Source organism: Paraburkholderia terricola, from assembly GCF_003330825.1.
Taxonomy (GTDB): domain Bacteria; phylum Pseudomonadota; class Gammaproteobacteria; order Burkholderiales; family Burkholderiaceae; genus Paraburkholderia; species Paraburkholderia terricola.
In genome coordinates, this window is sequence record NZ_CP024942.1 from 456,570 (window position 1) to 513,828 (window position 57,259).

Here is a 57,259-nt window from a genome sequence, read left to right on the forward strand (position 1 = left end):
GCGCACTTGCGGAAACGCGGCCTGCAAGTCCGCTTCGATCACGTTGATCGCATCCACCATCGCGCGGCCGCTCGGGTAGTCGATCATTTCCGCCTGCACCGCCACCACCACCTGACGGCCCCATTGCATCGTAATGATGTTGATGATGCTGCGAATCTCGCGGCGCGCGCGCAGATGCGCCTCGATCGCGCGGCGCACTTCGGGGCTCGCCGATTCGCCGACGATCATCGACTTCACTTCGCGCGCGACCGCCCACGCGATCACCATCAGCAGCAAGCCGACGGCGACCGAGCCCAACGCGTCGTAGACGGCGTTGCCCGTTATCATCGTCAGCAGCACGGCGACGAAGGCTATCGCGAGACCCGCCAGGGCGGCGATGTCCTCGCCCGCCACCACCAGCAGTTCGGATTCGCGCGTCTCCCGAAACCAGCGCCACAGGCTTTTGTCGGGATTGGTCTTGCGGATTTCCTTGATCGCCCCCCACAGCGACAGCGCTTCGAGCACCACCGAAATGCCGAGCACCACGAGCGCCACATACGCATACTGCAAGGGCTCGTGCACGATCAGACGGTGTACGCCCTCATACACCGAAAACGCGCCGCCCACGAAGAACAGCAGCAGCGCGACGAGCAGCGAATAGAAATAGATTGCGCGGCCGCCGCCCATCGGATGCAACAGGCTCGCCGGCTTGCGCGCCTGACGCAGACCGAATAGCAGCAGCAGTTGGTTTCCGCAGTCGGCGCTCGAGTGAATGGCTTCCGCGAACATCGAGCCTGAGCCGGTGAAGGCGGCCGCGGCGAACTTGCAAATGGCGATGCCAAAGTTGGCGGCGAGCGCGTAGATAATGGCTTTCGGCGATTCTTCTTTCATCGTCGGTGAGAGGATCCCGTGGGTTTGCAGAGCGCTTTCAGTTGGCAACAGCCCGTATTATGGACATGCCGGGCGGCATGCGTCCAACCCCGGTGTTGCCTTGCATCTTCGTGTACCCTGCCCACCGCCTGCGCGCTCGCGCACCTTCCGCCGTCCTAGGCCCGCTCCAACGCCGCCATCTCACGCACGATCACCAGCAGCATCGACAGGCTCGCGCCGCCCGTGGCCCGCAGATCGGCAAGCAGCCGCGCATAGCGCTCCAGTTGCGCGGCGCGCTTCTCACGCCATGCCTGAACCAACGTATCGGGCGTCGACGCTTCGTCGGCATGGGCCAATGCGCTCGTGGTCAGCGCGCGTTTGAGGCGCCCCAGTTCGGCCAGCGCCGTGGCGCGCGCCAGCATGTCCCAGTGCGACGGCGCCGGCAGTGAAGCCGCGCGCTCGCTGATCCAGCCGTAGTTGAGCAGCGTGCCGAGCGCGAAGTAGACGCCCGCCACCAGTTCGAGGCTGCGCGCGCAGGTCGACGCCACTTCGGCGATGTCGAGCAGAGCCGCCGAAATCTCGCCGCTTGCGATCCGCACCGCCAACTCGCTATCGACGCCCGCATCCACCAGCACGCGCTGGCGCTCGGACAGCGCTTCGAGATCGGCGCCCGGCAACAGCGCGGGCCATTGCGGCGCGAGGCGTTGCGCGGCGTCGCGGCAGCGCGCGAGCAAATCGGCCACATCGCCCTCGCTGATCGCGCCCGCTTGCAAATGCCGCAGGAACCACAACGCCGAATGCTCCACGAGCCGCGCGACCTCGACGAACATGCGCGCCTGCACGTCGTCGGCGACGCGGTTATCGAGCGCGTCGATGCTGCGCCATACGTCGTCGAGATCGAACACGTCGCGCGCCATGATGCAGGCGCGCACGATGGCGCCCGGCTGCGCATCGGTTTCTTCCATCAGGCGATGCACGAACTCGCAACCCACACGGTTCACCAACGCGTTGGTCAGATGCGTCGCGAGAATTTCGCGGCGCAACGGGTGGCGCTGCATCGGCTCGCTGAAGCGTTGCCGCAACGGTTTCGGAAAATAGTCGACCAGCATGTCGGCGACGAGCGGGTCTTCCGGCATCGACGATTCGAGCAGCGCGTCGTACAGCCACATCTTGCTATAGGCGAGCAGCACCGCGCGTTCGGGCGTGGTGAGACCTTGTCTCGCGGTGAGCCGTTCGACGACTTCCTCATCGGAGGGCAGAAACTCGATCGCGCGATTCAGCCGGCCCGCGCGTTCGAGGTAGCGCATCAGGCGCGCCTCGGCATCGAACAGTTCGACGCTGTAGCGGCCCGCGATCGACAGCGCCTGCGTCTGGTAATAGTTGTCCTGCAACACGAGCAGGCCCACTTCGTCGGTCATTTCCGCGAGCAGCGCATTGCGCTGCTTCTCGGTCATTTCCCCATCCGCGACGACGAGGCCCAGCAGAATCTTGATGTTGACCTCGTGGTCCGAGCAGTCGACGCCCGCGGAATTGTCGATCGCATCGGTATTGATGCGGCCGCCGCGCTGCGCGAATTCGATGCGCCCGAGTTGCGTGAGACCGAGATTGCCGCCCTCGGCCACCACCTTGCAGCGCAGATCCGCGCCGTTCACGCGGATCGCGTCGTTGGCGCGGTCGCCGACTTGCAGATGCGTCTCGCGGCTCGCCTTCACATAGGTGCCGATGCCGCCGTTATAGAGCAGATCGACCGGCGCCTGCAGAATCGCGCGCATCAGTTCAGCGGGCGCGAGCGCCGCCGCGCTGATGCCGAGCGCCGCCTGCACCGCCGGCGAGAGCGGAATCGTCTTGGCCGTGCGCGGAAACACGCCGCCGCCCGCAGAGATCAGCGAGGGATCGTAATCGGCCCAGCTCGACCGGTCGAGAACGAAGAGCCGCCCGCGCTCGGCAAGACTGACCGCCGGATCGGGATTCGGGTCGAGAAAGATATGCCGGTGATCGAACGCGGCGACGAGCTTGATATGCGGCGACAGCAGCATGCCGTTGCCGAACACGTCGCCCGACATGTCGCCGACGCCGACCACGGTGAAATCCGTTGTCTGCGTATCGACGCCCATTTCGCGGAAGTGCCGCTTGACCGACTCCCACGCGCCGCGCGCGGTGATCGCCATTTTCTTGTGGTCGTAGCCGACCGAGCCGCCCGACGCGAACGCGTCGTCGAGCCAGAAACCGTATTCCTGTGAGATCGCGTTGGCGTAGTCGGAGAAGGTGGCGGTGCCTTTGTCGGCGGCCACCACCAGATACGGGTCGTCGGGATCGTGCCGCACCACCTCGGGCGGCGGCGCCAGCGCCGTGCCCGAGAGGTTGTCCGTCAGATCGAGCAGGCCGCGCAAAAAGGTCTGATAGCACGCCACGCCTTCACGCATCCACGCGTCGCGCTCGCTTTGCGGCGGCGGATTCTTCACGACGAAGCCGCCCTTGGAGCCGACCGGCACGATCACCACGTTCTTCACCATCTGCGCCTTCATCAGCCCGAGCACTTCCGTGCGGAAGTCCTCGCGCCGGTCCGACCAGCGCAAGCCGCCGCGCGCCACACGCCCGCCGCGCAAATGCACGCCTTCCACGCGCGGTGAATAAACCCAGATCTCGAACATCGGTTTCGGCTCGGGCAAGCCGGGCACTTGCGCCGGATCGAACTTGAACGAGAGGTACGGTTTCGGATGTCCGTCGGCGTCGAAACGATAGTAGTTCGTGCGCTGCGTGGCCTTGATGACGCCGAGGAATTGCCGGAGTATCCGGTCCTCGTCGAGATTCGGCACCTGGTCGAGCGCGCTATCTATCTTCTTCAGCCAGCCGTCGATGCGCGCCTCGCGCGTATCGCCCAATACCGGATCGAAGCGCGCGACGAACAGTTCCACCAGCATGCGCGCGATCGCCGGGTTGCCGGTCACCGCGCGTTCGATATAAGCGTCGCTGAATGTGGAACCTACTTGGCGCAAGTACTTGGCGTAAGCGCGCAGTATCGTCACCTCGCGCGCATTCAGTTGCGCGCGCAAGACGAGGCGGTTGAAATCGTCGCTTTCTATCGCGCCGGTCCACACCTGTTCGAACGCTTCCTCGAAGAGATCCTTCACGCGCTCGATGTCGAATTCCGCGTCGTCCGCGAGTTCGAGGCCGAAGTCGTGAATCCACGCGGGCGTGGCGCCCAACGCCTCGATCAGATAAGGCCGTTCTTCATCGACACGCACGCCCAGATGTTCGAGCATCGGCAAGCTGCGCGACAACGCGATCGGCTGCCCCGCGCGATACACCTTGAAGCGGAACGCGCGCGGTCCCGCTTCGATCGGACGGTACAGGTTCATCGCGAGGCGCTCGCTGCCCTGCACGCGCTCGATCAACTCGATGTCGCGCACCGCGGTGCGGGCGGGGTAATCGTCGCGATAGCCGGGCGGAAACGAATCCGCGTAACGTTGCAGCAGACGGTTGCCCTGCTCTTCGCCGAACGCATCGAGCAACGCGTCGGCGAGATCGTCCTGCCAGCGGCGCGCGACCTGCACGAGCCGTGCTTCGAGTTCGCGCGTGTCCACATTGGGCATGCCGCCCGGCTTGGCATGCACCACAAAGTGAATGCGCGCGAGCGTCGACTCCGAAAGCAGCGGCGTGAATTCGACACTGGCGCCGTTGAAGGCGTCGGCCAGCAGATTCGCAATGCGCTGGCGCAGGTCGGTGTTGTACTTGTCACGCGGCACGAACACGAGGCACGACACGAAACGGTCGAAGCGGTCGCGCCGCACGAACAGGCGCGTGCGCTGATGTTCCTGCAAACGCAGCACGCCGAGCGCGGTGTCGTAGAGCTGATTCTCGTCGGCCTGAAAAAGCTCGTCACGCGGATAGGTTTCGAGCACCGTCACCAGCGATTTGGCGAGATGACCTTTCGGCAGGAATCCCGCCCTTCGCACGATATTCGCGCATTTGCGCCGCACGATCGGAATCTCCGAGGCCGACACGAAATACGCGGTGGACGTATAGAGGCCGATGAAACGCCGCTCGCCCGCCACCTTGCCGTCCGCGCCGGTCAGCTTGATGCCGACATAGTCGAGATAGCCGGGCCGGTGCACCGTCGCGCGCGAATTGGCCTTGGTCAGAAAGATCGGCGACGAACTGGAGATGATCTCGGCGGCGGCCGGCGGCAAGGACGTGACTTCGGCCGCGCCAGCAGTTCGCAGCGCATCGCGCAGGATGCCGAGGCCGGAGCCCGGCACCGCGCGCAAACCGTAGCCGAGGTCGTGCTGCACCAGTTCGTAGTCGCGCTGGCCGAGAAAGGTGAAGTGATCGGCCACCATCCATTCGAGGAACGCGCGCGCCTCCAGACCTTCCGGCCCGCCCTCGCCGGCCTTCATGCCCTTGATGGTGGCGCGCGCGAGTTCGACGATCTTCGGCCAGTCTTCAACCGCGGCGCGCACGTCGCGCAGCACGCCGGCGATTTCCTCGCGCAACGCGTCGAGCTTTGCCGCATCGCCGCAACGGTCCACTTCGAAGTGGATGAACGACGTGAGCTGCGAGCGCGTATCGGCGGCGTCCTCGGCGCCCTGGCTCACGCGTTCGATGCCGCCGTCGGGTCCACGCCAGATGCGAAACACCGGATGCACGACCGAGTGCAGCGCGAGCCCATGACGGTTCACCGACATCGATACCGAATCGACGAGAAACGGCATGTCGTCGTTGACGATCTCGATCACCGTGTGATCGGAGTGCCAGCCGTGCTGTTCGAGGATCGGGTTATAGACGCGCAGCCGTTCGCTGCCCGGCACGAAGCGCTGCGCGGTTTGCCAATGCGCGAGCGCCGCGCCGTACAGATCGGCAATCGAGCGGCTTTGCAGATCGTCGGCGTCGACGAAGTCGTAGTAGTGCCGCAGGAAAGGATCGACGACGTTGAAGGTCGGCTCGGGCAAGCGCCCCCTCGCAAACTCGACGACATCGTTCAGCAAATGCGTGACGGCTTCTTCGTTCTTTGCTTGCATGATGAACTCCCCCGGCTGGCGGCAATGGCGCGTATTCGCCCGATTCGCATGCAACGTCTCAACGTCTGAATGGGGATTATGCGCCTGCCGCCCCGCGATGCGATGCGCGACCCCACTTAGGTTATACCCGCTGCCCCGGTTAAAGCACAGCCTTCGAAACGGCGGGCTGTTGCGCGAGCCACGCATGGACCTGAGCGCCGATCCACGCGGGGTCGTCGTGCGGCAGATCGTGACCGGCCCACGGATGCTCGCGATGCGTCGCGCCCCACGCGGCCGCGAGCTTCGACGAACATGCCGGGTTCACGAGCTTGTCGCCACGCGATGATAGAACCAGCAGCGGGCAGTCCGGCCTGACGGCCGCCGCGCGAAAACGCGCGGCGGCCCAGAGTTGCCGCAACGCATTGCCGCGGCTCACCGGCGCGCTGCGGCGAATCTCGCTCCATGCGTCGAGATCGGCGTTCAGCGTGCCGACGTTATTGCACGTCAACCGATGAATGCCACGCTCCGCGCACGGCGCGTCGCGCCAATGCGCCGCAACGCCCGCGAGCCCCGGCCATGCCGAGGGACGCAGCCGCTCATGCATGCGGCTGAACGGCCGCATGCTGGTGTTGATCAGCACGAGCCGTTCGATCTCGGCGGGATGACGTTGCGCCCACTCCGTCGCCACCATGCCGCCGAGCGACATCGCCAGCACGCGGTATGGGACGCTCGCCCCGCTTTGCAAAGCGGCAATCCGCACGAAGCTGACCATCTCCGCGACCGTGGCCGGCGCGCGCGCCTGCGCGAACTCGCCGTTGCCCGGCAGATCGAGCAGCAACAGGCGCTCGCCGCCAATGGCTTCGCGCAGCGCGTCGGGCAGGCGGCCCCAGTGGCGCGTTTCGCGCGTGAGTCCGCGCAGCAGGATCCACGTGCTCATGGGGCGTCCGATTTGTACCAGTGGTCGATCGCGCTTTGCAGCAATGCCTCGCGACGGTTGCCCTGCGGCAGCCAGCGTTGCGACGAGAAAGCCGCGCGCGCGAGAAAGTCGAGCAGGTTCGCGTGACGCCGCAGCACGCGCGCGGTGCGATGCGCCTTCACCGGATTGAACATGCCCTGACGCGAAAAGAGCTGGCGCGGATTCTTCTTGATCCACAGCCACGAGCCGAGTTCGAGTGTCATCGGCAGGAATACGTTGGGGGCCGGCGTGCGGTCATACGCGAAGTCCCATAGATCGCCGTGCAGCAGATACTGATGGCTCTGCGGTTCGAACGTGTAGCCATGATGCGGATGCGAGCGCTCGAACATCGTTTTCAGCACGTACATTTCCGGCAGATGCGGCATCAGTTTGCGAGTGCGCGCGTAGGGAAACCAGATGCTGTCGGTCCAGCCATAACCGGAGTGGCAATCGAGCGCGATACTCAAGGGCCGCGCCGCCAGTTCGCTTTCCACCACTTGCAGGAGCGCCGCGGCTTCCGGCTCCATCGGCTCGCCGTGGCGGCCGCGATACCACGGCAGCCAGGCGCCCACGCGCTGACCGCCCGCGAGCAGCGGCACGCGTTCGTCGGCGTTCTGCGGCGCGTTGCGCATCAGGTCGACGCCGTTCGGATTGGCGCGCGTCGCCGCCCACATGCCGCCGGGATTGACGATCGGCATGAAGACCAGACGAATCGACTGCAATTGCCGCACCAGCAACTCATCCCATTCGAGGCGCGCGAGCAGCGCGCGCATGTAGTCGAGTACGAGTTGCGAGCCGATGCGTTCGAGTCCGTGAATGCCGCCGAAGAATCCGATCGCGGGCGCGAGCGGATCGGTCGAGCCGATACTCGCCGTGTGCACGGTGAATTGCCGGCCACGCACCGTCGTCTCGCAGACAGAACGGATCTCGAAGCTGGCGCTGCCCTGCTCGAGAATCGTCTTGAGATCTTCATACTCCGCGAAACTGTCGGGAAGAAAGCTCAAAGGCTGCATGACGACGTCGAATGGAACTGCGAGGTTATGGGGGGCGGCGAGCCGCAGACGCAATATAGCCTGGCGCCGCGCGATCATGCCGGTTGCGTGAGGGCTAGTTGCAAAGCGTGTCATCCGTATGTCATTTTCCGCTCGAAGGAATGCTCTGGGTGCGCCTTGGGTGCGGCCTTTTTCGACGGCGGAAAACATTCACGGAGATGTAGTCGTCTAGACGTTACGATGCCTTCACTCAACCGTCACAGACGCTTTCTAGAATGAGTCCACACAGGCCCGTAGCGGCCGGAAAAGAGGTACTCATGGAAGCCACGCCGGACGCAATCCGTATCGAACGGTTGAGCAAGACGTTCAGCAACGGCCGCAAGGCCCTGGACGAAATCGATCTGCGCGTCGAGCCCGGCGAGATGGTTGCGTTGATCGGCGCGTCGGGCTCGGGCAAGTCCACGCTGTTGCGGCATATCGCGGGCTTCACGGCCTCGGATGCGCAGCCCTCGCAAATCGCGATTCTCGGCCGGCCGATTCAGCAGAACGGCCGGATCGTGCGGGAAGTGCGCAGCATTCGCCGCGACATCGGCTTCGTGTTTCAGCAATTCAATCTGGTGAACCGGCTTTCCGTCGAGACCAACGTGCTGATCGGTGCGCTGTCGCGGCTGCCGTGGTGGCGCCGTCTCACCGGGCGTTTTCCGGGCCCGGAGCGGGCCCTGTCGATGGCCGCGCTCAACGAAGTCGGCATCGGCGAACACGCGCGCGAGCGCGCCGCGAACCTCTCCGGCGGACAGCAGCAACGCGCGGCCCTGGCGCGGGCGCTGGTGCAGCGCGCGCGCATCGTGCTCGCCGACGAACCGATCGCCTCGCTCGACCCCGAATCGTCGCGCCGCGTAATGGACATGCTGCGCACGCTGAACGCCGAACATCGGCTCACGGTGCTGGTGTCGCTGCATCAGGTCGACTTCGCCATGCAGTATTGCCCGCGCACCGTCGCGCTGCGGCGCGGCAAGGTGGTGTACGACGGCCCCTCGGCGGCGCTCAGCCCCGCGCTGCTCAAGCAGCTCTATGGCGACGACGTCCACGAACTGCTCGATGACGCGGACCCTGGCGCGACCGGCACCGCAAGCAACGCCGCCGGCATGGATAGCAGCGCGCGGCTCCAGGACCCCCATCCACCGCGACGCGCTACGCGTTCGCCCTCGACCCGGCACACTCGAACTGAGTGCGCCAATCAATCCACTGTGTTCATTCAACCGGACCTCAACCGATGAAACTCCTGCGTTCATTGATCACGCTGACGCTCGGCGCGGCGGCCCTTGCCTGCGTCGCTACCGCGCAAGCCGAGGACATCAACCTCGGCATCATCTCGACGGATTCGTCCTCGGTGCTCAAACAGCGCTGGGAACCGCTGATCGAGGACATGAACCGGCAAACCGGCCTGAACGTGAAGGCATTCTTCGCGACGGACTACGCCGGCATTATCGAAGGCATGCGCTTTAACAAGGTACAGGTCGGCTATTTCGGCAATGCGTCGGCGATCGAAGCGGTGGATCGCTCGCAAGGCGAAGTGTTCGCGAAGGTCCTGTATGCCAACGGCGACGCCGGTTACTACTCCGTGCTGGTCACCAACGTGAACAGCCGCTTCAAGACGCTCGACGACGTATTCAAAAACACCAGGGACGTCACGCTCGGTTTCGGCGACCCCAACTCCACATCGGGCACGCTGATTCCCGGCTATTACCTCTTCGCCCAACGCAATGTGCCGGTGAAGACGTCGTTCAAGACGGTGCTGCCGTCGAGCCACGAGGCGAATCTGCTCGCCGTGGTGAACAACAAGATCGACATCGCCACCAACAACACCGAGATGCTCGACACGCTGAAAAAGCAGCACCCGGACAAGTTCGCGCAAGTCCGCGTGCTGTGGACCTCGCCGCTGATTCCGTCCGATCCGCTCGTGTGGCGCAAGGATCTGCCGCAAGCGACCAAGGACAAGCTGCGCAACTTCTTCCTGAACTATGCGAAGACCGATCCGCGCGAAAAAGCGGTGATGGCCGCGATTACCGGCTATGGCGGCTTCGCGGCGTCGTCGGATGCGCAGTTGCTGCCGATCCGCCAGGTTGCGCTGTTCCAGCAGAAGCAGAAGATCGAGAGCGACACGCATCTCTCCGACGACGACCGCAAGACCCAGTTGGCCGCGCTCGACGCGAAGCTCGCCGCGCTCGGCAACGTGCAATCGAAGCAATGAACACGGCCGATCTGATCACGTCGCCGGCTCGCGCGAACGAAGCGCTCGCCGCGCGGGCGGCGCGTCATGGCCCGCCCGCCGCGGGCAAGCGCGGCTGGCTGTCGCTGGTCGGCTGGATCGCGGTGCTTGCGGTGCTGGGCGGCGCATGGCACGGCGCCGACATGCGTCCGCTGGATTTGCTGAGCGACTCCGGCAACATGGGCCAGTTCGCCAAGGACTTCTTCCCGCCGGATTTCAGCGAATGGCGCAACTATCTGCACGAGATGTACGTGACGCTTTCGGTGGCGGTGTGGGGCACCGCGCTCTCGCTCGTCTGCGCGGTGCCGTGCGGCTTGATGTCGGCGCACAACATCGCGCCGGCGTGGATCGTGCAGCCCATGCGCCGCGTGATGGACGCCTGCCGCGCGATCAATGAAATGGTGTTCGCGATGCTGTTCATCGTCGCGGTCGGCCTCGGTCCTTTCGCCGGCGTGCTGGCGCTGTGGGTGCATACCACGGGCGTGCTCGCCAAGCTCTTCGCGGAGGCGGTCGAGGCCATCGATCCGCGTCCGGCCGAAGGCGTGCGCGCAACCGGCGCGACCAGTGTCGACGAAATCGTTTATGCCGTGCTGCCGCAAGTGCTGCCGTTGTGGATCTCTTACGCGTTGTATCGCTTCGAATCGAACGTGCGCTCGGCGATGGTGGTCGGCATGGTCGGCGCGGGCGGAATCGGCGTGGTGCTGTACGAGGCTATCCGCTCGTTCAACTATGCGCAGACCGCTGCGGTGATGCTGATGGTGGTGGTGGTCGTGACGGTGATCGATCTGGCGTCGGCGTGGCTGCGTGAGCGGGTGACTTGAGGGTTTGGGGGGTGATTGCAGTGTGCAAGCCGAAGTGTCGTCCGCGAGCCCCTCACGCCAACTCCACCAACGTCGCATCAATCGCACCACCCAGCGTATTGAAAGCCGGCGCGATGTCCTCATCCGGCACGCACGCATAGCCGATCAGCAAACCCGACGGCGCCAGCGACGGTTGCGCGTAATACCCCGACAACGGCCGCACGACGATATTGCGCTCCAGCGCCGCGGCTGCCACCGCGCGGTCGTCGCTGCCTGGCGGCAGTTGCATCACCAGATGCAAGCCGGCATCGCCGCCCACCGCCGGCAACGCGTCGCCATAACGGCGCGCGGCGGCGTCGAGCAGACTCTGGCGACGCTGCCCGTAAAGCGTGCGCATCTTGCGGATATGCGAGGTGAAATGCCCTTCGTCGATGAACTCCGCGAGCATGGCCTGTTGCAGCAATTGTCCCTCGCGATACAGTTCGGCGCTCGCCGTGGCAAAGCTCTCCGCCAGCGCTTCCGGCGCGACCAGGTAGCCGATGCGCAAGCCGGGAAACAGCGTCTTGCCGAAGCTGCCCACGTAAATCACCTGCCCAGAGGTGTCCAGACCTTGCAGCGACGCCAGCGGCCGGCTGCCGTAACGGAATTCGCTGTCGTAGTCGTCCTCGATGATCCAGCATTGGTTTTGCCGCGCGTATTCGAGCAGCATGCGGCGGCGCGCGAGGCTCATCACCATGCCGAGCGGATATTGATGCGACGGCGTGACGAGCATCAGCCTGGGCGGCTGCGCGAGGTCGTCGGCAGATGGATTGATGCCTTCCTCGTCGACGGCGATCGGCCGCGATTGCAGCCCGGAAACGTGCATCACGCTGCGCACGCCCCAATAGCACGGGTCCTCGGTCCAGATCACGTCGCCCGGATCGGACAGCAGACGCACGGCAAGATCGACCGACTGATGAATGCCCGTCGTGATGATGATCTGCTCGGGCGTGCAGCGCACCGAGCGCGAGGTGCGCAGATAGTCGGCCAGCGCGTGGCGCAGCGACGCCAGGCCGCCGCCCGGCGCGTAGGTCAACAGATCCGGGCGCAGCCGGCGCCAATACTTGTTGTGCAGGCGACTCCACACGCGCGCGGGAAACTTCGTGACGTCCGGCACGCCCGGCATGAACGCGCCCCATTGACGCTTCGACACGCCGGCGCCCGCGATCAGCCGCGCGCCGCGCGTGGACAGCGCGCGCTTTGCCGGCAACGGCGAGGACAGCGGTGAGTTCGACGGCGCGGGGCGCGCGATCGCCGCGTCGGCATCCGGCCCGCCGACGATCTCGTCCGGCGCGCTATCGGCAACGAAGGTGCCGCTGCCGGTCGCCGAATTCACATAGCCTTCGAGCGCCAACTGCTCGTACACCTGCGTGACGGTGTTACGCCCGATGCCCAACTCCTTGGCCAGCAAACGCGACGACGGCACCTTGGCGCCCGCCGGCAGTTCGCGCGACAGGATCGCCTGTTGCAGCAGCCGATGCAGTTGACGATAGATCGGCTGGCCGTTGCCGCGATCGAGGCGCTGCGCCAGCCAATCGGACAACACACTCGCGCGCATCAGTGGCTCCTACATTTTTATTGAAATGGCTCTGAAGTTGAGAGCCAAATCTCATTATAGTCGCTGCATGTGCCGCTTAAGCGCGGCGTCCGCAAAAAACCGAGGAGCGCCGGAGATCACGATGAAGAATGCAGAATTGAAGAGCCGCAAGGACGCCGCCACGCCGCGCGGTGTCGGCGTGATGTGCGATTTCTACGCCGAGCGCGCCGAGAACGCCGAACTGTGGGACGTCGAGGGCCGCCGTTTCATCGACTTCGCCGCGGGCATCGCCGTCTGCAATACGGGCCACCGTCACCCGAAAATTCTCGCCGCGATCCGCGATCAGCTCGATCACTTCACGCACACCGCGTATCAGATCGTGCCGTACGCGTCGTATGTCGAACTGGCGGAGAAGATCAACCAGCGCGCACCGGGCGACTATCCGAAGAAGACCGCATTCTTCACGACCGGCGCGGAAGCCGTCGAAAACGCGATCAAGATCGCGCGCGCCGCGACCGGCCGTCCGGGCGTGATCGCGTTCACCGGCGGCTTTCATGGCCGCACGTTGATGGGCATGGCGCTGACCGGCAAGGTCGCGCCGTACAAGATCGGCTTCGGTCCGTTCCCGTCCGATGTGTTCCATGCGCCGTTCCCGAATCCGCTGCACGGCGTGACTACCGCCGATTCGTTGAAGGCGATCGACGCTTTGTTCAAGGCCGACATCGACCCGAAGCGCGTGGCGGCGATCATTTTCGAACCGGTTCAGGGTGAAGGCGGTTTCTATTCGGCGCCGGCCGAGTTCGTGCGCGCATTGCGCAAGCTGTGCAACGAGCATGGCATTCTGCTGATCGCCGACGAAGTGCAAACGGGTTTTGCGCGCACCGGCAAGCTGTTTGCGATGCATCACCATGACGTGGTGCCCGATCTGATGACGATGGCGAAGAGCCTCGCGGGCGGCATGCCGTTGTCGGGCGTGGTCGGTCGCGCCGATGTGATGGACGCGGCGGCGCCGGGCGGCCTCGGCGGCACGTATGCCGGCAATCCTTTGGCGATTGCCGCCGCGCATGCCGTGCTCGATATCATCGACGAAGAAAAGCTTTGCGAGCGCGCCACGGTGTTGGGTGACCGCGTGAAGGCGAAGCTGATCGCGCTGCAAGGCGAAGTGCCGCAAATCGCCGATGTGCGCGGGCCGGGCGGCATGGTGGCGGTCGAGTTTTGCAAGGCGGGCAGCACCGAGCCCGACGCGGAATTTACCAGGCGCGTGCAAAGTCGCGCGCTCGAGCGTGGCTTGTTGCTGCTGGTGTGTGGTGTCTATTCGAACGTGGTTCGGTTTCTGTTCCCGCTCACCATTCAGGACTCGGTTTTTGATGAAGCCATGGTTATTCTTGAGGGCGTGATCAGGGATAGTGTTGCTGTGGGGGTTTGAGTTTTTCGGCCTGCGCGGACTCGCACTACAGCATCCATGGCCAGGCCGCGATCAAGTACATGCAGCTCGGCTAAATTCGAAAAGTGAAGCGGCCACGCCGGAATGTCCGACGTGGCCGTTTTCTTATCTGGTATGGGCGAAGACTCCCGGGCTGAACGGCCGTCATCGTCATATTTGTGTCAGTGCACAGGGTCTTGACGAAAAGCCCCCCTACTTCACCACAACTTCTGTATGCGTCACCACCGGCGGCTTGTCAAAAAACGGCCCGACAAGTCGACGCCATTCCTGAAAGTCATCGGACTCGCGGAAGTGCACCATGTGATCTTCCAGCGTATCCCACTGAACGAGCAGAACATAACGGTTCGGCTGTTCGACGGTTCGATGAAGCTCGACGCCCTTGCAGCCGCGCGCCCGATTGAACAGCGGTATTGCCTGTGCGACGCCGGCCTGGAACTCCGCATCTTTTCCCGGCGCGATTTCGATTACTGCCATTTCATTCACCATACAACTCTCCAATGGAATTGAGTCCCGGCGATTCTACGCCGTAACTGTTCATCGAGCAGTTTCATCGAACGACGAAGCACAGCCCTGCCACCAAACCACCGTTGCTATAATTTTCCAGCCGCACACACGCAGTCGGCCACGGCGATCGCCAAAATAATTTCATACGCCCTACGTCAATCTGACTGGAAGATTCGATGTCCAAGCAAACGGCTAACGCAAGCGGACCGCCCACGCTAACCGGGCTATTCCTCATCTTCAGCCGGATCGGACTCACGAGCTTCGGCGGTGGTTTGAGCGGCTGGCTTCTGCGGGAATTCGTGCAAGAGCGCCACTGGATCAGCGAGGAAGACTTCCTGAACGGCCTGGCAATTTCACAAGCGCTGCCGGGCATCAACGTGAAGAACATGGCGATCTGGATCGGACACCGGCTGCTCGGCTGGCGCGGCGCGCTGCTCGCGGTCACGGGAATCATCGTTCCGCCCGCCGTTTTCATCATCATTCTCGGCACGGCCTTCACCTATCTGCTTCATTTTCCGCCCGCTCATGTCCTGCTTGCGGGCGCGGCGGCAGCGGCCACGGGCCTGTCGCTGTCGATGGGCGTGACCACCGCGCGCCGCGTGCCGCGCACGCTGTTGCCCATGCTCTTTCTCGCCGGCACGTTTGTCGCGATCGGCGTTTTGCGCTTGCCGCTGGTATGGGTCGTGACAGGCGCGGGCGGCTTGAGCGTGCTGTCCGAGTACACCAAACTCCGCACCCAACTCCGCAAGGCATAGACATGTCGACACGCGTTCTCGTGCAGCTTGCGGCGGTCTTTGCGCCGCTGTCGCTGGTGACGATAGGCGGCGGCCAGGCCATCATCGCCGATATCCAGCGGCAGGTCGTGGACGTCCACGGCTGGATGACGCATGGCCAATTCGCCGCCGACTTCGCCATTTCGCGCATGGCGCCCGGCCCCGGATCGCTGCTCGCCACGTTGATCGGCTGGCAAATCGCCGGGTTCTGGGGCGCCGTCGTGGCGACGCTCGCGCTGCTCGCGCCCACCGGCTTGCTGATCTACGGCGTCACGCACGTCTGGACGCGTTATCAGGGCGCGCCCTGGCAACTCGCGCTCGAACGCGGCCTGCGTCCCGTTGCATCGGGCATGATCCTCGCAGCGGGCTGGGTGCTGCTGAAGTCGCTCGACGGCGGCATGCCGGCCAAGGCGATTGCCCTCGCTTCAATGGCGCTGTTGCTGAGCACACGAATCAATCCGCTGCTGCTATTGCTCGGCGGCGCGTTGCTGTTGCTCGGCGTATCCGAACTCGGCGCCGGCCTTCCGTACCTGCTTCAGGTGCACGTCGCGGGCTAAAGGCCCGCTTCCTCGTCGATCTCCAGATCCATCAACGCGGAACTCAGCGATTTGCCATGCGCGTCGAGAGCGAGCGAACGCGTTACGCCGCCGCCGAGCGCCCTCCCCAATACGAAGTTGAACGCGGCGAGGCGAGGCAATTCATAGCGCACCACGTCGCCGAGCACGACGTCGCTCAAAAACGCCTTCACGCGCTCCGAGGTCAGCACCTTCCGCAGAAGATCGTAATGCCGCGCGTCATGACAAATGACGGACACGTTCAACGTATTGCCCTTATCGCCCGTGCGCGAATGGGCCAGTTCGCGTAGCTTCATGTCACGCCTCCACAAACGAGAAAGTCGGATTCGTGGACGCGCGCAGCAATAGCACCGATTGCACCGCCACCACTTCGCGTGTCGACTTCGTCACTCCGCCGCCGCCCGCCGGACCGTTGGTATAAAGCGTCTCGACTTCATTGCCGATCCGCACCGCCTCGGCCAGCGACGCCGTGCGTCCCGCCACCCGCGCACGCACTTCATAGGGTTCCGCGCCGCGCGCGCCCGCCGTTTCGCCGTGCAACGCGTTCACGCCGATCAGATCGAACCGCAACTCGCTCGTTTGCACACCGGTCAACGCGAGCCGTTCGCGGACGATATCCAGCGCGAGCCGCGCACGCGCCACCGCGCCCGGACCCGCGTATGAAATTTGCCCTTCACCGATAAACCCGTCGACGTAGGCCACGGATGCCTTCAACGTATCGGTGCGCGGTGAGCCGCGCCCGCCTGTAACGCGGACACGGTCCGACGCCTCTTCATTCACGCATACGTTAGAGAAATCGGCGACGACATCGGGCTGCAAGTAACGCTGCGGATCGTGGATTTCATAGAGCAACTGTTCCTTGCAAGTGGCTTCGGTCACGCGTCCTCCCGCATGAGGCACCTTGCTGATGACAACCGATCCGTCCGCCGCCACTTCCCCGATCGGAAAGCCGAGTCTCGCCAGATTGGGAACGTCCTTGAAACCCGGATCGGCGAAATAGCCGCCCGTGATCTGCCCCGCGCACTCGAGCAGATGCCCGACCACGGTTGCCTGACCGAGCGTGTCCCAGTCGTCCATGTTCCAACCGAACCTATGAATCAGCGGCGCGGTGAAAAGCGAGGGATCGGCCACGCGGCCGGTCATCACGATTTGCGCGCCCGCTGCGAGCGCCGCGACGATCGGCGCCGCGCCAAGATAGGCATTCGCCGAGACAATGCGATCGCGATATGACGCCACGCGTTCGCCCGATTCCTCGAACGTGAAATCGCCGCGCTGCACGACATCGAGCACATCGTCACCGGTGACGGCCGCGATCTTCACGTCGCCCAGTCCGAGCGAACGCGCGATTTGCGCGGTTTTGCGCGCCGCGGCCAGCGGGTTCGCCGCGCCCATGTTCGAGATGATCCGCACGCCGTTGCGGATCGCGGCGGGCAGCACGGCTTTCATTCGCGCTTCGAGCAGCGGGTCGTACCCAAGTTGCGGATCCTGTCGTCGAGCCTGCTGCGCAATCGCGATGGTCCGCTCGGCCAGGCATTCGAACACGAGGTAATCGAGCGCGCCGTGTTCGGCCAACTCGACCGCCGGCTCGATCCGGTCGCCCGAATAACCCGCGCCCGCGCCGATGCGGACCACGCGTCCTCGATCTTGAGTAACGGTCATGCTGGTCTCATCCATTCGATGAAGCTCACAAAGGAAATACGCCTAGCGCCACGCACGCAATCGTCATGACGATCGACGCGGCCAACAGCAGTGGAAAAGTGAACCGCTGATGGTCCGCGAGATCGATTCCGCACAGGCCGACCACGAGAAACGTCGCGGGCGTGAGCGGGCTCACCGGGAAACCGGTGGTCATCTGACCGAGCAGCGCCGCCTGTCCCACGTGCACCGACGGCACGCCGAGTTGCCCCGCGACTTCGGCGATCACGGGCAGCACGCCGAAATAGAACGAATCGGGATCGAACAGCATGCTGAGCGGCATCGACACGAGGCCAAGCGCGACGGGAATGTGGCTCGCCATCGCCGGCGGCACGAAACCCACCGCGGCTTGCGCCATCGCCTTGAGCATGCCGCTGCCTTGCATCACGCCGGTGAACACGCCGGCGGCGAGCAGGATGCCGGCCATCATCAACGCGGCGCGCGCGTGAGCGTCGATACGCTTGCGCTGCATCTCGACGTTCGGGTAGTTCACGATCAGCGCGACGCACAGTCCGACCATGAACATCAGCGCGGGCGGAATTTTTTCGCCCATCACCACCATCGTTCCGAGCACGACGAGCGTCAGCACGATGTTGAACCAGAAGTTCCTCGGGCGGCGCAATGCCTGCTCGTCGGGCGTCAGTTCGCGCTTCGGCATCGGAATGGCGCCCGCCGCGCCGGTGAGGCCGAGGCGCTTTTCCTCGCGCCGGCCGAGCCAGAACGCCATGCCGAAGACGAACACGAGCCCGATTGCCTGCACCGGAATCAGCGGATTGAAGAGCGCCGAAACCGGCAGATGTAGCGAAGCGGACGCGCGGATCATCGGTCCGGTCCACGGCAGAAAATTGATGCCGGCCGCCATCGAAACCGCCGCGGCGAGCACGCGCCGGTCCATCTTCAGGCGGTCGTAGAGCGGCAACATCGCGGGAATGGTGACGAGAAAGCAGACCGCGCCGGACCCGTCGAGGTGAATCAGCAGCGCCAGCAGCGTCGTGCCCATCACGATTCGCGTGGGCCGCGTGCCGACCGCGCGCAAGATCCGGTCGATGATCGGGTCGAGCGTGCCCGCATCGGTGATGGTGCCGAAGTAGAGAATCGCGAACACGAACATGCCGACGACGGGCGCAAGGTTCTTCAGGCCGTCGATGACGAACTTGCTCGTCTGGAACCCGAAGCCGCCGATCAGCGACGCGGCGATCGGCACGATGATGAGCGCCACCAGCGGCGACATTCGTTTGGACAGGATGGCGGCCAGCAGCACGACGATGGTGGCCAGCCCCAGTAATGGCAGCATGTTGCACGTCTCCGATGTTGTTTTTTACTGGAAGCCAGCGTAATTTCGATCCCACAATAGAACAATTGAAATGATTTGATCGCAGCCATTACAAACCATCATGGATCTGAATCTCAGGGACATCCGCGCGTTCGTCGCCGTCGCGCAAACGGGCAGTTTCACGCGTGCGGCGGCGCGGCTGCATCTGTCGCAACCGGCGTTGACGGTGCAGATCCGGCGGCTGGAGGAAACGGTCGGCGCACGGCTTTTCGACCGCAACAGCCGAAGCGTCGCGCTCACGCCCACCGGGCGCGAATTGCTGCCGGTATTGCAGAAGTCGCTCCACGACATGGAGCATGTGCTGATCGACGCGCGCGCGCTCGGCGATGGATCGAGCGGCACGGTGCGGATTGCCTGCTTGCCCACCTTCGCGGCGAGCGTGCTGCCCGAACTCGTGCAGCAACTCAGGAAAGCCGTGCCGCGCGCCGGCTTCCAGGTGCGCGACGTGGTCGCGAGCATGGTCAACGCGCTCGTGCGCAATGAGGAGGTGGATATCGGCGTGACCGGAGGCGAGCTCACGGATTCGGCGCTCGAGGTGCTGCACGCCAGCGACGATCGCCTCGTCGCGGTGCTTCCGAAACGTCATGCACTCGCGCGGCGCAAGCGCGTGACGCTTGCCGATCTCGCCGGCGTGCCGCTCGTGCTGACCGCGCAGGGCACGAGCGTGCGCGCGGTGGTAGATGGCGCGTTCGACAACGCGGGCTGCACGCCGCAGATCGCGTGCGAACCCACGTACATGATGACCGCCGTGGCGATGGTGCGCGCCGGGCTGGGCGTGACGATATTGCCCGCGTCGGCGCGCGAGGTGCGCGCCGAACCGGAACTGCTGGTTCGTCCAATCGACGATCCGGCGTTCGTGCGGCCCATTGCGTTGATCAAGAAGCGCGGAAGGACGTTGCCGCCGGTGACGGAGACGTTCGTTGCGGCGTTGATCGAGAGGCTCGGCGAGGGTGCGGCGGGCCGTTAATGCGCCGACCGACGCCATTCGATTGGGTGTATCACCAACCCCCGGAAGCGCCGTGCGCTAACTGTTTCGAATGCTGTTCGTTCACTCCTCTAGACCGAAAATAACTGAACGGTTCAGAGTTCAAGACGAAATCCACCTTCGAGTTATGAACATAGTGCGCGAAAAACTCGATAGTCGATGTCGCTGCGTTCGTTTCCCAGGCCCGTAGCTTCCATGCTTCAGGTTTGAACGTATAAAAGAAAATTCTTTGCCCGGACAGCACCACGGACTTATTCCCTTCCAACGCCTCGGCGTATGCAGGCGCTTCTTCGTCGATACCTGCCCACATCTGCCGTTTAATAAAACTGTCTTGTAAAGACTGCCCGCCGACTATAGGTTGTTTGTTGCGAGAAAGGGTGCCGCAACTAGAATAGAACATTTGCATATGGCGCTTGATCGATTCTTCGACCGTTAGGCTCTGACCTCCTATGTTCATCGTATATTGCTGGTAGCTCTGGCGCGTCTTGTCGTCCACGGCAAACCGGTGTGCAATCGTTGCGCGTGATGCCTTCAGCTCGTCGAGGCTCATCAATCTGACGCCCGACGAAAGTGATTCTGCAAGCATGTCATTGAGCGGGATACGTGCGTAACTGTCGCTAACGCCTTGCTCATTGGCCGTATATCCACCGCCGACATCTGAGTGCACGCCGGGATAGACTTTCTCGGTCATGCCGGGGCGGTACCGGCCGTTGTCGCGGATCAGGTCGACTGGGAAAGAGAAGCGCAATTCGTGGGCGGCGACGAAATGCACACACCGCTCGACGCACGAGGGAATCTTCAGCTCGCGGTCTTCGAATGGTAACGTCATGTTCTGCGCGGGTAAGCCGAACGAAGCGACGGTATCAAATAAACCCATAAACACGAACCGCACCGGGTAGCCGTCCATCGACATCGATCCGTCCCGAGAAGCGCTACAGCGCTCGAGCAAACGGTTAGCGAACGCTCGCGCCAACGCCGCGCCCCGTGAAAAACCAAAAATAGAGATGTTGATAACTTTAATAAGCCGATGACCTGCGAGCGCCCGATTCAACTTCTCGAAGCTCTCGTTCTGGTTCTCATTGGCGATGCGCGCCACTTCTCCGCCTTGTTTGCGCGCGTTGGCCACCAACGCCTGGGCAAGTGCCGCGCTGAAATCGGTATCTCCTTTACTAAGGCGTCGCTCGCCACCGTCGCCCGCCATCGCCCCAAATAGATGATCTTCACGCCACACATCGATCTTGTCTGTCAGCGGCACAGCGCCGTTAAAAGGCGTGCCGACACCGGAAGTGTAGACGGCATAGATACCGTTTGAGTTGTCGTCCCTTGCGGCATCAAAAAGCCGGGCGACGTTACTCCACTTTTGAAGAGCGCCATCTTCATCCCGGTTATTACCGGTGCCGTCAAAAAAGAACGTCAAGTGGAGAACATCGGAGCAATCCTGCCGAGCGCCAGGCGTTGTTCGTGGTACGTCGCGATTTGAAGCCGCAATCGATCGCACGAGCGCGGATGCGTCCGCGCTCATTGCGCTGTGCCCTTCGAAGGCCGTGAATCAGCAAGCTGTCGGGTAGCTTCTAGTACGACCGTTTGATCGGGATAGATGTGCACTGCGAGAAACTCAGCATCGGATGGTACGCTTGCCAGGCTTGCCTGCGCATGAATGCGCTCCCCGAGACGCGGCGAGTTTTCTGGGCCATCGAGGGTCCAATCGACCGTCATCGACCCCGTCTTGACTTTTACGCAACAGGTGATTTTTCCGCCGGTACCATCGATCCCATACGATCCGTATGAACCACCGGCATATTGACCGTTCACCGATACGTCCGCGATCGCCCGGGGCCAGTAGTTATAGACGACAACCTGCAAGTCCATGGTTTTCTCCGCGCATCCAGTCAACGGCGTTATCACGAGGGCGGCACACATCATTATGCGCGTGAGGCGTGCTGCAAAATTGGCTGCAATATTCATCGATGAGAAGCTCAGTGCACCAAGGCGCTCAGACCGAGGCATCAGATTGTGAAAGTACCGCTGGCAGTTCTGCCATGAAATCGTCGAAGCTAAGGTCTCTTGCCTTAACACGTGCCAGCAAGGCAGCGACGGCCGGCCAAATAGCGAAAGTTTCGCCGAGGGCAAGCGCGAGGCAACAATAGTTAACCAAATCACCCGTTCCTTCAATTCCGTATTCCCGAGCCGTTGCTATCTGCGTCCTTATAAAGGCGTACTGTTGCCCGTGCGGCAAGCGGGTCAGCAAACCCGGCTGGTTCAAGCGGATGTAATGCAGTACGCTGTCCGGCACACTGGCTTCCACTATAAGGTCGACCTGTCGTTGATCGAACGTCAACGGAAGAACGGAGGCCCCCGGATCGCGAGAAGCGGCGCGAGCATCTGGATTCAGAAATTGCAGACGACCAGCTCGGTCCCAGTACCACCAGCTAGAAACCGGAGCAAGAAAAACGCTCCTTTGCGTCTCGGAGAACACGGGACCAGTGACATGCAAAGTCGGGTCTTCTGGGGCGCCCACTAACGCCGCCAATATCATGGGATCCCAGAAGGCAAGCACCATCTCCGTCCGATCAGCGAGCGTCACCTGGAGAAAGTCAGCAAGGTGCTTGCACAGTTCGGCGAGGGACAGTGGCGATGCCAATAGCGTCGCGCACGGAATATGTGGTGCGTGACGATCAAGCCACGCCATGGCATTTAAACGATTGGCCTGTTCAATCATCACCAGATGAGGCGCTACCGCTTTCACATCGGTTCCTGCGTCTTCAAACAAACAGACCACTTGGCTTGCGTTTGAAACCAGCACGTCGGGAAGACGCCGGTCTTGTGCGGGATCGACCAACGCGAACAGAGTGCCGGCTGTCGTCTGGGCGGTTTCAAGCGCCGTCAGGAAGTGGGACAAAAGACTATGCTCCTTTGTTGACGAATCCGGCTCTCGAACTCGCTCGCCTTAGCATACATTCCACGCAGACCGATTGAGGCATGATCGGCAGTTTGTACGGGTGGCTAGCCGGCCCGCTGAACGAATGCTGCGCGCCTTTGATGTCGATCCTTCCAGGAGCGTGAATTTCGATATTGCCACCCGTCATTCGGATATACGCGCCGCCAGAGCTTAAGAGGATTTCGTCCTTCGCAGCGGTCTCGATTTTTCCGGTTGCAGAGATCAGCTTGATCGTCTTTTGAGCAGTAACTTCGATACCGTCGTTGTGCGCTTGAACCTCGATCTTGCCCTTTGCGGCGAATAGCTTCATCCCGGCGTTCTGCACGAACAGACTGATCTTTTGCCCGACACTCGTCAGCAGCGATTTGCCAGTTGCGATGTGCGTGCTCTGGCCACTAACCAGATTCACGTGCCCGCTTGCCGCGATATGAGCCGACTTCTGCGTCGACATCGCGATGCCTGCCGGCGTCGCGAACAGCATGATCGGTTCCTTGAACCCATTGGCGTTTCCCGTGCCGCCGCCCGCCGTGTTGCCGCCGCCTGTCGTGCCCGACACGCTGTTCTGTGTCGCGTCGGTGAAGGACTTCAGCGACTCATAGCCGTCTTTCAGATTTTCGGCCTGATGCGTTTCGCTCGCCTGGCTGAGCGACTCGATCACGCTTTCCGAATTGACCAGTTGGCTGCGCGCGTCGCGCACATCCAGAGGCTGGCTTGATGATCCGGTTGCCGGGTGTGTCGAAACGTACATGCCCTGCGCAGCCCGGACGGCACCGTATGCCTCCGACTTCAGGTCAAAGCCGCTGCCCAGATACGCGCCGCGCGTGTTATCGCTTTGCGCGATCAGATAGCCGAGGTGCAGTTGCGAGTTCGCGCTTGTGCTGTAAAGCTGCACCCGGTTCTGGCCGGTCGCGTCGTCCATCACCATCTGGTTATAGCCGCTGCCCTGATATTCCTTCGACCTGTAACCTGACAGGATGCCGTTCGAATGCCACTCCGGCGTCTTCGCGCCGTTGTAGACACGTCCCGTGACGATTGGCTTATCGCAGTCGCCGTCCAGGAATGAAACGATCACTTCTTCACCGACCCGCGGCACATGCACCGCGCCATAGCTACCGCCCGTGTCGGACTCAGCCACCCGCATCCAGCATGACGCCTTTTCATCGCCATCGTTGAGACGGTCCCAGTGCATGCGCACCTTGATGCGGTTCAACTCGTCAGTAAAGACTTCTTCGTTCTTTGGCCCGGCCACGATTGCCGTCTGGATGTGCATCTTCGGCTTGCGGTGCTCGAACGGACTACGGAAAGGGACGCCCCTGCGCTGCGCTTCGACCGTGGCCATGAAAAAACCCTCACTGCCGTCCGTCGCTTTGACGATCAGCGCTGGATCGCTCGCGTGCTGGGCGCGGGCTGCGGCGATCGTCTGGTTCAGGCTGTGCGGGAAGTCCGTCGTGCCGCTTGATACCGGCAGGTTGTTTTCCACGACCCAGTCCACGGCGATTACCGCGAACTGCCGCTCCTGCTGACTGCCGACGTCGTGCTCCGGGTGGCTTTGCAGCTCGAACCACCGGCCCGCGTCGATGCGGCGCACTGCGCCCACGCCGCGGAAGCGCTTCGCGCGCGACTCCCATTCCTCCATCCGCACTTTCGACAGGTGATCGCCGCGCTCCTTCTGGCCGTACGTGTAGGCGCCCGTGTACTCGTAGACCTCGGCCTGCTGCGGCAGTTGGCCCTGCGTGGTCAGGGTCGGGGTGGTCGTGCCCTTCGGATTCGCCGCCGGGGACGGGGCCTTGTAGTCGAATGTGCGGGTCGAAAGCGTCGTGCTCTGCAGCGTGCGCGTGCCGCTCCACTGCACGAAGGCGTCCGTTTCGCTGCTGGTGCCCGAGCGGTAGAAATCCACCGTCTGCGGGGACAGGGGCGGCAGGCTGCCGATGTCGTCGGTGATGACCAGCGTATGGGATTTGCCGTCCGCGGCCTGCTCGAAGTAGCCGAATAGCCCTTCCGTTTCCAGCAGCCGGTGGCAGAAACTCCAGTCGTCCTCGTATTGCACGCAGAACGAATGCTGCGGCAGTGGATTCCTTAAGGCAAACCGGAATGCGCCCTGTGCCTGTGGATGCAGGTTGAAGACATCGGAGAGAATTTCATCGACCGGTTTATCCTGCCAGATGCGTGCATCTTTCCGGAAACGCAGAAAATGCATCCACGAGACAAAGCCGATCTGATAACTGGTAATTGAACCGTCCGAGCCCAGACGGCGGGCGGTATGGACATAACCGTGGTGCGGGGCATATGACTGGCCGGTCTGCTGGACCCACAGCGTGACCGGCTGGGCGATCAGCGTTTTGAGCTCGATATTGTCGTTGGCTGAAACAGCATCCAGCGTGAATTCATAATCGCGGCCCAGCCGTGAGCGCCCCACCAGCCTTTGCGGCAGAAGGACATTGGCACCCAGTGGCGTATTCAGTTTCAGCAGCCGGTCGCTTTGCAGCAAGCCGCCTTTTATCCCCGCGATTATGTCTTGTGCACCCATACCGCCTCTTGTTATGCAATTTCGCGCCCTGCGCCACTGCGCGATAATACAAAACGTTGGCGGCCTATCGCAATCGATACCCGAAACAGTTGCTAAACCGGAATTTGTTTCGCCTCTTATCGATGCGTTTTGGGAATCGGCAAAAATGGCTTTCCGCACAAGAGCCATTGATTGTGCAGATTTTTTCCCACGCGAAGTATTGCGTAATTGGCAATCCTTGTCGGGCGAGTCGGTCAACTCGACATTTCGGTCTCTTGTGTTATTCGGGGCTACCCCACCTCCTCCGACCCTTCGCCAAGTCAAGATCACAGACGCTAATTCTCATTGACTCTAGCGCGCCAGCCCCCCAAACACAGCGTAAATATGTAACCGGCCCGATCACATACGACTCAACCTTAAAAAACTGGAGAAGCCGTCCCCGCCACCTTCGTACGACGACGATACGCAAGGGCTACGAGAACGTCTTCTGGGATGTGAGAGCACCTCAAGGTCCACTCAATGACCAACATAAACCACCGGAGGCGAATACGAACTCGGCGCCGCTTCCGTACGAGCGCCAGCCTGCGACGATCCATTCGTCGCCGAGCCATACCCGCCGGTTTGAGCATTGCCGTTCTGCGCGGCGACCCGCGCTTCGGCTGCCTGAATGTTCGCCGGATAGTCGTCGTCGTTCGCGATCGCGGGGTTGTAACCGGCCTTTTCCAGTTGGACCAGTTCGGCGCGGACCTGAGCGCGCGTGACCGGCTGATTGGATTGAGCAAAAGCGGCGAGCGGCGCGGTAATGAGAGCAGCGATAGCAACAGCTTCGATCAGGGACTTCATGATTCCTACCTCCAGAGATTGTCTTGTTGGGTGCTGAAGACCTGTTTGTCCCCAGCCGTTGAAGACAGTCTAGAAGTCGGAGCGATGAGGGTAAACGCCTAATCCAAACAATCAGTGTTGCGGCAAACGAGACAATGACGCGTCCGGTGCATGCGTGCGCGCCTGGGACGGCGGCACGCGGCCCGCATTGCTTCCGCCCATCACTTGCCGGTCGCTTCTGGGACTCGCGCCGAAGCGCGCCCGATACGTGCGCGAGAAATGCGACGGCGATTCGAATCCGCAAGCAACGCAAATCGACGTAATCGACATATCGGTCTGTTGCAGCAACTCACGCGCGCGGGTGAGGCGCAGTTGCAGATAGAAATGGGTCGGCGTGTCCTTCAGCGACGCGCAAAACAGCCGCTCCAGTTGCCGCCGTGTCACGCCGATTTCCTGCGCGAGCCGGTCGGGCGCGAGCGGCTCCTCCATGTGCTGCTCCATCACGCCGATCACCTGAATCAGCTTGCGGTTGTGCACGCCGTAACGCGCGGCGATCTCCATGCGCTGATGGTCCGAGCGCTGCCGGATGCGGCTCACCACGAACTGTTCCGACACAGCCGAGGCGAGCGCCGCGCCGTGTTTGCGGCCGATCAGGTCGAGCATCATATCGATGGACGCCGTGCCGCCCGCGCACGTGATGCGCCGCTCGCCGATCTCGAACAGTTCCTGGCTCGCGTCCAGCGACGGGTAGCGCTCGCGAAACGCCGACAGCGCTTCCCAATGCACCGTCACGCTGTCCGAGCCGCGCAGCAGCCCCGCTTCCGCGAGCACGAAGCTGCCGGTGTCGATCCCGCCGAGCGTCGCACCGCCGCGTTCCAGGCGTTTCAGCCAGTCGCCGAGCACGCGCGTATAGCAGGCCAGCGGCTCGAAGCCGGCCACGACGAAGACCGTCCGCGCCTCGCTCACCTCGCCGATCGCCGCGTCCGCGTTGATCGAAATGCCGTTGCTGGCCGCTATCGGCGCGCCGTTCAGACTGAGAATGCGCCAGCGGTAAAGATCGCCGCGAAAGCGGTTCGCCACCCGCAACGGCTCCACCGCCGACATGAAGCCGATCGCGGAGAAGCCCGGCAGCAACAGGAACGACATATCTTCGGGCATCGTGCTGAGGACTCGGTGAGGGACAAAAAGCAGGCGGACGCGGGGTTCCGGCGAGCGTAGCAAGCGGCTCGCGAGCCGGCAAGGCGCGCCAAAATTCCGCCCGCCTGGCGGTGCCGCAGCGCAATGCGCCGCGATACTGGTTTTCCCTCGTTGTCGCATGCGAGCAAGAACGGGTCGCTGATGGTCGCTTTGGCATGAATATGGGGCATTACCGTAGCGTCATTCTTGCAGTTCAGGCCGCGGTTCGGGCCTCACAGCAAGCGGTATCGCGCAGGTCCGTGGCCCGCGTCGTTTCGTTCATTGCGGCCCGGTTCGAAACACGCAGCCGAACGCGTCCAACGTATCCAAAATGTCGAAGGGGAACGTCATGAAGTTCAGCGTCAAAGCCTTGCTTGCCCATCTTGCGTGCCTCGCGGCCGTGCTCGCCGCTTCGCCCGCGCTCGCCCAGGATCCGCCCGCCTGCCGCGCCGTGCGTTTCGCGGACATCGGCTGGACGGATATCACGTCGACCACCGCGCTCGCCTCGACCGTCTTCGAAGGCCTCGGTTATCAGCCGGTCACGACTGTCGCGTCGGTGCCGATCTCGTTCGCGGGCCTGAAGAGCAAACAGCTCGACGTGTCGCTCGGTTACTGGTGGCCGGTGCAGGAAAAAGCGATTGCGCCCTTCGTCGAATCGAAATCGATTCAGGTGCTGCAACCGCCGAATCTGACGGGCGCCAAGGCGACCTTCGCGGTGCCGGGCTATGCCTACGACGCGGGCCTCAAAACCTTCGCCGACATCGCCAAACACCGCGATCAACTCGACGGCAAGATCTACGGCATCGAACCCGGCAGCAGCGCCAACGCGGCGATCCAGAAGATGATCGCCAACAACCAGTTCGGCCTCGGCGGCTTCAAGCTGATCGAATCGAGCGAAGCGGGCATGCTGGTTTCGGTTGACCGCGCGATTCGCGAGAAGAAATGGGTGGTGTTTCTCGGCTGGGAACCGCATCCGATGAACATTCAGATCGACATGAAATACCTCACCGGCAGCGACGGCGTATTCGGTCCGAACGACGGCGAAGCACGCGTTTACACGCTGACGTCCCCCGACTTTCTGACGCGCTGCCCGAACGCCGGCAAGCTCGTGAGCAATCTGCGCTTTTCGACGCAACTGGAAAACGTCGTGATGCAGTCGGTCATGAACAAGGAAAAGCCCGCCGAAGCCGCCAAGGCGTATCTGAAGAAGAACCCGCAAGTGCTCGACGCCTGGCTCGCCGGCGTCAAGACCTACGACGGTAAAGACGGCTTGCCCGCAGTGAAGGCTTATCTCGGCCTTTGAGTTTTTCAATCGCACATTTCAATTCACGGAACAGAAGGACTCGCACGCATGAATCATGAAGTCATCGTGACCTGCGCGGTCACCGGCGCAGGCGACACCGTCGGCAAGCATCCGGCCATACCCGTCACGCCGAAGCAGATCGCCGAGGCCGCCATCGAAGCCGCGAAAGCCGGCGCCACTGTCGCGCATTGCCACGTGCGCGATCCGCAAACCGGCCGCGGCAGCCGCGATCCACGGCTTTATCGCGAGGTTGTCGACCGCATCCGCTCGTCGGGCACCGACGTCATCATCAATCTGACGGCGGGCATGGGCGGCGATCTGGAGATCGGCCCCGGTGAAGATCCGCTGCGCTTCGGCGCCAACACCGATCTGGTGGGCGGCTTGACGCGGCTCGCGCATGTCGAGGAACTGCTGCCGGAAATCTGCACGCTCGATTGCGGCACGCTCAATTTCGGCGACGGCGATTACATCTACGTGTCGACGCCCACGCAATTGCGCGCCGGCGCAAAGCGCATCCAGGAACTCGGCGTGAAGCCGGAACTGGAAATCTTCGACACCGGCCATTTGTGGTTCGCCAAGCAATTGCTCAAGGAAGGCTTGCTCGACGCGCCGCCGCTGTTTCAGATCTGCCTCGGCATTCCATGGGGCGCGCCCGCCGACACCACGACGATGAAAGCAATGGCCGACAACCTGCCCTCCGGCGCGCAATGGGCCGGCTTCGGCATAGGCCGCATGCAGATGCCGATGGTCGCGCAGGCGATGCTGCTCGGCGGCCACGTGCGCGTCGGTCTCGAAGACAACATCTGGCTCGACAAAGGCGTGCATGCCACGAACGGCACGCTGGTGCAGCGTGCGGTGGAGATCGTCGAACGGCTCGGCGGCCGCGCGCTGACACCCGCCGAAGGACGCCGCAAGCTGGGCTTGCCCGCGCGCGGCGAGCGTCAGTTGGAGCGGCGTGCGGCGGGACAGTACGCGTGAAACGCGGCGCGTTCGCATGGCCTCATTGAACGCGCATCGGCTTGGAACCTGAGAACTCATAGGCAAAAAAAGGAACGTCAGCAATGGCAGTGATCGTCGATATCAAAACATTTGCCGCCATCGGCGCGGGCGTGATCGGCAGCGGCTGGGTGGCGCGGGCGCTCGCGCACGGACTCGATGTGATCGCGTGGGACCCCGCTCCCGGCGCTGAAAAACAGTTACGCGAGAACGTGGCGAATGCGTGGCCGGCCTTGGAGCGCGTGGGTCTCGCTGACGGCGCGTCGCCGGCGAGATTGCGCTTCGTCGATACGGTCGAGGCGTGCGTCGAACACGCGGACTTCATTCAGGAAAGCGCGCCGGAACGCGAGGCATTGAAGCTCGCGCTGCATGAGCAGATCAGCCGCGCGGCGAAGCCGGAGGCGATCATTGCGTCGTCCACGTCCGGGCTGCTGCCGAGCGATTTTTACGCGCGTGCGGTGAATCCGCAGCGCTGCGTCGTCGGGCATCCGTTCAATCCGGTGTATCTGCTGCCGCTCGTCGAAGTACTCGGCGGTGAAAGAACCGCCGCGGAAACCGTCGACGCCGCGATGCGCATCTATCGTTCGCTTTCAATGCGGCCCCTGCGCGTGCGCAAGGAAGTGCCGGGCTTCATCGCCGACCGTTTGCTCGAAGCACTATGGCGCGAGGCGCTGCACCTCGTGAACGACGGCGTGGCGACCACCGGCGAAATCGACGACGCGATCCGCTTCGGCGCGGGCATCCGCTGGTCGTTCATGGGGACGTTCCTCACTTACACGCTGGCGGGCGGCGACGCGGGCATGCGCCATTTCATGCAGCAGTTCGGACCGGCGCTCGAACTGCCGTGGACTAAACTGGTGGCGCCGACGCTGACGGACGAACTGATCGACCGCGTCGTGGACGGCACGGCGGAACAGGTCGGGCCACGCTCGATCAAGCAGCTCGAACGTTATCGCGACGATTGCATAACGAGCGTGCTGGCGGCGATTGGCGACGCAAAGGCGCGGCACGGCTTGCTGCCCGCCGATTGATGCGCGAGGTGCGGCATGCCACGAGGCGTGCCGCCTCGCGTCGATGCATTGCGACCGCGCACTGCCGCCGTCGCTGCATTTCATCCGGGAATGAAGGAGACGATGACCCATGCCGCAAGATGCTTCACTGCCCTGCTATCGCGACACCGTGCGCGCCGAATGGGTCGACTACAACGGCCACTTGCGCGACGCTTTTTATATGCTGATTTTCAGCTTCGCGACCGACGTGTTGATCGACCAGATTGGTTTACCGGACCCGGTGCGCAAAGCGCGAGGCCGCTCGATCTATACGCTCGAAGCGCATATCAACTATCTGCATGAGATCAAGGAAGGCGCGCAAGTTCGCGTCGATATGCGCGTGCTCGGGGCGGACGCGAAGCGCTTGCATCTGTACCTGGAGATGTTCTCCGGCGATGGCGTCGAACCGGTAGCCGCCGGCGAACAGATGCTGCTGCATGTGGATACCGGCGGGCCGCGCGCGATTGCGTTCGATCCTGATGTGGCGGCGCGAGTGCAGTCGTTGGCGCACGCGCATGCGGTATTGCCGGCGGCAAGATTCGCGGGACGCGTGATCGGCCTGCCCGCGCATGCCGCCGCACAAAAGCACTGACCATGCTCGAACCGGAGATCGCCGCGTTCGTCGCAAGAACCGCTGCGATTTATCCGGCGCATGCAGCTTCATTAGCGCCGCGCGAGCAGCGAGCAATATACGACCGGTATGCGGCTGCATTCACGCCTGCGTTGCCTGCGGGCGTCGCGACGCAAGACGCCGGGTTCCGCGCCCGCGCGGGTCATTCGATCAAGCTACGGCTCTATCGGAATCGCGCAAAAGCGCATGACGTCGCCTCCGGCGTCGTGTTGTATTTCCACGGCGGCGGCTTCGTGCTCGGCTCGCTGGACAGTCATCAGATCGTGACGGCGCGCATTGCCGCCGATACGGGGCTCGACGTGATCGCCGTCGACTACCGGCTGGCTCCCGAACACCGCGCGCCCGCCGCGCATAACGATTGCCTGGAGATCGCGCTCGCCGCGTTGCAAGGGCGCTTGCCTTTCGATTGTCCCACGCGTCGCGCTCTGCGACTCGCGGGCGACAGCGCCGGCGGCAATCTCGCGGCGAGCGTGGCAATGCGTCTGCGCGACGACGGTGTTGAAGGCGTGCGCGGACTGGCGCTGATCTATCCGATGCTCGGCATCGAACCGCAGATGCCCGCGCGCGAAACCGAGGCGCACGCGCCGATGCTCACGCTCGCCGATGTTCACGCGTTTCGCGATCTCTATTGGGGCGGAGAACAGAGGCCCTACCCGACATGGACAATACCGCTCGATGCAACACGCATCGACGGACTGCCACCGACGCTCGCAATCGGCTGCGAACACGATCCGTTAAGAGACGACGCGCGCGTGTTTGCGGAACGCATCGATTCAGCCGGCGGAGAGGCGCGCTACTGGCTCGGTACAGGACTCGTGCATGGATGCTGGCGCGCAATGGATTCGAGTCCCGGCGTTCAGGCATTGCATCATGAAGTGTGCCGTTTTTTGTGTACCTGCTTTGTCGGCTGATCCACTGAAAAATAATCCAAGGGTCAACGCGCTCCACGCTTGCAGGCCAATAGCCACGCGGCCGCAATCCCCAACAGAATGAGACGTGCCTGCCGCACCGGCAGGCATGTGTGGCTGCCACAAGCAGCCGTTCCTGTGAAAGGAAAATCGTATGTTGATGCGTGACGTAATCCCCCATGCTCTGAACCGCGGCTCCGCCCTTCTTTCAGAGAACCCGACGACTACGGCTTCACCCAAAACCTTCCAGCACACGTTCGATATTTATCTCAAGGACTCGAATGCTTTCATGAATACGTATTTCTCGCGCTATTTCGAGTGGCAAGGCGTTTGCCGCGAGCGGTGGTTCCACGAGTGCATACACGATGACTTGCTGGGATCGGACGGCATGTTCGTGACCAAACGCGCGCACCAGGAATACGTCCATGAAACCTTCCCTTTCCAGCGAGTGGATTGCTATCTGAACACCGTGCAGGTCAGGCACTGCTCCGCGTACCTGCTGTTTCGCTTTTGCGTGGACGGGCGGCAGGTTTCGCAGGGCTATCAGCAAATCCTGTATGCCGGGCGAGACCGGAAGATCAGGCGATTCCCGGATGCGATCGTCGACCGGGTGAAGGAATATGAACTGCCGTTTTCGGCGCTGACGAATGCCTGATAGCGGGCAATCTTGCGCATGACAGCGCTTGACCTTTAAACCTGACGGATCAATGCCGGCGCCTGGAGCGCGCCGGCGCTGCGCGCGTCGCGCGGTCCGCCGCTGAACCCGGCGCCGGCAATCGCACGGTGAAGGCGGTGTGCGAACCGCGCACCGAACTGCATTCGATCGTGCCGCCCAGAAGCTCGGTTGCGCGGCGGCAAAACGCGAGGCCCATGCCCGCGCCGCTTCCGTGCCGCTTGGTCGAGAAGAACGCGTCGAAGATGTGGGGCAATACGTCGGGCGCAATGCCGGGCCCGGTGTCGCGGAATCGCAGCACGCAGAAGTCCTGCTCCATTGCGGCGCTGATCGTGATCTCGCCGTCGCCGCTCACGCGAATGGCATGAAACGCATTTTTCAGCAGGTTGAACAACACGAAAACCACCAGCGTATCCGAGCCCGAAAAACGCACGGCCGCGTCGATGGGCATTACCGTCACGCGGGCACGTTCGTCGCCGCGAAACGGATAACGCTCCAACGCCGACGCCACACATTGCTGCAGCGAATGCGGACTGAAACGGCTGCGGTCGAGACGATCGAGCGTAAAAGACGCGAGCGCCATTTCGACCATCGCGCTGGTGCCCGATACTTCGCGCCGGATTGCCGCTGCGAGCTGGCTTATGCGTTCTGACTGCCCCGCATGCCCTTGGTCGTCGTAAATGCCGTGCGTGACGGCCAGCCGATAACCTTTGAACACATGCGACCACACGCTCGCGATTTCGTCGGCGTGCATGCCGATGGTCGCGAGCGGCGTCGCGATCTCGTGCGCGATCGTCGCCGCCAGCGCATACGGGTGAATCAGGTGATAGCGAACGATCGTGATCGCGAGAAGCCCCAGGCTCAGCGCGATGAACAGCACGCCTGGCGGATAGAACGGCAGGCCGTAGTTGACGGCGTAATCCACTGCCGCGAACGCATAGAGGCACACGCCCGCCAGGCACAGATCGAGACGCCTGCGTGCTTCGCCGCCGGCCTTCTTGCGGGCGGCGAGAAGAAGCTGCTCGCAGCGCCCCGCAAGCAGCACGGTTTGCGCGACGTGCAAGGGATGCAAAGGCCCCGCGGCCGGATAATAACCAAAGAAGAACCGCCGATAACCGGCGACCACGAGATCGCCTGGAAGCAGCGCCGCGAGCACCAGGCACAGGCCGTAGGACGCGAGCAATACAGGCTGCTCACGGCGCCGCGCCGTCACTTCGGTAATGAAGTGATAGAACGTGGTGGGCAGAAACAGAATGAACAGATAGCCGAGCCTGACCAGCAGGCTAGCGATGTGCGGACTTTGCGTCTGGAACAGCAATGTCCACGTGCCCTGCCACGCAAAGGTCGTCGCGCACATCAAAAGGAATGGCGCGGACAGGCGTGTGATGCCTTGGGTGATGAGTACGTAAAGCCCGAACACCACGAACAACGCGGACACGAAGGCGGTCGGAATGGCGTACATGGGGCTCGACGTGTTGAAGAGCGTTAGCGCTTCGCCTCATTGCGCCATTGCGAAAACGTTCGAACGTCCAAGCCCACCTCGGCCGGATCGATGCGAGCCCAACCATAGTAAGCGTCGTGCCAGCCGGGAATTTCGCGCGGCTGCAGCATGCGGAACTCGACGCCCGCGCGGTAGGCCAGATGCGGCCAGAAAAGCGGCATCACCTCGCGCACCGCGATCTGTCTCAGCAGTTCCGCCGGGCCGTTTTCGTCCGCCACGATCTCGCCCTGCAAGATCCAGTCGTGCTCGGCCCACGCGACGAACACGCTTGGGTTGCCCGCGCGGTCGAACATCAGAATGGCATTTTGCTCGGGACGCCAATAGTACTCGACGATACCTTCGGCGGCGGCCAGCTCGTCGATCAGCTTGCGCGTTCTCGGATCGCAATACGTGGTGCCGTTTTCGCCCAACGCCAGCCAACCGCTTTCGGAACAATGCCGGGCTCGGGCGTCGTTCAGAAAATGGGTTAATCGGCTTGCCGACTCCGCGTCGGTCTTTCTCAGATATAAATCGACGATTCCGGCATTGAACGCGTTGACCGCGACGGTCTCGTCCGCGACGCCGGTGAGCAGCGCTTTCGCGCACCGCAAGTCGGATATCGAAGAGAGCAATTCGACACCGCTCACCCCCGGCATGTCGTAATCGACGACGACCGCCGCGACCTCGGCAAAGCGCGACTTGCGCAGCAAGATGTCGCGCTCAGCCGAGGTTTCGACAAATCGCTCGACACCGGTTTCGCTCAAACACGCCGACGCCGGTGCAAACTCCAGTGAATTCGCGCGGGCATGTTGACGGATAAACGCGAGTGCCGCTTGCGGCCGCGTGAAAAACAGATTGGTGGAGATATCCGGAAAGAAACGGCGCAGCGCGTCGAGATAACTGTCGTTGTCGTCCACGAAAACGACAGTTGCCGGATACGAAACTGGTGGTCGAATAAAGTTGTTCATATTTTTCACGTGGCTCGTCACACCGCCGCTGACACGAACGGCAAAGGCGGCAACCATACGAAAAAGCTTCCTATACGTTTTTTCTAACTCTGATTACCAGGCTGGTCCCCGCCGATCCATATAGTACAGGCGTCCAGGCATTAACAGTGAAACACCGCACAAACTTTCCTTTACTTTTTTATTGGTATATGCGAACTGAATAATGTTAATCGCATTTCAACCCACCACACATTGATTCACTGCTTTGGGGCGAGCAATCCGCCAGCACAATGCTGCCAGTTCAGCAGCTTGAAACGCAGCGCCATTCTCTATGGCGCGATGCAATAAGCGTTCGCCTGAATGGCATGGATCGTGCAAATCAATCCATACGGCCGGACCTCGAAACGTTCCGGCTCCCCTCCCCTCATCGACTCAAGAGCAGGCGTATGGCATCACAAAACCAGCGTGAAGATTTGCCGCTTTCCCGCGGCACGGACTACGAGCCATTGGCCGCCAGATTCAGGCCCATTTTCGAGCGCATCGCGGCAGGCGCGCTCGAGCGCGAACGCACTCGCACGCTCCCGCACGAACAGATCGGGTGGTTGAAGGAAGCGGGCTTCGGCGCCATTCGCGTGCCGGCCGAATACGGCGGCGCCGGCGCGTCGCTGCCGCAACTCGTGCACTTGCTGATCGAACTGGCCGAAGCCGATTCGAGTTTGCCGCAGGCGTTGCGCGGACACTTCGCCTTCGTCGAGGACCGTATCAACGCCGTGCCGGGCCCCGCGCGGGAAAAATGGTTCGAGCGTTTCGTGAACGGTGAAATCGTCGGCAATGCGTGGACCGAAGTCGGCGCGGTGAAACTGGGCGAAGTCATCACGCGTGTGTCGCGGCGCGGCAACCAGTGGGTCGTGAACGGTACGAAGTACTACAGCACGGGCAGCATCTTTGCCGACTGGATCGACGTGTACGCGCAACGCGACGATAACGGCGCCGACGTCATCGCGGCGTTGAGCACGCGCCAGCCGGGCGTCAAACAGAGCGACGACTGGGACGGTTTCGGCCAACGCACCACGGGCAGCGGAACCTCGGTGTTCGAGAACGCCGTGGTCGACGAGGAAAACATCATCGACTTCTCGACGCGCTTCAAATACCAGACCGCGTTTTATCAGCTCGTGCTGATCGCCGTGATCGCGGGGACGGGCCGCGCCGCGTTACGCGACATCTCGCATGAAGTCCGCAAGCGCACCCGCGTTTATAGCCACGGCAACGCGCCGCGCGTGAGCGAGGACGCCCAGGTGCAGCAGGTGGTCGGGCAAATCGCGGCGCGCGTATATGCAGCCGAAGCCGCCGCCGTGCGCGCAGCCGAGCCGGCGCAACGCGCATACGAAACGCGCTTCGGCGCGGATCGCGAAGCCGAGAAGTCGGCGAACGTCGCCGCCGAAATCGAATCCGCCAAGGCGCAAGTCGCGGTGGCCGCGCTGATTCTGCAAGCCACCACCGACCTCTTCAACGCACTCGGCGCATCCGGCGTCAGCGAGAACAAACTGTTGGACCGCCATTGGCGCAACGCTCGCACCGCCGCATCGCACAACCCGCTCATCTACAAGGAACGGATCGTCGGCGATTGGGAAATCAACGGCACCGAGCCGCCTTTCATCTGGCAGATCGGCAACGGCGTGTCGGCGGCATGATTCGGCGGCGCGGCGAACGTTCTGCGTGGACCGGCTCGACGGCCGGTCCGCAGGCGGCTTCAAGCGAGATGCTCGCCGCTACGCCGCGACGAGGCCGCGCGAACTCGCGGCTACTTTTGCGCGGAAATCTGTCTCGCGCGAATCAGCCGCGCGCGCAATACGTTTCGGCTAATGCCCAGCAATCGCGCGGCCTGGATCTGGTTGCGATAGCAGAAGTCGAACGCCACCCGCATCACGGTGTCTTCGATCTGTTCGAACAGCTTGCCTTCCGCGTTATCGAACAGATTGCGCAAGGCGCCCTCGAGCCCTTCGAGCGGCGTGCATGGCGCCGGCTCATTGCCCGCCGCTCGCCGCGCGCTCTGAACGCCGAACGACGACATCTGCAAATCGCCCTCCCTCAACGAATCGCTGCTGCACACCAGCAACGCGTAGTGAATGACGTTTTCCAGTTCGCGAATGTTGCCGGGCCAACTGTGCGCGAGCAGCTTTCGCTCCGCGCACGGCTCGATGCCGACAGCGCCATAACCCAGCCGGTTTCTGTACTCTTCAATGAAGTATCTGGCGAGCGGCAAGATATCGCCCGGCCGGTCGCGCAGCGTGGGCACGGCCAGATGCACCACGTTCAGGCGATAAAACAGATCCTCGCGGAAATGACCCGCCGCCACCGCGTCCTGCAAATGCACGTTGGTGGCCGCCAGCACGCGCACGTCGATAGGAATGCTCCGGCGCGAGCCCAGCCGCACGATTTCGCGTTCCTGCAACACGCGCAACAGCTTGACCTGCATCGAAAGCGGCAGGTCGCCTATCTCGTCGAGAAAGAGCGTGCCGCCGTTGGCCGCCTCGAACCAGCCGGGCTTCGCGCAAAACGCGCCGGTGAACGCGCCTTTCTCGTGACCGAACAATTCGCTCTCCACCAGCGACTCGGAAAACGCACCGCAATTGACGGCCACGAAAGGCCGGTCCCTGCGCGCGCTGAGGTTATGCACGTGACGCGCGACCAGTTCCTTGCCGGTGCCGGTCTCGCCGATCACGAGGACATTGGCGTCGCTCGGCGCCACCATGCGAATACGTTCGAGCAACGCCAGCGAGCGCGGGTCCGAGAAAACTTGCGCGGTGGCGCGGATGGAAGTGGTCAGCGTGCGCGTGTCGGGCATCGTCAATAAAGGCGGCGACTCCGCTCGTGTAATGGCTGAGCGTTCCGCCAGCACGTGATTGAATGAAGAATTCATGAGTAGAAGCTCGGTGTCGGACAGCCTATTCTGAACACCCGGCGCGACTTCCTATGCATTTTGTTGTGGGAACCAAAGTCGAATTGCTTCTTAGGCAGCAGCATCGTCATGAATGCCGCTTCGCATCGACACACGCTTCGCTCGACGCCGTTCACGCGGTTTTGTTGGCATTCTGAAAGTCCGCGTTGCGCTCGCCGATACCCGGCACTGCTTCTCCAGCAGCAGCGCCGAGGCCATCTTGCTTCGTCAGCTTCATACGCACGCCTGCAATCGTTCCATGCCGCCGCGATATGCGCGCGGGAAAACGCCGCAAACCGCTATGCCATTTGACTCGCCACGCCATCGAGCCGAAACGCGCGACCGCCCCAAGTACAGCTCGCGCCGGCAGCGGCGAATGGCACGCTATTCGCTCAATAAGCCGGACTCCCTATTTGATTCGCTTTCCATTGAAAGGATCGTTCGCATGAGCAACAGATTGAACGTGGTCGCGGTTTCCGGCGGATTGCAACGACCATCGCGCACGCTGGCCGTGGTCGAGGGCCTGCTCGCGGCACTCGGCGACGCGCTGCCGATCGACACGCACCTCGTCGAACTCGGCCAGATCGCGCCGCGACTCGCCGGCGCCGTGCTGCGCGCGCAGCTTCCCGCCGACGTCGAAGCGCAGATCAAGGCGATCGAATCGGCCGATCTGATCATCGCCGCGAGCCCTGTCTATCGCGCTTCGTATACCGGGCTCTTCAAGCATCTGTTCGATCTCGTGCATCACGAGGCGCTGTTCGACGTGCCCGTCCTTCTCGCGGCAACCGGCGGCAGCGAGCGTCACGCGCTGGTGATCGATCATCACCTGCGGCCGCTCTTCAGCTTCTTTCAGGCTCGCACGCTGCCGATCGGCGTCTACGCGTCGGATGCGGATTTCGACGGCCATGCCATCGCAAGCGCCGCGCTGAAAGAGCGCATCGCGCTCGCCGTGACACGCGCGCTGCCGTGGCTGCATGCGGGACGCCTTCCGGCCTCTTCCTCGCGAGCGGCAACGCTGGCTGCCTGACCTCCTTCATTCAATCACCAGGAACATCATGAGCCACACCCATTCTCACGACGACGCCCTCAAGTTCGCCTACTGGGTGCCCAACGTCAGCGGCGGCCTGGTCGTCAGCACGATCGAGCAACGTACGGACTGGAGTCTCGAATACAACCAGAAGCTCGCGCAAACCGCCGAGCAGGCGGGTTTCGAGTACGCGCTGAGCCAGATTCGCTTTACCGCCGGCTACGGCGCGGAGCATCAGCACGAATCGGTTTCCTTCAGCCAGGCGCTGTTGCACGCGACCACCCAACTCAAGGTGCTGGCCGCGATCCTGCCCGGACCGTGGCATCCCGCGGTCGTCGCCAAGCAACTGGCGACCATCGACCACATTTCGAATGGGCGCATTGCGATCAACGTCGTGAGCGGCTGGTTCAAAGGCGAGTTCACCGCGATCGGCGAGCCGTGGCTCGAACACGACGAACGGTATCGGCGCTCGAACGAATTCATTCAGGCGCTCAAGGGCATCTGGACGCAGGACCACTTCACCTTCAAGGGCGACTTCTACCGCTTCAACGATTACACGCTGAGTCCGAAGCCGGTGCAAAAGCCGCATCCCGAGATCTTCCAGGGCGGCAGTTCGCGCGCCGCCCGCGACAACGCCGCGAGCGTGTCCGACTGGTACTTCACCAACGGCAATACGCCGGAGAACCTGAAGGCGCAAATCGACGACATTCAGGCGAAGGCGGCGAAAAACAATCACAAGGTGCGCATCGGCGTGAACGCCTTCGTAATCGCGCGCGACACCGAGGAAGAAGCCAAAGCCGTGCTCGACGACATCATCAGGCATGCGCACGTCGAAGCCGTGCATGCGTTCGGCGATGCCGCCAGGCAGGCGGGCGCGGCTTCGCCGGAAGGTGAAGGCAATTGGGCCAAATCGAGCTTCGAAGACCTCGTGCAATACAACGACGGCTTTCGCACCAATCTCATCGGTACGCCGCAGCAGATCGCCGAGCGCATCGTCGAATTGAAATCGATTGGCGTGGATCTGGTGCTGACCGGATTTCTCCATTTCATCGAAGAGGTGGAGTACTTCGGCAAACGCGTTCTGCCGCTGGTGCGCGAACTCGAACGCAAGCAACAGGCCAAGGCCGCGTGATCATGACGGGCGCGCAACCCTCGACGCTGCCGGACTGGCTGCGCCATCAGGCGCGGCATCGGCCGCATGCCCTTGCGTTGCGGCATAAGCGGCTGGGCGCGTGGCACGCGCTGTCGTGGCGGGAGGTCGCTGTCGCGGTCGAGCAACTCGCGGCGGGCCTCGCGCAGCGAGGCTTTGCGGCGGGCGACGCGCTGCTGCTCGTCAGCCAGCCGCGCGAGCAGGCATTGCTGCTGTCGCTCGCGGCGCAGTGGAGCGGCGGCGTGGCGATACCGCTCGACCCGCAACTCGGCGACGCCGCGTTGCGCGCCGCGCTCACGCATCTCGCCCCGCGTTTCGTGCTTGCCGAGGACGACCGTCAGGTCGACCGTCTGCTGGCGCAGGAACAGGCGTTGCAAGTGATCGACGCGAACCCGCGCCATCTCACGCCGCATCCGCATCCCGCCGTGATCGACTATCGCGCGCTGGCGCTCGCGAGTCATGAAGGCTTCGCACCGGCCGCGCCGCCGCACGGCGATGCGTTCGCCTTCGTGCGGCTGAATGACGACGGGCACCTCGTCGAACAGCGCTTCACTCACGCGACGCTGGTACGGGAAGCGCGGCATCTGGTCGACACCGAGAAGCTGCACGCGAACGACGAAGCCTTCGCCGCGCGCGCGTTTGCCGCCGCTTCGCAGGCGCGCTATCTGATCGCGCCGTGGGTGCTGAGCGGCTTCCGCCTGAACTTTCCCGAGTCGCTCGCCACGCGCGATAACGACCGCCGCGAACTCGCACCCACGCTCGTCGCCGGCACGCGCGACACCTACGCCCGCGTGGCGCAACTCGTGGACGACCGCTTGCCCGGCGAGCGCTCATGGTGCCGCCGCCTGATCGATCGTGCTCTACGCGGGCAGCGTGGTCCGTTCGGCCCGTTCATCCGCACGCTGACGTGGTGGCTCATCACGCGGCCGTTGCGCGACGTGATCGGTTTTTCACGCACGCATGCGGCGCTCGTCATCGGCCCGCCGCTCGACGCTAAAACCGCAGCGCTGTTCGATGCGCTACGCGTACCGGTCCGCGCGTGGCCGGATCACAGCGACTGGCAACGCGTCGAACAACGCGCACAGCCGGAAACGCCGCAACGCCATGCGGCGGACCGCGCGTCCGAACAACCGGCCTACTGACGCATGACCCAACCTTAAATGACTCGATCCACTCACGCGCTGCTCTCGCTCGACCATATTTCGCTGTCGTTCAAAGGCGTCAAAGCCATCACCGACATCAGCTTCAACGTGCAAGCCGGGGAAATCTGCGCGCTGATCGGTCCGAACGGCGCGGGCAAAAGCTCGCTGCTCAACGTGATCAACGGCGTGTATCGGCCGCAGCACGGCAGCGTGCGTTTCGACGGCAACGCTTATCGGCGCATGAACCCGTATCACGCGGCGCACAGCGGCATTGCGCGCACGTTTCAGAACATCGCGCTGTTTCGCCGGATGAGCGTGCTCGACAACGTGCTGACCGGCCGCAATCTGCATCGGCGCAGCACGTGGCTCGAACAGACGTTGCGCGTCGGCCGCGCGCGCGGCGATGAAACGGCGCAGCGTCGCTATGCGGAAGTGGTGATCGAAGCACTCGATTTGCAGCGCTTCCGGCACACCGCCGTCGGCACCTTGCCCTACGGCGTGCAAAAGCGCGTCGAACTGGCCCGCGCGCTCGCCGCCGAACCGCGCCTGCTGCTGCTCGACGAACCGATGGCCGGCATGAACGCCGACGAAAAGCGCGCGATGGCCGGCTACGTGCTCGACGCGAACAGGCAATTCGGCGTGACGGTCGTGCTGATCGAGCACGACATCGGCGTGGTGATGGATCTGTCGGATCACGTGGTTGTACTCGATTACGGCAAGAAGATCGCCGACGGCGCGCCCGCCGACGTGCGCGGCAACCCGGACGTGCTGGCCGCCTATCTCGGCACCCGTCATTGAGAGACTCGACAACATGGAATTTTTTCTCGAAGTGCTCGTCGGCGGCTTGCTGGCGGGCGTGATGTATTCGATGGTCGCGATCGGCTTCGTGCTGATCCACAAAGCGTCCGGCGTGTTCAATTTCGCGCAGGGCTCGATGGTGCTGTTCGGCGCACTGACCTATGTGAGCCTCGTCGAACGGCAGGTGAATCCGCTGCTCGCCTTCGGCGTGACGCTCGCGGCGCTCGTGTTGATCGCGGTGCTGATCGGCCGCCTCGTGTTGCGGCCTCTGGTGAACCGGCCGCCCATCGTGCTGTTCATGGCGACGCTCGGCCTGAGCTTCATTCTCGAAGGCGCCGCGCAACTCTTCTGGGGCGCGCAGGTGCACGGCCTCGCGCTCGGCATCGACGACAAGCCGTTGAATCTCGCCGGCGTCATGATCAGCCAGTTCGACATCTTCGCGGCGGCAACCGCCGGTGCGCTGGTGCTGGCGCTGTCGCTGCTGACGAAGCGAACGCGGCTCGGCTTGTCGCTGCGCGCCGTCGCGGACGACCCGCTCGCCGCGCTGGCGGTCGGTGTGCGGCTGCCGCGCGTCTGGGCCATCGTGTGGGCGCTCGCCGGCTTCGTCAGCCTCGTGGCGGGACTCCTGTGGGGCGCGCGGCTCGGCGTGCAGTTCTCGCTGTCGCTGGTGGTGCTGAAAGCGCTGCCGGTGTTGATCATCGGCGGCTTTTCGTCGATTGGCGGAGCGATCGTCGGCGGGCTGCTGATCGGCGCGTCGGAGAAGCTCGCCGAAGTCTACGTCGGCACGCTGCTCGGCGGCGGCATCGAAAACTGGTTTCCCTATCTGCTCGCGATGCTGTTCCTGCTCGCGCGCCCTGCCGGTTTGTTCGGCGAACCCGCCGTGGAACGGGTGTGAACGTGAGTGCGAGGCCAACCGTGTCGTCTCTTCAATCCAACGCGAGCGTATCGCGCAAGCCGGGCGCGCAGCCGCGCCGCTCGTCGCTGCTCAGGCTGTCGGGCGGCGCGCTGATCGCGCTGATCGCGCTGATCGCGCTGATCGCATTAGCCGCGCTGATCGCGTTCGTCGCCGTGCCGCGCCTGAGCAACGACTACTGGCTCAGCGCGATCCTGATTCCTTTCCTCGTGCTGTCGCTGGCGGGTCTGGGGCTGAACCTCGTCACCGGTTACGCGGGACAACTCTCGCTCGGCTCGGCGGCGTTCATGTCGGTCGGCGCCTACGCCACCTACAACCTGCTGGTGCGAGCGCCGGCGCTGCCGCTCGCCGTCGACCTGCTGCTCGGCGGACTCATCACCGCCGCGGTGGGCGCGCTGTTCGGCCTGCCGAGCCTGCGCATCAAGGGCTTCTATCTGATCGTCTCGACGCTGGCCGCGCAATTCCTCGTCGAATGGATTTTTACGCGAGTGAGCTGGTTTTCGAACAACGACGGCTCGGGCGTGCTGAGCGCGCCCGCGCTCTCCGCGTTCGGCCTGAAAATCGCCACGCCCGCGGCGCGTTATCTGCTCGTGCTGAGCGTCGTGGCGATTGTCTTCGTCATGGCGTTCAGTCTCGTGCGCAGCGAACTCGGCCGGCGCTGGATGGCCGTGCGCGACATGGACACCGCCGCGCGCGTGATCGGCATTCCGGTGGGCCGTACCAAGCTGCTCGCGTTCGCGCTCAGTTCGTTCGTGCTCGGCATCGCCGGCGCGCTGTGGGCATTCGCCTATCTCGGCACGGTGGAGCCGCACGGCTTCGATCTGAATCTGTCGTTTCAGGTGTTGTTCATCATCATCATCGGCGGCATGGGCAGCATCGGCGGGAATTTCCTGGGAGCCGCGTTCATCGTGCTGCTGCCGATACTGCTCTCGCATGCGGCGGGCGCGCTCGCCAGCGTCGGCATCGAGGCCGGCCAGTTGCAGAACCTGCAGAAGATCCTCTTTGGCACGCTCATCATCGTCTTTCTCATCAAGGAACCGGACGGCCTCGCGCGACTGGTCCAGACCGCGCGGAACCGGCTGCGCGACTGGCCGTTGCGCGCGTGAAGCCGGCTGCATTGCCTTGCTCGTCGCTCTTCATTTCACTGCTTCATTTCACTGCTTTATTAATCAAGGCCTAACCCCGTATGAATTTCATCGACTCCTTCAAAAGGCGCGGAACGTCAGCGCGCCTGTCAGCGCACCTCGCCGCCGCGAGCCTGCTGCTGGCGCTCGGCGCCACGCCCTTTTCCAACGCGCAGGCCGCGGGCGAGGAATACTTCCCGTTGCAAAGCTATCGCGTCGGTCCTTATGCGGCTGGCGGCAGCGGCTTTTTCGGCGGCTTCATCGACTATATGAACCTCGTCAACAAGCGCGACGGCGGCGTGAACGGCGTCAAGCTGACGTGGAGCGAATGCGAAACCGAGTACGTGGTCGAAAAAGGCGTGGAGTGCTATGAGCGGCTCAAGAGCGGCCTGAACGGCGCGCCGGCGGCGGCGACCAATCCGCTCTCGGTCGGCATCGCCTACGCCACGCTCGATCGTTCGACCGTGGACAAGATTCCGCTCGTCACGATCAACCACGGCCGCACGGATTCGACGGACGGCGCGGTATTCCCCTATGTGTTCCCGCTGCAACTCAACCCGTATAGCGAAGTCTCCGCCATCGTCAATTACATCGGCCAGCAATCCGGCGGACTGACTCAGCTCAAGGGCAAGAAGATCGTCGTGCTCTATCACGGCTCGCCTTATGGCCGCGAGACGATTCCAGTGCTGGATACGCTCGCGAAAAAATACGGCTTCGAACTCACGCAGATCGAAGTGCCGCATCCGGGTAACGAGCAAGGCTCGCAGTGGCTCACCATCCATCGGATCAAGCCCGACTGGGTGATTCTGCGCGGCTGGGGCGTGATGAATCCGGTCGCGTTGAAGTCCGCGCAAAAGGTGGGCTTCCCGGCCGATCACATCATCGGCAACATCTGGAGCAACTCGGAAGAAGACGCGCGTCCGGCGGGCGACGCCGCCAGGGGCTTCATCTCGATCACCACGCATCCGTCGGGCACCGGCTTCCCGGTGATTCAAGCCATCGACCAGTACGTGATCAAGCCGGGCAACGGCAATCTGAAGGACCCGGCGCGCTTCGGCACGGTGTACTACAACCTGGGCGTCGTCAACGGCATTCTGAATGTCGAGGCGTTGCGCGTGGCGCAGGCGAAATTCGGCAATAAGCCGCTCACGGGCGAACAGGTGCGCTGGGGCTTCGAGCATCTGAATCTCGACGACGCGCGCTTGAAGCAGCTCGGCGCGTATGGTCTGGTTCAGCCGCTGAAGCTGTCGTGCGCCGATCACGAAGGCGGCGGCGCCGTGCGCTTTCAGCAATGGGACGGCCAGCAATGGAAGGTGATCAGCGGCTGGGTGCAGGCCGATCGCGCGCTGCTGCGTCCGATCATCGAGAAGTCGGCGAATGCCTACGCGAAGGAGAAAGGCATTACGCCGCGCGATTGCGGCAAGGATATCTGAGCATGAGCGCCGCCCCGATCCTCGAAGTCGACGACATCGCGGTGACGTACAGCCAGTTGATACCGGCATTGCGCGGCGTGTCGCTGAGCGTGCCGTCCGGCGCGATCGTCGCCTTGCTGGGCGGCAACGGCGCGGGCAAGACGACCACGCTGAAGGCGGTCTCCAGTCTGCTGCGCGCGGAGCGCGGCGAGCTCACGTCGGGGCGCATCGCGTATCGCGGCGAAGCGATCACCCACGCCGATCCGTGGACGCTCGCCGAACGCGGGCTCGTCCAGGTGCTGGAGGGGCGGCGTTGTTTCGCGCATTTGTCGGTGGAAGACAACCTGCGCCTCGGCGCGTTCGTGCGGCGGCCCAAACGCGCTGAACTCGAAACGGAGCTCGAACGCATCTACGGCATCGTTCCGCGGCTCAGGGAGCGCCGCGCGACGCTGGCGGGCTACGCGTCGGGCGGCGAACAGCAGATGGTCGCGATCGGCCGCGCGTTGATGGCGCGGCCTTCGCTGGTGCTGCTCGACGAACCGTCGATGGGGCTCGCGCCGCAAGTGGTCGAGGAAATCTTCGAGACGGTGGCGGCGCTCAATCGCGACGACGGTGTGAGTTTTCTGCTGGCCGAGCAGAACGCCGCGATCGCGCTGAGCTATGCGCAATCCGGTTACGTGCTCGAAGGCGGCCGGGTGGTTGCGCATGGGAAGGCGCAAGCGCTGCTGGAGCTCGATGTCCTGCGCGATGCTTATCTGGGCGGCGGCACACAACGCACGCGCGAGGGAACAGGCGGGGCAGCGCGACGGTACGTGCGCGCATAGCCCGAACGCCGACGGGAGCGGACCGGAACCGACGCGCGCGGCGATTATCATTGACAGCGCTTCAGACCTGCTGCCACGCTGACGGTCGGAACTCCGAGCGTCGGCGTGAGGTTTGACGCAACGAGTCCACACTTCCCGAGGACCCTGTCGATGCAAACCCGCCCGCGCCCGCGCGTTCTTCAGCACATTCCACGCAGTGTCTGGGTGCTGGGCTTCGTCAGCCTGTTGATGGACGTGTCGTCGGAGATCGTCCATAGCCTGTTGCCGATGTTCCTCATGGCGAGCCTCGGCGCGAGCGCGACGACGATCGGCCTGATCGAAGGCGTCGCCGAAGCCACCGCTCCCGCGGTCAAGGTGTTTTCCGGCACGCTCAGCGATTACCTCGGCAATCGCAAATGGCTCGCCGTCGCCGGCTACGGTCTCGGCGCGCTCAGCAAGCCACTGTTCGCGATCGCGCCCAGCATCGGCATCGTCGTGACGGCGCGCGTTCTGGACCGGGTCGGCAAGGGCATTCGCGGCGCGCCGCGCGACGCGCTGGTGGCCGACGTCACGCCGCCCCATCTGCGAGGCGCCGCGTTCGGACTGCGCCAATCGCTCGACACGGTCGGCGCGTTTCTCGGACCGCTGCTGGCGGTCATCATCATGCTCGCGTGGGCGGATAACTTCCGGCTTGCGTTCTGGCTCGCCGTGATTCCCGGTTTGCTCGCGGTCGCGCTGCTGGCCTTCGGCGTCGAGGAACCGGCGCGCGAGCCGGGTGCGAAGCGGGTCAATCCGATTCGCTGGGAAAGCGTGAAGCAGCTCGGCGGCGGCTACTGGTGGGTGGTCGTGGTGGGCGGGGTCTTCGCGCTGGCGCGCTTCAGCGAAGCGTTCCTGGTCTTGCGCGCGATGGGCAGCGGCGTGCCGGTTGCGCTGGTTCCTCTCGTGATGGTGGCGATGAACATCGTGTACGCGCTGTCCGCGTATCCGTTCGGCAAGCTCGCGGATACGACGAGCCACACGCGCCTGTTGATCGCCGGCCTCGTCGCCTTGATCGCCGCCGACGTGGTGCTCGCGCATGGCGCGCACTGGAGCATGGTGCTAGTGGGCGTCGCGCTGTGGGGTTTGCACATGGGGATGACGCAGGGCTTGCTCGCCACCATGGTCGCGCAAACCGCGCCCGCGCACTTGCGCGGCACGGCCTTCGGTTTCTTCAATCTGTTCAGCGGCATGGTGACGCTCGCGTCCAGCGTGATCGCGGGCGCCTTGTGGGATCGCGTGGGCGCCACGGCGACTTTTTACGCGGGAGCGGGCTTTTGCGTTTTGACGATCACGTTGCTGGTGTTCGGACGGTCGTCGGCCACGCAATCACGGGCGAACCGCTAGCGCGATTTTCCGCGCGCACTCTTGCCGGCGCTCGCCGCGCGCGGCGCGTCCTTTCCCGCCGCCGCGCCGCCGGTCATCTGCTCCATCCACGACAATGCGTCGACATAGGACAGGAACTGCTTGAGATATCCCGGCGAGAGTTCACGCATCAGCGAAAGCGACCGATGCACGAGACTGCTCGAATTGAGCGGCCCCGCATTCCCCGGCACCTGTTCGAGCGATTGCCGCAACTGCTTTTCGGTGCGAGCCCTGGAGGCAAGCTCGCGGAAGTAGTCGAGCATCTCCAGTTCCGGGTATGCGGCGGAGCGCGACGCGGCGGGGCCCGAGGCATGCACCGCCGAATGAATGCCGCCGATGTACGCGATCAACCCGGCAAGCGATTCATGAGGGGACGCACCCGGCGATGCCGCGCCGCGCGCCTCGTCGACCGCCGATGCGGCCCGCCGCTCCAGATCGCCCGCATAGTCCGCAAGCAGTGTCGACAGCCGGTCGTCGAGGATACGGCGCGCCTCGCCGCCGTGGCCGGCTGCGCGCCGTTCCAGCGCCTCGATGAAATGAAAGCGGATCGGGTTCACGCGATCGGCGCCGCGCTCGCGCCAGGCGTCGAGCGTCGCGCGGACCGCGCCTGCGTCGCGACTATCACCGCCACTATCGCGGCCACTGTCGCCGCCCCTACTCACGGGACTTCACCGTCGCGCTCGACGGCCTCGGCACAGGCGCTATTTCCACGCGCCGGTTCCTGGCCCGGCCGTCCTCGTCGGCATTCGAACTGACGGGCTGCCCGGAGCCGAACGCGGCCGCGAACACGGACGCCGAAGGCACGCCTTCGTCGATCAACGCACGCGTCACCGTCAACGCGCGCTGCGCGGACAACTCCCAGTTGTCGGCGAAGCGGCGATTGCCGTCGCGCACCTGGCGGTCGTCGGTGAAGCCGCTCACCATCAGGATTTCGTCGCGCGTCCTGAGCCAGGCGGAGAGCGGCGCGGCCAGGCTCTTCAACACCTCCCGGCCCTCGGGCTGCAACTGATCGGAGTTCAGCTTGAACAGCACGCTGCCGTTGATGCCGATGCGCCCGTTGACGAGCGTCACCCGCCCCGCCGCCAGCGGTCCGGCCAACGCCTGCTCCAGCGTCATGCGGCGCTGCGTTTCCACCTGACGCTGCTTGACCTCCTGCTCCAGCTTGCTGGAAAGCTCCATCTCCACGCCGATCACGCCGACCAGAATCAGCACGAACGCGCCGAGCAGTACCGACATCAAGTCGCCGAAAACAGGCCAGATCGGCGCCGTCTGCTCCACGCCGCCGTCGATTTCCTCGTTCATGCCGCCTCGGCTCCGGCTGAAGTCCGCTGACCGGCAAGCTGCTGCAACTCCTCGACGATCTGCTTCTGCGAGATCATGCTCAGGTCGATCACTTCGCGCGCCTGCGCGACGTAATAGGCAAGCTGTTCGTCACTGCGCGCGAGCGATTTGTCGAGCGCGGTTTCGATCCGCTGCAAGTGGTCCACCAGCTTGTCGTTCGATGCGCCGAAAGTCTGCACGGCCATGCCGAACGCTTCGCCCAGGCTCGCCACCTCGACGGCGCCGCCGGTGACCTGCGCGGCGACGGCACCGAGTTTGCCGGTCTCGAGCTCGACCTTCTCGGTGAACTGCGTGCCGACACGCTGCAGAAGATCCGCCGATGTGGCGACCAGTGCGTCGACGGCGGTGCGCTGTTCCGTGGACGCATGGTTCACGGCATCGAGCAAGGTTTCCAGCGTTTCCAGCAGACGGCTGCGTTCCTGCAGCATCGCGGTGTCGCGGACCATGCTGTCGGAGAGCTTCTGGCGCAGTTCCGCGACGACTTCCGCCGCGGCCTTGGGCGCTTCCGACGCGGCCTGCACGAGCCGTGCAATCTCCGCGATCGTTTCGCTCGCCTGCGCCTGCGTTTGAGCGGATATGTCGCGCGCGGTGCGCTCCAGCACGTCGCAGATTTCCTGTTGGCGGCTGGCGGCGTGCGTGCTGGTTTTTTCCCACTCCGCGCGCAAGGTCGCGGCCATCGAACCGAGCGATTCGGTCCATGCCGCGAGCCGCTGCTGGTCGCGCGACGCCAGTTCCGCCTGCAGGTTCGCCGCGGCCTTCGGGGCCTCGGCAGCCGCTTGCACGAGGCGGTCGATCTCGGCGATCGTGCTGCTCGCGTACGCCTGCGTCTGGGCCGATATGTCGCGCGCGGTCTGAGCCAGCGTATCGCACATGTCCTGTTGCCGGCTGGCGCTGCGCGCGCCGGCCTGCTCCCATTCCTTGCTCAACGTGGCGGCGATCGAACCGAGCGATTCGGTCCACGCCGCGAGCCGCTGCTCGTCACGCGACGCCAAGGCGCTCTGCAAGTCCGCATGCGACTCGCCGACCGTGCGCAGCAGCGCAGCCGAATGCTGCTCGAAAGTCGCCGCCGCCGCCGCGAGAGCCTGCTGGTTCTGAGCCGCGAGCTTTTCGCCGGCGCTTTCCTGCCGCGACAGCGCCGCGTTCCACGCTTGCGACACGTCGCCCGCGGTCGCTTCCAGCCGCGCGGAAACGCCATCCAGCAGGCCGGCCGAGCGTTGCTCGAAGGTCTCGGTAAAGCGGTCCAGCGACGCGCGCAGATGCCCGGCCAACGCTTCGCTCGACCGCTGGTGTTCCGCCAACGCCTTGTTCCAGATGTCGGCGACGGTCGTGGTCGTCGCTTCGAAACCGCTCGACAGTCCGTTCAACTGCCGCTCCACGGCATGCGTGACGGTGTCGTGCAACGCCGCCGTCTCGCGCGCGAGGCCCGCCATCGTGGCCTCCATCACGGGCTGCAACGCCGCGCTCGCGGCGCGGGCGCTGTCGGCGACGCTCGCCTTCAACGATTGCTCCACCGACGAGGCGAGCCGCAGGTATGCGGCCTCGGTCTTGCCGTGAAAGGCGTCCTGGCTGGCGATCTGCCGTTCGTTCAATGCCAGGCTCTGCTGCTCGATGGCCGCCATCATCGTTTGCAGACGGTCGACCAGCGTGGGCATCACGTCCGCCTGGCGCTGCAGGAGCTTGAAGGCCTCTTCGCGCTGATGGCTTCGCGAGTAGCTACGCAAGGTCGTGGCGATCTCGATGTCGAGCAGTTGCGCCGCGTGCAGCCGCTCGCGCCGGCACAACGTGGACAGCAGCCCGAGCATCGCGGAGGTGGCCACGCCCGCGATCGACGTGCCGAATGCGAAGCCGAGGCCCTTCACCGGCGCGGCCAGCGAAGCACGAATCGCCTGTAGGTCGGTCGCGCTTTCCAGCGCCATGCCGGTGCCCTTCAGCGTCGCCACCATGCCGAGCAGCGTGCCGAGCATGCCGAGCAGCACGAGCAAGCCGACGAGGTACGGCGTCAACGCCGGCCCCGGCAGCGCCACGCGCTCGCCTTCGACGCGCAGGCGCACCGCATTGCGCAAGCTCGGATGCAGGGCGTCGAGCCACGCGCCTAGACTCGACGGCGGCGCGGACAGATCCGCGACGGCACGCGTCAGGCTGGACGTGGCCTGGCTATAGCGTCGCAGTTCGAACGCGCCCGCGAGGTAACAGGCGCCGATCAACAGCGTGACGGCCAGCGCCAGCGGGTTCGAAACGACATAGCCGCCAGCGATCCAGCACACGGCGGCGAGGCCGGCCAAAAACACAACGAGGTCGATACGATATCTGGACATAGTGTCCCAGTTAGCTGGCGCGAAGGGCGGCGAGCAACCCTTCGACCGGTTGAAAACGAACATCCAGTTCGGCAAGCAGGACGCTCTGCATGTCCTTGCGGAATACGTCGAGCCATGCGCCGGGGATGTGTGCCGATGTGAGCGCCGGGGCGTTGGCGTTGGCGTTGGCTTCGGCCAGCGCCGCTTGCTCCGCCACGCGCAAGCGCTCGAAATGCCCGGCGAGCAATCCGGGCACCGCGCCGAGCACACCCCGCTCGCGCTCGGCGAGCGCACGCTCCATGACCGCATCCACCAACGCGAGCCGCGCCATCGCGGGCGTGCGCGCGGCCAGCATGCCCCGCAGACGGCCGCGCAAAGTGCCGATGCCGGTCTCCATCGTCTGCTGCAGCGAGAGATAGCGTTGACGGAACACCGCGTAGTCGACTGCCGTATCCGTGGCGGCACTAGGCGCGGACGCCGGCGCGGGTGCGCGCCGCTTCGCCGTGGCGAGAACGCTGTCGCCCGCGATGGCCTTCGCCAACGAACTGCGCACGCGAGCGCATTCTTCCTCGTCGGCGCTGCCGAAAGCGCGCGCGCCAGAGGCCACCGCGGGCGGATTGCCGTTCAGCGCCGAGGACAGCGCAATCGCGTCGGTCCAGCCGAGCCATTGGCTGAGCCGGTCTGAAAGCGATTGCCTGGATTCGGGAACGTCGGCATCCGTCAGGCGAGCCAGCAGGCGGATGAGCGCCGGGCCGCTGAAAACTGTGCGCGGGAGGATTTGCAACATACCACCGGAAGCGAAAAAGTCAGCAGTTTACACGCTGACGGCCTCGCGAGCCTCTCGTGTCGCCGTGTGACGCCGATGCAGCCTTATCCGCTCGACGCTCGGCGTGATGCGCTTTCAGGCGCACGCGTGACGAAGACAATGGGCCGCGTCGGCTCGCCGCTGCAACGTCACGTTACAAACCAGCGTTGACGTTCGCGGCGGGCAAATGGTTATCATGGGCGCATTGAATTTGCCTGAACGACCCGTTGGTTAATATGAGGAATACCGGAAAAGTATTGGTGGTTGCGTTGGTGCTTGCAGAGGTCGCGTTCGGCGCTTACTTCCTGACACACAACGAAGACCAGTCGGCGCCGCCCGCCGACGCCACCGCCACCACGGCAACGGCCGGCTCCCGACTGGACGGCACGCATATCACCGCGGGAAGCGTGGCCGGCACGGCGCAGCCCGCGTCAGGCGTGGACACTGCGGCCCGCACGGTGCAGCCCGCGCCAGCCACGAACAACGCCGCACGCACGATGCAGCCAGCGCCGTCCAAGGACATCGCGGCCCGCGCCCCGACGCAGTCGCAGTCGCAGTCGCAGTCGCAGTCGCAGTCGCAGTCGCAGTCGCAGTCGCAGTCGCAGTCGCAGTCGCAGTCGCAGGTCGGTAGCATCGCGCCTGAAACCGATTTGTCAGCAAAGCGCCCCGTGCAAGCGCCGCAGCCCAAGACACAGCCGCGTCAGGAACTCGCGCGAGCGCCGGCACCGGCGCCGGTCGAGGCTTCGGCCTCCGTCGCCGCGAAGCCGGGCAGCGTGCCGCCCAGCGCACGCGCGCGTGACAACACGAGCCGGCAGAACCCAGGATCGAACGCGGTGGCGTCCTCATTCACGGATCAGCTCGTCAAGGAGTCGGCGAAACTCGATCCTTCATTGCCGCCGCCGTCGCCGTCGGCGCCGCCTCTCGTCCGTGACGATCGGTCCCGCCGCGGTCCGAATCCGGTTGCGGCCGCGTTGACGGATCAACTCGTGCGGGAATCGTCCAAACTCGATCCGGCATTGCCGCCGCCGAATCAGCCCGGCACGAAGTGAGCGCGTGAATGGCAGGACATGTCGCGCGTTAGCCCGCCCACTGCGCCAACTGCCTCACGCTTTCCTTCAACTCGCGCTCCAGCTCGGCAAACAGTTCCGCTGCGGGCAACGACTTGGCGAGCGCCGCAGCCTGCCCCGCCCACTGCGCACCGTAGCCGAATTCGCCCTTGGCCCTGGCTGCCGCATGCAGCGCCTTTCCCGCGTCGTATGCGATCGGATACGCGGGCGGCCTCGGTGAACGTGGGTCGTCGCCGAGTTCCGTGAACCGGTTCACCATGCCGCGCGCGAGACGCCCGGAAATGGCCGTGGTGAACATGGTGTGGCGAGCCGGCTCGCCGAGCAGGGCGCGGCGGTAGCCTTCGTCGATCGAGGTTTCGGGGCACGCGACAAACGCGGTGCCGAGTTGCGCGGCCTGCGCGCCCAGCGCGAGCGCGGCGGCGATGCCCGCGCCGTCCATGATGCCGCCCGCGGCGATCACCGGCAGATCGAATTCCCTGACCAGCAGCCGCGTCAATGCAAACGTGCCCAGCCGGTCGTCGGGCGCATCCTGATCGAACACACCGCGATGTCCGCCCGCCTCGATACCTTGCGCGACGATCGCGTCGACGCCCGCGGCTGCAACCTGCGCGGCTTCTTGCGGATTCGTCGCCGAGGCGAGCAGCTTGATCCCAGCCTGCTTCAGCGCCGCGATGACTTCAGCCGATGGCAAACCGAAATGGAAGCTGACCACCGCGGGCTTTTCGTCGAGAAAAACCTGGAGCATGGCGGCGTCCACCAGGAAGCTCGTGTAGATCTCCGATAACGACGACGGCGGCGTGGCTCCGTACTGCTCGAAGTGCGGCGCGAGCCAGTTCAACCATTGCCGCTCCACGCTCGCATCGGCCATGGCCGGCTGGTGACAGAACACGTTGATGTTGAAGGGCTTCGCCGTCAGCGCGCGCGTCTCGCGGATCACCTTGCGCGCGCCCTCGGCGTTCATGGCGCCGACGCCGAGCGACCCGAGGCCGCCCGCATTCGACACGGCCGCCGCGAGCGCGGGCGTGCTCACGCCGGCCATCGGCGCCTGAATGATCGGCTTGTCGATGCCCAGTATGCGCAGCAGCGACCGGTTGTCAGTGTGAATCGTCATGTCTCGTCCTCTTCGAAATGAGCTTGTCGTCAATACCGGCACCGTGAGCCGCGATGCGCCGCGTTCGATAACCGGTGATGCGCTACGCTTGCAGCCGCTCCATCAGGAAATCGACGAAGCAGCGTACACGCGACGTGAGATGCCGCGCGTGCGGATAAAGCAGAATGAACGGCCGCGAAGCCCCGCCGTAGGGGATGAGCAGTTCCTTCAGCGTGCCGTCCGCAAGGTCCTTCTCGACCACGAACCGATAGGTCTGAAACAGGCCCGCGCCGTGACGCGCCAACGTCACGCCCGCGAGCACGTCGCCCGACGATCCATAGTTTCCGCGCGTGACCATCTCGACGCTCTCGCCGTCGCGAATGAACTGCCACGGCAGGTTGCGGCCGCTGCTCGGCAACTCGTATTGAATGCAATCGTGATTGAGCAGATCGTCCAGCACTTTCAGCTTGCCCGCGGTGCGCAGATAGCCGGGCGATGCCACCACCACCAGTTCCGCACCCTCGATCTTGCGCGCGATCAGCCCCGAATCCTGCGGCGCGCGTCCGCGGATGGCGAGGTCGAAGCCTTCGTCCGCGAAGTCGATGTTGCGGTTGCTGAGGTGCGTTTCGACCGTGACTTGCGGATAGCGCGCGCGAAACTCAGCCAGCAACGGCAGAACCCGGTAATGGCCGTAGGGCGTCGGCATGCTGATGCGCAGCACGCCTGCAGGGGTGGCCTGTTGCCCGGTCGCTTCCCGCTCCGCATCCGCGAGTTGCCGAAGCGCCTCGCGGCATTGCTCGAAGTAGCGCCTGCCGAGATCGGTGAGGCGAATCTGCCGGGTCGTGCGGACGAACAGCCGCGCGCCGAGGCGCTTTTCGAGCCGTGCCACCGAGCGGCTCACCGCCGCCGGCGTGACGCTCGCGGCGGCGGCCGCGCTCGTGAAGCTGCCCAGTTCCGCCGCAAGGCAGAACAGTTCGATGCTGCCGAGAAGAAGGTCGTCAAACTGACGCTGCATGGTCTCTTAAGGACGTGGGTGCGGTATCGGTCTCGCGCGAAGTGCGAAGCAGGACCTGGCTGCGAGCTCTGCGGAGTACCGCATGATACGACGCGCTTCCGGTTACGTTCCAGCGTGCCGGCTCTGCCCGTCCACACCTGCCGCGCCCCCTCATCCGCCGCGTGTCCCGCCCCGCCTCATTTGTTCCCGTCCGTCACAAGTGTTTGTCCGCGCCGGGTATTCGAACTTCACGCGAATGCGCCTAGATTGGGCACCTATCGGAGCCGCTGGCCCGATCGGCAGGAAAGCCGATTCAACATTTTCGGAGATGGATCATGAGCAACTCACAAAAAGTCGTCGTCGTTACCGGTGCGTCGCAAGGCATTGGCGCGGAGGTCGTCAAGGCATTCCGCGAGCGCGGCCACCGCGTGGTCGCCACCGCGCGCAGCATCAAACCGTCGGACGATTCCAACATCGTCACCGTGGCCGGCGACATCGCCGACCCCGACACCGCTCGCCGCGTGATCCGCGAAGGCGTGGCGCGCTTCGGCCGCATCGACACGCTGGTCAACAACGCCGGCATATTCGTCGCGAAGCCCTTCACGTCCTATACCGCCGAGGACTACGCCGCGGTGACAGGCGTGAACCTCGCCGGCTTCTTCCACATCACGCAGTTGGCCATCGCCGAAATGGAGAAGCAGTCGAGCGGGCATATCGTCACGATCACGACGGCGCTCGCCGATCACGCGATCGACGGCGTGCCGTCGGTACTCGCCTCGCTGACCAAGGGCGGACTGAACGCGGCGACGAAATCGCTCGCGATCGAATACGCGAAACGCGGCATTCGCGCCAACGCCGTGGCCCCCGGCATCATCAAATCGCCGATGCACGCGCCCGAGACGCACGCGGCGTTGGGCGCGCTGCATCCTGTCGGCCACATGGGCGAGATGAGCGATATCGTGAACGCCATCGTGTATCTGGATTCCGCGCCGTTCGTCACGGGCGAAATCCTGCATGTGGATGGCGGTCAAAGCGCCGGCCATTGAGCTTGCATGCAGCGCGATTGATTCGACCGGGCGCCGCCAGCCGGCGTCCCATTCCGAGCCACGAACCAGGAGAACACCATGCCGATCGTCACGATTCAGGTGACCCGCGAGGGCACGAAACCGGGCGCCGATTCCGTCACGGCGAATGAAAAGGCGCAACTCATCGAGGGAGTGAGCCAGCTACTGCTCGACGTGTTGAACAAGCCGCTGGAGGCGACGTTCGTCGTCATCGAAGAGGTGGAGAAGGAGAACTGGGGATGGGGCGGGCTGCCGGTCGACGAATATCGAAAGCAGCGCGGCTTGAAGTAGAAAGGTTGACCGGCGCCGCGGAGAGAACCCGCGGCGCCGGCCGGGCAACACCAAACAAGGCAAGACAATCAGGCAGTGACCGCCACTCTACGCGGCGACAAAACCGACACGGCGAAACTCACGACCACATTCGCCGCCAGCGCGATCAAGCCGATATAGACCGGATAGACCGCGTCGCCGAGATGCAATGCGAACACCGGCTTGAGTCCTTGCGAGATCGCGAGGCCGCTGCCGAGCACGATGCCGACGAGCCAGCCCATGAACAGGCCCGGCGTATTCAAGCGCCGCGTGTACAACGAGAACACGATCGCCGGGAAAATCTGCAGGATCCACACGCCGCCGAGCAATTGCAGATCGATCGCATACTGCGTCGGCAGGAACACGATGAACAGCAGCGCGCCGAACTTCACGACCAGCGACACGATCTTC

At 63.8% G+C, this 57,259-nt stretch carries 51 protein-coding genes (2 of these 51 only partly in view); 26 read left to right on the forward strand and 25 right to left on the reverse strand.

Annotated elements, in window-relative coordinates:
• The 4 genes from CUJ90_RS20545 to CUJ90_RS20560 form a co-directional block, all read right to left on the reverse strand.
• Positions 1–870 carry the 5' portion of a cation diffusion facilitator family transporter gene (locus tag CUJ90_RS20545; RefSeq protein ID WP_073430162.1) on the reverse strand. 36 nt of this gene lie to the left of the window's left edge, so 870 of the gene's 906 nt are visible here — the first part of the coding sequence; it begins with the start codon at positions 868–870; its stop codon lies beyond the left edge, outside the window.
• 155 nt (positions 871–1,025) lie between these two features.
• Entirely contained in the window at positions 1,026–5,867 is a 4,842-nt protein-coding gene (locus CUJ90_RS20550) for an NAD-glutamate dehydrogenase (protein WP_073430163.1), read from the reverse strand.
• 139 nt (positions 5,868–6,006) lie between these two features.
• Positions 6,007–6,783: an alpha/beta fold hydrolase gene (locus tag CUJ90_RS20555; RefSeq protein WP_073430164.1), complete on the reverse strand. Its 777-nt coding sequence runs from the start codon at positions 6,781–6,783 to the stop codon at positions 6,007–6,009.
• Positions 6,780–7,814 carry a M14 family zinc carboxypeptidase gene (locus tag CUJ90_RS20560; RefSeq protein ID WP_073430221.1) on the reverse strand — a complete coding sequence of 345 codons (1,035 nt, stop codon included), beginning with the start codon at positions 7,812–7,814 and terminating at the stop codon, positions 6,780–6,782. Before CUJ90_RS20560 ends, CUJ90_RS20555 begins: the two co-directional genes overlap by 4 nt.
• Before the next feature lie 296 nt (positions 7,815–8,110).
• On the opposite strand from CUJ90_RS20560, the gene phnC reads away from it, so the two are divergent.
• From phnC to phnE, 3 genes are read left to right on the forward strand one after another with little or no spacing between them, the layout of a single operon-like run.
• Positions 8,111–9,070 (forward strand): phosphonate ABC transporter ATP-binding protein, encoded by a 960-nt coding sequence (gene phnC, locus CUJ90_RS20565; protein WP_244220104.1) that lies wholly within the window; start codon positions 8,111–8,113, stop codon positions 9,068–9,070.
• Positions 9,067–10,044 (forward strand): phosphonate ABC transporter substrate-binding protein, encoded by a 978-nt coding sequence (gene phnD, locus CUJ90_RS20570; protein ID WP_073430166.1) that lies wholly within the window; start codon positions 9,067–9,069, stop codon positions 10,042–10,044. Before phnC ends, phnD begins: the two co-directional genes overlap by 4 nt.
• A complete protein-coding gene (phnE, locus tag CUJ90_RS20575; RefSeq protein WP_073430167.1) occupies positions 10,041–10,883 on the forward strand; it encodes a phosphonate ABC transporter, permease protein PhnE in 843 nt (280 codons plus the stop codon). The genes phnD and phnE overlap by 4 nt, the downstream gene beginning before the upstream one ends.
• 52 nt (positions 10,884–10,935) lie before the next feature.
• Here phnE and pdxR read toward each other — a convergent pair whose 3' ends face one another.
• Positions 10,936–12,459: a MocR-like pyridoxine biosynthesis transcription factor PdxR gene (pdxR, locus tag CUJ90_RS20580; protein ID WP_083082488.1), complete on the reverse strand. Its 1,524-nt coding sequence runs from the start codon at positions 12,457–12,459 to the stop codon at positions 10,936–10,938.
• Between the two features lie 121 nt (positions 12,460–12,580).
• Here pdxR and CUJ90_RS20585 point away from each other — a divergent pair, with 121 nt between their 5' ends.
• Complete coding sequence (locus CUJ90_RS20585; protein WP_073430169.1) at positions 12,581–13,864, forward strand: 4-aminobutyrate--2-oxoglutarate transaminase; 1,284 nt, start codon at positions 12,581–12,583, stop codon at positions 13,862–13,864.
• Between the two features lie 210 nt (positions 13,865–14,074).
• Here the strand turns inward: CUJ90_RS20585 and CUJ90_RS20590 are convergent, their stop codons facing one another.
• Entirely contained in the window at positions 14,075–14,368 is a 294-nt protein-coding gene (locus CUJ90_RS20590) for an antibiotic biosynthesis monooxygenase family protein (protein ID WP_073430170.1), read from the reverse strand.
• A 194-nt stretch (positions 14,369–14,562) separates the two neighbouring features.
• Here CUJ90_RS20590 and CUJ90_RS20595 point away from each other — a divergent pair, with 194 nt between their 5' ends.
• Positions 14,563–15,141 carry a chromate transporter gene (locus CUJ90_RS20595; RefSeq protein WP_073430171.1) on the forward strand — a complete coding sequence of 193 codons (579 nt, stop codon included), beginning with the start codon at positions 14,563–14,565 and terminating at the stop codon, positions 15,139–15,141.
• Between the two features lie 2 nt (positions 15,142–15,143).
• Positions 15,144–15,716, forward strand: coding sequence for a chromate transporter (locus CUJ90_RS20600; protein ID WP_073430172.1), 573 nt, complete (start codon positions 15,144–15,146; stop codon positions 15,714–15,716).
• Here the strand turns inward: CUJ90_RS20600 and CUJ90_RS20605 are convergent.
• Genes CUJ90_RS20605 through CUJ90_RS20615 form a run of 3 tightly spaced genes read right to left on the reverse strand, consistent with a single transcriptional unit; the run spans position 15,713 to position 18,723 of the window.
• Positions 15,713–16,030, reverse strand: coding sequence for an AtuA-related protein (locus CUJ90_RS20605; protein ID WP_073430173.1), 318 nt, complete (start codon positions 16,028–16,030; stop codon positions 15,713–15,715). The genes CUJ90_RS20600 and CUJ90_RS20605 overlap by 4 nt on opposite strands.
• A 1-nt stretch (position 16,031) precedes the next feature.
• A complete protein-coding gene (locus CUJ90_RS20610; protein ID WP_073430174.1) occupies positions 16,032–17,393 on the reverse strand; it encodes an acyclic terpene utilization AtuA family protein in 1,362 nt (453 codons plus the stop codon).
• A gap of 25 nt (positions 17,394–17,418) precedes the next feature.
• On the reverse strand, positions 17,419–18,723 hold the full coding sequence (locus CUJ90_RS20615) for a CitMHS family transporter (protein ID WP_073430175.1): 1,305 nt from the start codon (positions 18,721–18,723) through the stop codon (positions 17,419–17,421).
• A 100-nt stretch (positions 18,724–18,823) separates the two neighbouring features.
• Between CUJ90_RS20615 and CUJ90_RS20620 the strand changes: the two genes are divergently transcribed.
• Complete coding sequence (locus CUJ90_RS20620; protein ID WP_073430176.1) at positions 18,824–19,729, forward strand: LysR family transcriptional regulator; 906 nt, start codon at positions 18,824–18,826, stop codon at positions 19,727–19,729.
• A gap of 31 nt (positions 19,730–19,760) precedes the next feature.
• On the opposite strand, the gene CUJ90_RS20625 is transcribed toward CUJ90_RS20620, so the two are convergent.
• The 6 genes from CUJ90_RS20625 to CUJ90_RS20650 form a co-directional block, all read right to left on the reverse strand.
• Entirely contained in the window at positions 19,761–21,164 is a 1,404-nt protein-coding gene (locus CUJ90_RS20625) for a T6SS phospholipase effector Tle1-like catalytic domain-containing protein (protein ID WP_073430177.1), read from the reverse strand.
• A 101-nt stretch (positions 21,165–21,265) separates the two neighbouring features.
• Complete coding sequence (locus CUJ90_RS20630) at positions 21,266–21,712, reverse strand: DUF3304 domain-containing protein (RefSeq protein WP_073430178.1); 447 nt, start codon at positions 21,710–21,712, stop codon at positions 21,266–21,268.
• A 28-nt stretch (positions 21,713–21,740) separates the two neighbouring features.
• Entirely contained in the window at positions 21,741–22,646 is a 906-nt protein-coding gene (locus tag CUJ90_RS20635) for a DUF4123 domain-containing protein (protein ID WP_073430179.1), read from the reverse strand.
• 4 nt (positions 22,647–22,650) lie between these two features.
• Positions 22,651–25,212 (reverse strand): type VI secretion system Vgr family protein, encoded by a 2,562-nt coding sequence (locus CUJ90_RS20640; RefSeq protein WP_084561436.1) that lies wholly within the window; start codon positions 25,210–25,212, stop codon positions 22,651–22,653.
• A 495-nt stretch (positions 25,213–25,707) separates the two neighbouring features.
• On the reverse strand, positions 25,708–26,034 hold the full coding sequence (locus CUJ90_RS20645; protein ID WP_114163820.1) for a DUF4148 domain-containing protein: 327 nt from the start codon (positions 26,032–26,034) through the stop codon (positions 25,708–25,710).
• 111 nt (positions 26,035–26,145) lie between these two features.
• Complete coding sequence (locus CUJ90_RS20650; protein WP_114163821.1) at positions 26,146–27,171, reverse strand: GlxA family transcriptional regulator; 1,026 nt, start codon at positions 27,169–27,171, stop codon at positions 26,146–26,148.
• A gap of 367 nt (positions 27,172–27,538) precedes the next feature.
• Between CUJ90_RS20650 and CUJ90_RS20655 the strand changes: the two genes are divergently transcribed.
• From CUJ90_RS20655 to CUJ90_RS20680, 6 genes are all read left to right on the forward strand, one after another.
• Positions 27,539–28,492 (forward strand): choline ABC transporter substrate-binding protein, encoded by a 954-nt coding sequence (locus CUJ90_RS20655; protein ID WP_083083063.1) that lies wholly within the window; start codon positions 27,539–27,541, stop codon positions 28,490–28,492.
• 48 nt (positions 28,493–28,540) lie between these two features.
• Positions 28,541–29,470 carry a 3-dehydrocarnitine:acetyl-CoA trimethylamine transferase CdhC gene (cdhC, locus tag CUJ90_RS20660; protein WP_114163822.1) on the forward strand — a complete coding sequence of 310 codons (930 nt, stop codon included), beginning with the start codon at positions 28,541–28,543 and terminating at the stop codon, positions 29,468–29,470.
• An 83-nt stretch (positions 29,471–29,553) separates the two neighbouring features.
• Positions 29,554–30,519: an L-carnitine dehydrogenase gene (locus CUJ90_RS20665; RefSeq protein WP_114163823.1), complete on the forward strand. Its 966-nt coding sequence runs from the start codon at positions 29,554–29,556 to the stop codon at positions 30,517–30,519.
• Between the two features lie 109 nt (positions 30,520–30,628).
• Complete coding sequence (locus CUJ90_RS20670) at positions 30,629–31,129, forward strand: thioesterase family protein (RefSeq protein WP_114163824.1); 501 nt, start codon at positions 30,629–30,631, stop codon at positions 31,127–31,129.
• A gap of 2 nt (positions 31,130–31,131) precedes the next feature.
• Positions 31,132–32,079 (forward strand): alpha/beta hydrolase, encoded by a 948-nt coding sequence (locus tag CUJ90_RS20675; protein WP_114163825.1) that lies wholly within the window; start codon positions 31,132–31,134, stop codon positions 32,077–32,079.
• 151 nt (positions 32,080–32,230) lie between these two features.
• The gene (locus CUJ90_RS20680) at positions 32,231–32,731 is read left to right on the forward strand and encodes an acyl-CoA thioesterase (RefSeq protein WP_114163826.1); all 501 of its coding nucleotides are present in this window, start codon (positions 32,231–32,233) and stop codon (positions 32,729–32,731) included.
• Between the two features lie 49 nt (positions 32,732–32,780).
• On the opposite strand, the gene CUJ90_RS20685 is transcribed toward CUJ90_RS20680, so the two are convergent.
• Both CUJ90_RS20685 and CUJ90_RS20690 read right to left on the reverse strand, forming a co-directional pair.
• On the reverse strand, positions 32,781–34,211 hold the full coding sequence (locus tag CUJ90_RS20685; protein WP_114163827.1) for a sensor histidine kinase: 1,431 nt from the start codon (positions 34,209–34,211) through the stop codon (positions 32,781–32,783).
• Positions 34,212–34,234: 23 nt separating this feature from the next.
• The gene (locus CUJ90_RS20690) at positions 34,235–35,197 is read right to left on the reverse strand and encodes a response regulator (protein WP_114164669.1); all 963 of its coding nucleotides are present in this window, start codon (positions 35,195–35,197) and stop codon (positions 34,235–34,237) included.
• 425 nt (positions 35,198–35,622) lie between these two features.
• On the opposite strand from CUJ90_RS20690, the gene CUJ90_RS20695 reads away from it, so the two are divergent.
• On the forward strand, positions 35,623–36,867 hold the full coding sequence (locus CUJ90_RS20695) for an acyl-CoA dehydrogenase family protein (protein ID WP_114163828.1): 1,245 nt from the start codon (positions 35,623–35,625) through the stop codon (positions 36,865–36,867).
• A gap of 110 nt (positions 36,868–36,977) precedes the next feature.
• Here CUJ90_RS20695 and CUJ90_RS20700 read toward each other — a convergent pair whose 3' ends face one another.
• Positions 36,978–38,096 carry a sigma-54 interaction domain-containing protein gene (locus CUJ90_RS20700; RefSeq protein WP_114163829.1) on the reverse strand — a complete coding sequence of 373 codons (1,119 nt, stop codon included), beginning with the start codon at positions 38,094–38,096 and terminating at the stop codon, positions 36,978–36,980.
• A gap of 463 nt (positions 38,097–38,559) precedes the next feature.
• Here CUJ90_RS20700 and msuE point away from each other — a divergent pair, with 463 nt between their 5' ends.
• The 9 genes from msuE (at position 38,560) to CUJ90_RS20745 (ending at position 47,866) form a co-directional block, all read left to right on the forward strand.
• Complete coding sequence (gene msuE, locus CUJ90_RS20705) at positions 38,560–39,141, forward strand: FMN reductase (protein WP_114163830.1); 582 nt, start codon at positions 38,560–38,562, stop codon at positions 39,139–39,141.
• A gap of 28 nt (positions 39,142–39,169) precedes the next feature.
• Positions 39,170–40,273, forward strand: a complete 1,104-nt coding sequence (sfnG, locus tag CUJ90_RS20710; protein WP_073430192.1) for a dimethylsulfone monooxygenase SfnG — start codon at positions 39,170–39,172, stop codon at positions 40,271–40,273.
• 2 nt (positions 40,274–40,275) lie between these two features.
• The gene (locus tag CUJ90_RS20715) at positions 40,276–41,433 is read left to right on the forward strand and encodes an AMP-binding protein (protein WP_114163831.1); all 1,158 of its coding nucleotides are present in this window, start codon (positions 40,276–40,278) and stop codon (positions 41,431–41,433) included.
• An 18-nt stretch (positions 41,434–41,451) separates the two neighbouring features.
• The gene (locus tag CUJ90_RS20720; RefSeq protein ID WP_073430194.1) at positions 41,452–42,231 is read left to right on the forward strand and encodes an ABC transporter ATP-binding protein; all 780 of its coding nucleotides are present in this window, start codon (positions 41,452–41,454) and stop codon (positions 42,229–42,231) included.
• A 13-nt stretch (positions 42,232–42,244) separates the two neighbouring features.
• The gene (locus CUJ90_RS20725) at positions 42,245–43,126 is read left to right on the forward strand and encodes a branched-chain amino acid ABC transporter permease (RefSeq protein ID WP_114163832.1); all 882 of its coding nucleotides are present in this window, start codon (positions 42,245–42,247) and stop codon (positions 43,124–43,126) included.
• 95 nt (positions 43,127–43,221) lie between these two features.
• Positions 43,222–44,250 (forward strand): branched-chain amino acid ABC transporter permease, encoded by a 1,029-nt coding sequence (locus CUJ90_RS20730; protein ID WP_114164670.1) that lies wholly within the window; start codon positions 43,222–43,224, stop codon positions 44,248–44,250.
• Between the two features lie 80 nt (positions 44,251–44,330).
• Positions 44,331–45,701 carry an ABC transporter substrate-binding protein gene (locus CUJ90_RS20735; protein WP_208645278.1) on the forward strand — a complete coding sequence of 457 codons (1,371 nt, stop codon included), beginning with the start codon at positions 44,331–44,333 and terminating at the stop codon, positions 45,699–45,701.
• 2 nt (positions 45,702–45,703) lie between these two features.
• A complete protein-coding gene (locus tag CUJ90_RS20740; RefSeq protein ID WP_114163833.1) occupies positions 45,704–46,504 on the forward strand; it encodes an ABC transporter ATP-binding protein in 801 nt (266 codons plus the stop codon).
• A 150-nt stretch (positions 46,505–46,654) separates the two neighbouring features.
• Positions 46,655–47,866 carry an MFS transporter gene (locus CUJ90_RS20745; protein ID WP_073430198.1) on the forward strand — a complete coding sequence of 404 codons (1,212 nt, stop codon included), beginning with the start codon at positions 46,655–46,657 and terminating at the stop codon, positions 47,864–47,866.
• Here the strand turns inward: CUJ90_RS20745 and CUJ90_RS20750 are convergent.
• Genes CUJ90_RS20750 through CUJ90_RS20765 form a run of 4 tightly spaced genes read right to left on the reverse strand, consistent with a single transcriptional unit; the run spans position 47,863 to position 52,306 of the window.
• Positions 47,863–48,546 carry a DUF2894 domain-containing protein gene (locus CUJ90_RS20750; RefSeq protein WP_114163834.1) on the reverse strand — a complete coding sequence of 228 codons (684 nt, stop codon included), beginning with the start codon at positions 48,544–48,546 and terminating at the stop codon, positions 47,863–47,865. The genes CUJ90_RS20745 and CUJ90_RS20750 overlap by 4 nt on opposite strands.
• Positions 48,539–49,186 (reverse strand): OmpA family protein, encoded by a 648-nt coding sequence (locus tag CUJ90_RS20755; RefSeq protein WP_114163835.1) that lies wholly within the window; start codon positions 49,184–49,186, stop codon positions 48,539–48,541. Before CUJ90_RS20755 ends, CUJ90_RS20750 begins: the two co-directional genes overlap by 8 nt.
• Positions 49,183–51,540 (reverse strand): DUF802 domain-containing protein, encoded by a 2,358-nt coding sequence (locus CUJ90_RS20760; RefSeq protein ID WP_073430201.1) that lies wholly within the window; start codon positions 51,538–51,540, stop codon positions 49,183–49,185. The genes CUJ90_RS20755 and CUJ90_RS20760 overlap by 4 nt, the downstream gene beginning before the upstream one ends.
• 10 nt (positions 51,541–51,550) lie before the next feature.
• Positions 51,551–52,306 carry a DUF3348 domain-containing protein gene (locus CUJ90_RS20765; protein WP_073430202.1) on the reverse strand — a complete coding sequence of 252 codons (756 nt, stop codon included), beginning with the start codon at positions 52,304–52,306 and terminating at the stop codon, positions 51,551–51,553.
• Between the two features lie 254 nt (positions 52,307–52,560).
• On the opposite strand from CUJ90_RS20765, the gene CUJ90_RS32445 reads away from it, so the two are divergent.
• Positions 52,561–53,373, forward strand: a complete 813-nt coding sequence (locus CUJ90_RS32445) for a hypothetical protein (RefSeq protein WP_152035370.1) — start codon at positions 52,561–52,563, stop codon at positions 53,371–53,373.
• Between the two features lie 28 nt (positions 53,374–53,401).
• Here CUJ90_RS32445 and CUJ90_RS20780 read toward each other — a convergent pair whose 3' ends face one another.
• Positions 53,402–54,502: an NAD(P)H-dependent flavin oxidoreductase gene (locus CUJ90_RS20780; protein WP_114163836.1), complete on the reverse strand. Its 1,101-nt coding sequence runs from the start codon at positions 54,500–54,502 to the stop codon at positions 53,402–53,404.
• Positions 54,503–54,584: 82 nt separating this feature from the next.
• Entirely contained in the window at positions 54,585–55,496 is a 912-nt protein-coding gene (locus CUJ90_RS20785) for a LysR family transcriptional regulator (protein WP_114163837.1), read from the reverse strand.
• A 314-nt stretch (positions 55,497–55,810) separates the two neighbouring features.
• On the opposite strand from CUJ90_RS20785, the gene CUJ90_RS20790 reads away from it, so the two are divergent.
• Entirely contained in the window at positions 55,811–56,521 is a 711-nt protein-coding gene (locus CUJ90_RS20790) for an SDR family NAD(P)-dependent oxidoreductase (RefSeq protein ID WP_073430207.1), read from the forward strand.
• A 78-nt stretch (positions 56,522–56,599) separates the two neighbouring features.
• Entirely contained in the window at positions 56,600–56,830 is a 231-nt protein-coding gene (locus CUJ90_RS20795) for a tautomerase family protein (RefSeq protein ID WP_073430208.1), read from the forward strand.
• A gap of 68 nt (positions 56,831–56,898) precedes the next feature.
• Here CUJ90_RS20795 and mctP read toward each other — a convergent pair whose 3' ends face one another.
• Positions 56,899–57,259 carry the final stretch of a monocarboxylate uptake permease MctP gene (gene mctP / locus CUJ90_RS20800; protein WP_073430209.1) on the reverse strand. 1,121 nt of this gene lie beyond the right edge of the window, so only the last 361 of its 1,482 coding nucleotides appear in the window; its start codon lies beyond the right edge, outside the window — the gene reads right to left on this strand; the stop codon is at positions 56,899–56,901.

Bases quoted from the DNA above. Each gene is read 5' to 3' on its own strand.
- CUJ90_RS20645 (WP_114163820.1), bottom strand. From the start codon at position 26,034: ATGAAGTCCCTGATCGAAGCTGTTGCTATCGCTGCTCTCATTACCGCG.
- CUJ90_RS20650 (WP_114163821.1), bottom strand. From the start codon at position 27,171: ATGCCCGAAGATATGTCGTTCCTGTTGCTGCCGGGCTTCTCCGCGATC.
- CUJ90_RS20685 (WP_114163827.1), bottom strand. From the start codon at position 34,211: ATGTACGCCATTCCGACCGCCTTCGTGTCCGCGTTGTTCGTGGTGTTC.
- CUJ90_RS20760 (WP_073430201.1), bottom strand. From the start codon at position 51,540: ATGTCCAGATATCGTATCGACCTCGTTGTGTTTTTGGCCGGCCTCGCC.
- CUJ90_RS20755 (WP_114163835.1), bottom strand. From the start codon at position 49,186: ATGAACGAGGAAATCGACGGCGGCGTGGAGCAGACGGCGCCGATCTGG.
- CUJ90_RS20680 (WP_114163826.1), top strand. From the start codon at position 32,231: ATGTTGATGCGTGACGTAATCCCCCATGCTCTGAACCGCGGCTCCGCC.
- CUJ90_RS20665 (WP_114163823.1), top strand. From the start codon at position 29,554: ATGGCAGTGATCGTCGATATCAAAACATTTGCCGCCATCGGCGCGGGC.
- CUJ90_RS20615 (WP_073430175.1), bottom strand. From the start codon at position 18,723: ATGCTGCCATTACTGGGGCTGGCCACCATCGTCGTGCTGCTGGCCGCC.
- CUJ90_RS20585 (WP_073430169.1), top strand. From the start codon at position 12,581: ATGAAGAATGCAGAATTGAAGAGCCGCAAGGACGCCGCCACGCCGCGC.
- CUJ90_RS20675 (WP_114163825.1), top strand. From the start codon at position 31,132: ATGCTCGAACCGGAGATCGCCGCGTTCGTCGCAAGAACCGCTGCGATT.
- msuE (WP_114163830.1), top strand. From the start codon at position 38,560: ATGAGCAACAGATTGAACGTGGTCGCGGTTTCCGGCGGATTGCAACGA.
- CUJ90_RS20715 (WP_114163831.1), top strand. From the start codon at position 40,276: ATGACGGGCGCGCAACCCTCGACGCTGCCGGACTGGCTGCGCCATCAG.
- CUJ90_RS20655 (WP_083083063.1), top strand. From the start codon at position 27,539: ATGAAGTTCAGCGTCAAAGCCTTGCTTGCCCATCTTGCGTGCCTCGCG.
- CUJ90_RS20745 (WP_073430198.1), top strand. From the start codon at position 46,655: ATGCAAACCCGCCCGCGCCCGCGCGTTCTTCAGCACATTCCACGCAGT.
- CUJ90_RS20555 (WP_073430164.1), bottom strand. From the start codon at position 6,783: ATGAGCACGTGGATCCTGCTGCGCGGACTCACGCGCGAAACGCGCCAC.
- CUJ90_RS20725 (WP_114163832.1), top strand. From the start codon at position 42,245: ATGGAATTTTTTCTCGAAGTGCTCGTCGGCGGCTTGCTGGCGGGCGTG.
- pdxR (WP_083082488.1), bottom strand. From the start codon at position 12,459: ATGCGCGCGAGTGTGTTGTCCGATTGGCTGGCGCAGCGCCTCGATCGC.
- CUJ90_RS20785 (WP_114163837.1), bottom strand. From the start codon at position 55,496: ATGCAGCGTCAGTTTGACGACCTTCTTCTCGGCAGCATCGAACTGTTC.
- sfnG (WP_073430192.1), top strand. From the start codon at position 39,170: ATGAGCCACACCCATTCTCACGACGACGCCCTCAAGTTCGCCTACTGG.
- CUJ90_RS20700 (WP_114163829.1), bottom strand. From the start codon at position 38,096: ATGAATTCTTCATTCAATCACGTGCTGGCGGAACGCTCAGCCATTACA.
- phnC (WP_244220104.1), top strand. From the start codon at position 8,111: ATGGAAGCCACGCCGGACGCAATCCGTATCGAACGGTTGAGCAAGACG.
- phnD (WP_073430166.1), top strand. From the start codon at position 9,067: ATGAAACTCCTGCGTTCATTGATCACGCTGACGCTCGGCGCGGCGGCC.
- CUJ90_RS20590 (WP_073430170.1), bottom strand. From the start codon at position 14,368: ATGGTGAATGAAATGGCAGTAATCGAAATCGCGCCGGGAAAAGATGCG.
- CUJ90_RS20740 (WP_114163833.1), top strand. From the start codon at position 45,704: ATGAGCGCCGCCCCGATCCTCGAAGTCGACGACATCGCGGTGACGTAC.
- CUJ90_RS20735 (WP_208645278.1), top strand. From the start codon at position 44,331: ATGAATTTCATCGACTCCTTCAAAAGGCGCGGAACGTCAGCGCGCCTG.
- CUJ90_RS32445 (WP_152035370.1), top strand. From the start codon at position 52,561: ATGAGGAATACCGGAAAAGTATTGGTGGTTGCGTTGGTGCTTGCAGAG.
- CUJ90_RS20640 (WP_084561436.1), bottom strand. From the start codon at position 25,212: ATGGGTGCACAAGACATAATCGCGGGGATAAAAGGCGGCTTGCTGCAA.
- CUJ90_RS20790 (WP_073430207.1), top strand. From the start codon at position 55,811: ATGAGCAACTCACAAAAAGTCGTCGTCGTTACCGGTGCGTCGCAAGGC.
- CUJ90_RS20780 (WP_114163836.1), bottom strand. From the start codon at position 54,502: ATGACGATTCACACTGACAACCGGTCGCTGCTGCGCATACTGGGCATC.
- CUJ90_RS20560 (WP_073430221.1), bottom strand. From the start codon at position 7,814: ATGCAGCCTTTGAGCTTTCTTCCCGACAGTTTCGCGGAGTATGAAGAT.
- CUJ90_RS20765 (WP_073430202.1), bottom strand. From the start codon at position 52,306: ATGTTGCAAATCCTCCCGCGCACAGTTTTCAGCGGCCCGGCGCTCATC.
- cdhC (WP_114163822.1), top strand. From the start codon at position 28,541: ATGAATCATGAAGTCATCGTGACCTGCGCGGTCACCGGCGCAGGCGAC.
- CUJ90_RS20630 (WP_073430178.1), bottom strand. From the start codon at position 21,712: ATGAATATTGCAGCCAATTTTGCAGCACGCCTCACGCGCATAATGATG.
- CUJ90_RS20610 (WP_073430174.1), bottom strand. From the start codon at position 17,393: ATGACCGTTACTCAAGATCGAGGACGCGTGGTCCGCATCGGCGCGGGC.
- phnE (WP_073430167.1), top strand. From the start codon at position 10,041: ATGAACACGGCCGATCTGATCACGTCGCCGGCTCGCGCGAACGAAGCG.
- CUJ90_RS20550 (WP_073430163.1), bottom strand. From the start codon at position 5,867: ATGCAAGCAAAGAACGAAGAAGCCGTCACGCATTTGCTGAACGATGTC.
- CUJ90_RS20720 (WP_073430194.1), top strand. From the start codon at position 41,452: ATGACTCGATCCACTCACGCGCTGCTCTCGCTCGACCATATTTCGCTG.
- CUJ90_RS20670 (WP_114163824.1), top strand. From the start codon at position 30,629: ATGCCGCAAGATGCTTCACTGCCCTGCTATCGCGACACCGTGCGCGCC.
- CUJ90_RS20600 (WP_073430172.1), top strand. From the start codon at position 15,144: ATGTCGACACGCGTTCTCGTGCAGCTTGCGGCGGTCTTTGCGCCGCTG.
- CUJ90_RS20595 (WP_073430171.1), top strand. From the start codon at position 14,563: ATGTCCAAGCAAACGGCTAACGCAAGCGGACCGCCCACGCTAACCGGG.
- CUJ90_RS20605 (WP_073430173.1), bottom strand. From the start codon at position 16,030: ATGAAGCTACGCGAACTGGCCCATTCGCGCACGGGCGATAAGGGCAAT.
- CUJ90_RS20795 (WP_073430208.1), top strand. From the start codon at position 56,600: ATGCCGATCGTCACGATTCAGGTGACCCGCGAGGGCACGAAACCGGGC.
- CUJ90_RS20690 (WP_114164669.1), bottom strand. From the start codon at position 35,197: ATGAACAACTTTATTCGACCACCAGTTTCGTATCCGGCAACTGTCGTT.
- CUJ90_RS20695 (WP_114163828.1), top strand. From the start codon at position 35,623: ATGGCATCACAAAACCAGCGTGAAGATTTGCCGCTTTCCCGCGGCACG.
- CUJ90_RS20620 (WP_073430176.1), top strand. From the start codon at position 18,824: ATGGATCTGAATCTCAGGGACATCCGCGCGTTCGTCGCCGTCGCGCAA.